Source organism: Pseudoalteromonas sp. APAL1, assembly GCF_021532475.1.
Classification (GTDB): Bacteria; Pseudomonadota; Gammaproteobacteria; order Enterobacterales; family Alteromonadaceae; genus Pseudoalteromonas; species Pseudoalteromonas lipolytica_C.
Window position 1 is genome coordinate 1 of the sequence record NZ_JAKGAW010000029.1, and the last position, 57,671, is coordinate 57,671.

37 protein-coding genes (1 of these 37 running past the window's edge) are annotated in these 57,671 nt (G+C 39.2%); 12 read left to right on the top strand and 25 right to left on the bottom strand.

The genetic code is table 11. From position 1 onward, the window contains the following. The 8 genes from L1264_RS14210 to bcsR form a co-directional block, all read right to left on the bottom strand. The coding region (locus tag L1264_RS14210) for a bifunctional metallophosphatase/5'-nucleotidase (protein WP_235404148.1) at nucleotides 1-2,065 on the bottom strand (2,065 nt) is incomplete at its 3' end. 115 nt (nucleotides 2,066-2,180) lie between these two features. Then, nucleotides 2,181-3,611, bottom strand: a complete 1,431-nt coding sequence (locus L1264_RS14215; RefSeq protein WP_075594538.1) for a peptide MFS transporter — start codon at nucleotides 3,609-3,611, stop codon at nucleotides 2,181-2,183. A 244-nt stretch (nucleotides 3,612-3,855) separates the two neighbouring features. Continuing rightward, on the bottom strand, nucleotides 3,856-7,668 hold the full coding sequence (locus L1264_RS14220) for a cellulose synthase subunit BcsC-related outer membrane protein (RefSeq protein WP_199527008.1): 3,813 nt from the start codon (nucleotides 7,666-7,668) through the stop codon (nucleotides 3,856-3,858). Next, entirely contained in the window at nucleotides 7,659-8,774 is a 1,116-nt protein-coding gene (gene bcsZ / locus L1264_RS14225; RefSeq protein ID WP_199527007.1) for a cellulose synthase complex periplasmic endoglucanase BcsZ, read from the bottom strand. The genes L1264_RS14220 and bcsZ overlap by 10 nt, the downstream gene beginning before the upstream one ends. Then, on the bottom strand, nucleotides 8,774-11,023 hold the full coding sequence (gene bcsB, locus L1264_RS14230) for a cellulose biosynthesis cyclic di-GMP-binding regulatory protein BcsB (protein ID WP_199527006.1): 2,250 nt from the start codon (nucleotides 11,021-11,023) through the stop codon (nucleotides 8,774-8,776). Before bcsB ends, bcsZ begins: the two co-directional genes overlap by 1 nt. Then, nucleotides 11,020-13,683, bottom strand: coding sequence for a UDP-forming cellulose synthase catalytic subunit (gene bcsA, locus L1264_RS14235; protein WP_199527005.1), 2,664 nt, complete (start codon nucleotides 13,681-13,683; stop codon nucleotides 11,020-11,022). The genes bcsB and bcsA overlap by 4 nt, the downstream gene beginning before the upstream one ends. Next, a complete protein-coding gene (gene bcsQ / locus L1264_RS14240; protein WP_199527004.1) occupies nucleotides 13,673-14,392 on the bottom strand; it encodes a cellulose biosynthesis protein BcsQ in 720 nt (239 codons plus the stop codon). Before bcsQ ends, bcsA begins: the two co-directional genes overlap by 11 nt. A 13-nt stretch (nucleotides 14,393-14,405) precedes the next feature. After that, complete coding sequence (bcsR, locus tag L1264_RS14245; RefSeq protein ID WP_135925662.1) at nucleotides 14,406-14,609, bottom strand: BcsR/BcsP family cellulose biosynthesis protein; 204 nt, start codon at nucleotides 14,607-14,609, stop codon at nucleotides 14,406-14,408. Between the two features lie 118 nt (nucleotides 14,610-14,727). Here bcsR and bcsE point away from each other — a divergent pair, with 118 nt between their 5' ends. From bcsE to tyrR, 3 genes are all read left to right on the top strand, one after another. Further along, nucleotides 14,728-16,356, top strand: coding sequence for a cellulose biosynthesis protein BcsE (gene bcsE / locus L1264_RS14250; protein WP_199527003.1), 1,629 nt, complete (start codon nucleotides 14,728-14,730; stop codon nucleotides 16,354-16,356). A gap of 169 nt (nucleotides 16,357-16,525) precedes the next feature. After that, complete coding sequence (gene bcsG / locus L1264_RS14255) at nucleotides 16,526-18,100, top strand: cellulose biosynthesis protein BcsG (RefSeq protein ID WP_199527002.1); 1,575 nt, start codon at nucleotides 16,526-16,528, stop codon at nucleotides 18,098-18,100. Between the two features lie 104 nt (nucleotides 18,101-18,204). Then, nucleotides 18,205-19,761: a transcriptional regulator TyrR gene (gene tyrR / locus L1264_RS14260; protein WP_135925654.1), complete on the top strand. Its 1,557-nt coding sequence runs from the start codon at nucleotides 18,205-18,207 to the stop codon at nucleotides 19,759-19,761. 79 nt (nucleotides 19,762-19,840) lie between these two features. Here the strand turns inward: tyrR and L1264_RS14265 are convergent, their stop codons facing one another. Further along, a complete protein-coding gene (locus tag L1264_RS14265) occupies nucleotides 19,841-20,329 on the bottom strand; it encodes a hypothetical protein (protein ID WP_135925652.1) in 489 nt (162 codons plus the stop codon). Nucleotides 20,330-20,438: 109 nt separating this feature from the next. Here L1264_RS14265 and L1264_RS14270 point away from each other — a divergent pair, with 109 nt between their 5' ends. After that, nucleotides 20,439-20,969 (top strand): thioesterase family protein, encoded by a 531-nt coding sequence (locus tag L1264_RS14270; protein ID WP_135925649.1) that lies wholly within the window; start codon nucleotides 20,439-20,441, stop codon nucleotides 20,967-20,969. A 64-nt stretch (nucleotides 20,970-21,033) separates the two neighbouring features. On the opposite strand, the gene L1264_RS14275 is transcribed toward L1264_RS14270, so the two are convergent. The 11 genes from L1264_RS14275 to L1264_RS14325 form a co-directional block, all read right to left on the bottom strand. Beyond that, the gene (locus L1264_RS14275) at nucleotides 21,034-22,752 is read right to left on the bottom strand and encodes a DUF642 domain-containing protein (RefSeq protein WP_199527001.1); all 1,719 of its coding nucleotides are present in this window, start codon (nucleotides 22,750-22,752) and stop codon (nucleotides 21,034-21,036) included. Between the two features lie 343 nt (nucleotides 22,753-23,095). Next, a complete protein-coding gene (locus L1264_RS14280) occupies nucleotides 23,096-24,340 on the bottom strand; it encodes a DUF642 domain-containing protein (protein WP_138556815.1) in 1,245 nt (414 codons plus the stop codon). Between the two features lie 397 nt (nucleotides 24,341-24,737). Next, entirely contained in the window at nucleotides 24,738-25,970 is a 1,233-nt protein-coding gene (locus L1264_RS14285) for a DUF642 domain-containing protein (protein WP_199527000.1), read from the bottom strand. Nucleotides 25,971-26,219: 249 nt separating this feature from the next. Next, a complete protein-coding gene (locus L1264_RS14290) occupies nucleotides 26,220-30,299 on the bottom strand; it encodes a poly-gamma-glutamate synthase PgsB (RefSeq protein WP_235404150.1) in 4,080 nt (1,359 codons plus the stop codon). Further along, on the bottom strand, nucleotides 30,292-34,566 hold the full coding sequence (locus L1264_RS14295) for a TonB-dependent receptor (protein WP_199526998.1): 4,275 nt from the start codon (nucleotides 34,564-34,566) through the stop codon (nucleotides 30,292-30,294). The genes L1264_RS14290 and L1264_RS14295 overlap by 8 nt, the downstream gene beginning before the upstream one ends. Beyond that, nucleotides 34,551-35,294: a hypothetical protein gene (locus L1264_RS14300; RefSeq protein WP_199526997.1), complete on the bottom strand. Its 744-nt coding sequence runs from the start codon at nucleotides 35,292-35,294 to the stop codon at nucleotides 34,551-34,553. The genes L1264_RS14295 and L1264_RS14300 overlap by 16 nt, the downstream gene beginning before the upstream one ends. Further along, nucleotides 35,284-37,551: a hypothetical protein gene (locus tag L1264_RS14305; protein WP_199526996.1), complete on the bottom strand. Its 2,268-nt coding sequence runs from the start codon at nucleotides 37,549-37,551 to the stop codon at nucleotides 35,284-35,286. The genes L1264_RS14300 and L1264_RS14305 overlap by 11 nt, the downstream gene beginning before the upstream one ends. Then, nucleotides 37,538-40,651 (bottom strand): poly-gamma-glutamate biosynthesis protein PgsC/CapC, encoded by a 3,114-nt coding sequence (locus L1264_RS14310; RefSeq protein ID WP_235404152.1) that lies wholly within the window; start codon nucleotides 40,649-40,651, stop codon nucleotides 37,538-37,540. The genes L1264_RS14305 and L1264_RS14310 overlap by 14 nt, the downstream gene beginning before the upstream one ends. Beyond that, nucleotides 40,651-42,546, bottom strand: coding sequence for a hypothetical protein (locus L1264_RS14315; protein ID WP_199526994.1), 1,896 nt, complete (start codon nucleotides 42,544-42,546; stop codon nucleotides 40,651-40,653). Before L1264_RS14315 ends, L1264_RS14310 begins: the two co-directional genes overlap by 1 nt. Before the next feature lie 9 nt (nucleotides 42,547-42,555). Then, entirely contained in the window at nucleotides 42,556-44,769 is a 2,214-nt protein-coding gene (locus L1264_RS14320; protein WP_199526993.1) for a CapA family protein, read from the bottom strand. Between the two features lie 330 nt (nucleotides 44,770-45,099). After that, nucleotides 45,100-45,753, bottom strand: coding sequence for an OmpW/AlkL family protein (locus L1264_RS14325; protein WP_135925623.1), 654 nt, complete (start codon nucleotides 45,751-45,753; stop codon nucleotides 45,100-45,102). A gap of 234 nt (nucleotides 45,754-45,987) precedes the next feature. On the opposite strand from L1264_RS14325, the gene L1264_RS14330 reads away from it, so the two are divergent. Then, complete coding sequence (locus L1264_RS14330; RefSeq protein WP_199526992.1) at nucleotides 45,988-47,406, top strand: MATE family efflux transporter; 1,419 nt, start codon at nucleotides 45,988-45,990, stop codon at nucleotides 47,404-47,406. A 70-nt stretch (nucleotides 47,407-47,476) separates the two neighbouring features. Then, the gene (dapE, locus tag L1264_RS14335; RefSeq protein WP_199526991.1) at nucleotides 47,477-48,655 is read left to right on the top strand and encodes a succinyl-diaminopimelate desuccinylase; all 1,179 of its coding nucleotides are present in this window, start codon (nucleotides 47,477-47,479) and stop codon (nucleotides 48,653-48,655) included. Nucleotides 48,656-48,700: 45 nt separating this feature from the next. Here the strand turns inward: dapE and L1264_RS14340 are convergent, their stop codons facing one another. Beyond that, entirely contained in the window at nucleotides 48,701-50,416 is a 1,716-nt protein-coding gene (locus L1264_RS14340; protein ID WP_199526990.1) for a GNAT family N-acyltransferase, read from the bottom strand. 123 nt (nucleotides 50,417-50,539) lie between these two features. Between L1264_RS14340 and L1264_RS14345 the strand changes: the two genes are divergently transcribed. Next, a complete protein-coding gene (locus L1264_RS14345; RefSeq protein WP_199526989.1) occupies nucleotides 50,540-51,460 on the top strand; it encodes a 2-hydroxyacid dehydrogenase in 921 nt (306 codons plus the stop codon). A gap of 97 nt (nucleotides 51,461-51,557) precedes the next feature. Next, nucleotides 51,558-51,692, top strand: a complete 135-nt coding sequence (locus tag L1264_RS21445; RefSeq protein ID WP_268833855.1) for a hypothetical protein — start codon at nucleotides 51,558-51,560, stop codon at nucleotides 51,690-51,692. Between the two features lie 62 nt (nucleotides 51,693-51,754). Here L1264_RS21445 and smrA read toward each other — a convergent pair whose 3' ends face one another. The 3 genes from smrA to L1264_RS14360 form a co-directional block, all read right to left on the bottom strand. After that, nucleotides 51,755-52,336, bottom strand: a complete 582-nt coding sequence (gene smrA / locus L1264_RS14350; protein ID WP_199526988.1) for a DNA endonuclease SmrA — start codon at nucleotides 52,334-52,336, stop codon at nucleotides 51,755-51,757. 148 nt (nucleotides 52,337-52,484) lie between these two features. Then, complete coding sequence (locus tag L1264_RS14355; RefSeq protein ID WP_135925610.1) at nucleotides 52,485-52,730, bottom strand: hypothetical protein; 246 nt, start codon at nucleotides 52,728-52,730, stop codon at nucleotides 52,485-52,487. 100 nt (nucleotides 52,731-52,830) lie between these two features. Further along, nucleotides 52,831-53,274, bottom strand: coding sequence for a hypothetical protein (locus L1264_RS14360; protein ID WP_135925608.1), 444 nt, complete (start codon nucleotides 53,272-53,274; stop codon nucleotides 52,831-52,833). A gap of 149 nt (nucleotides 53,275-53,423) precedes the next feature. On the opposite strand from L1264_RS14360, the gene L1264_RS14365 reads away from it, so the two are divergent. Continuing rightward, on the top strand, nucleotides 53,424-53,807 hold the full coding sequence (locus tag L1264_RS14365; protein WP_135925605.1) for a response regulator: 384 nt from the start codon (nucleotides 53,424-53,426) through the stop codon (nucleotides 53,805-53,807). A gap of 72 nt (nucleotides 53,808-53,879) precedes the next feature. Here L1264_RS14365 and rpsT read toward each other — a convergent pair whose 3' ends face one another. Then, on the bottom strand, nucleotides 53,880-54,140 hold the full coding sequence (gene rpsT, locus L1264_RS14370; RefSeq protein WP_036967030.1) for a 30S ribosomal protein S20: 261 nt from the start codon (nucleotides 54,138-54,140) through the stop codon (nucleotides 53,880-53,882). Nucleotides 54,141-54,383: 243 nt separating this feature from the next. On the opposite strand from rpsT, the gene murJ reads away from it, so the two are divergent. From murJ to ileS, 3 genes are all read left to right on the top strand, one after another. After that, nucleotides 54,384-55,964 (top strand): murein biosynthesis integral membrane protein MurJ, encoded by a 1,581-nt coding sequence (gene murJ, locus L1264_RS14375; protein ID WP_328256168.1) that lies wholly within the window; start codon nucleotides 54,384-54,386, stop codon nucleotides 55,962-55,964. A gap of 73 nt (nucleotides 55,965-56,037) precedes the next feature. Then, nucleotides 56,038-56,964, top strand: coding sequence for a bifunctional riboflavin kinase/FAD synthetase (gene ribF, locus L1264_RS14380; protein WP_199526987.1), 927 nt, complete (start codon nucleotides 56,038-56,040; stop codon nucleotides 56,962-56,964). Nucleotides 56,965-56,989: 25 nt separating this feature from the next. Then, nucleotides 56,990-57,671 carry the 5' portion of an isoleucine--tRNA ligase gene (ileS, locus tag L1264_RS14385; RefSeq protein WP_199526986.1) on the top strand. 2,144 nt of this gene lie beyond the right edge of the window, so the window shows 682 of its 2,826 coding nt (coding positions 1-682); the start codon lies at nucleotides 56,990-56,992; its stop codon lies beyond the right edge, outside the window.

The following is a 57,671-nucleotide window of genomic DNA, read 5'->3' on the forward strand; positions in this document are numbered from 1 at the left end:
AGACAGAGGCACCAGTTGGTAAATCAGCAACGTCAAGCTCTTTGGTGGTGGCAAATTGACTATTCTCTGGCCCCCAGTTTTTGTCTTCAGGGTCATAAAAGCTAAGTGTTGCGGGGCCAAAGTCACTACTAAAACCTTGCTCTGGCTTATTAAAATTCCATACTGTGACTGCATCATCCGTTTTACAGGCGTTAAGTGTGTTATCGGTGTCGATATATAAACATTGGCTGGTGCGTGATCGCGCGTAGTTATCAAGCAACCACCAACTTTCAGCGACCATTTGGGCTTCTAAGCTTGGCAGAGTAGGAAAGAACAACCCAGTATTAAGCGCCGGGCCTTTAAATAGGGCAACCTGATAAGTGCTTGCATCGTTAATGTTATCTGGCACTAAAGAGACCCATTCAGGCTGGCTTGCAAGCATGGTTTTTAATTGGCTACCAGTCACCGCGATTTGATAAATGGCATTAAACCCTGAGGTATTTGATGGCTGGCGTTCAACCTTAAACGCGGCATGAAAGTCTTCTTGGGTTAATGTACCCGGTAGCCAGCGATCTTGTACTTGGCTTGCATCAAGCAAGACGGCATCAATAGCAGGGAACTGCTGCATAGTCGCTTTGGCTGTAATTGCAGTGAGTTCTTCTGCGGTTGGGTAATTTTCTGAAACCGCAATTTCGGTGTTTGCATCTGGGGCATAGCGACCCATGATTTCATCGATGGCGTTTTTAGTGCTTTCATCTTGGGTCGTAATGCTGGTGGTTGCGACGGTATTGTAATCAACATCCGCAAGTGTTTTGTCTTCAAGGTTAAAAGTTAAGGTAAGATCAGTCAGACCTTGTGCAAAAAAGTTTGGCTGAATAACAATGCTGCCGTTATCTAAGGTTTGATAACTTTCACCGCCATGGGTATGCCCACCAAGCACTAAATCAATGCCCGCTACATTTTGTGCAATTCGGGTATCTGTGCCTTCACCTAAGTGACTTACCATCACCATGTAATCAACATCTTGACGGTATTGGTTAACAATCTGCTCCGCCACTTCTTGCCATTGCCAATTCATTTTGAAATTAGCGATAAAATCGGGAATAGGATCGTCTTCAACTGGTTCATCAAGTTCATTCCAAGGCACTGAAGTCATGCCAAAAAAGCCAATTCGAAGACAACCAACTTGAACAACTGAAAAATCGACACCGGCAAACGGCGTATCATCGCTACCATCATATTTGGTATTACTTGATAACACGATAGCATTATCGTCATCGGCAAAATCTAGCAGTTGCTCTGGTCCCCATGCATAGTCGTGGTTACCAATCACACGTACGTCAAAGGCCATGGCTTTTATTGCTTCGACAGTGGCTAACCCTTGTGATGTTTGTTCAGCTACGGTGCCTTTTTCATAATCGTCGCCGCCATTGGTAAATAAGGTATTTGGGTTTTCAAGTTTGGCATTGTCGTAGTAACTGCGAATACGGCTAAATAACTGCTCTTTAAAGCCAAAGCGCGCGTGTAAATCAGCAACATGGATAAAGCGTACAGTTTGGTTACTGGCTGTGTCACTACATTGCTCGCCAATGGTTTTACTTACTGCAGGCACGGTGCGCGACATTAAAGCAAAACTGCCAAATTCAGTGATAGCACTGACTGCAAATCCATCGTCGCTTAGCTCAGTGGTTAGCGTTTGCCATTGCTCATCGACTAGCTGCACTATGCTAAAGGCAAGGTTAGTTTGCTCTTTTGGTAACTTAATCGCCAAACTCAATGGCTCTGCAAATATCAGATTATTGGGGCGAAAAGTATGAATTGCGGAGACAATACCTTGCTCTATATCTGTGCTTGAAGCGGTTGTTTCAGTGTAAGTAAACGTGGTATCTGTTGTAACCGTGTTACTTGTTGCGTTAAGTGTGACATCGCCTTGTGCAAATTGTGCGGAAAAACCATTTTCAACAGAAATAATTAAACCAGACTGATCAGGAGCTGTTGCGACTTCTTTTGTTGTTTTATCGCCACCACATGCTGTCAGTAATAAGCTAGTCAGAACAATGACCAGTAGTTGAGTGTTTAAGCGCACTTGCTCAGTTCCTTTGCAAACCAAATTAATATCGGAATATAGTATCAGTTTTAAGGACGCAGAGGGAATAGGGAAGAGAGAAATACCCCGCAGCGGGCGCTACGGGGAATAAATATTATTGCTTTTCAGCTGTCACTTCTAGCTCTTCAGCTAAGATGTGCTCAGTAGTTTGTGGCTCATGTTGGCCTTCAGCTCCATGCATCCAAGCGACTAGTTTGTCGCTTAGTAAGTACATGATCACTGCAGAAAGAACCGCTGTTGCGCCTAAACCAATGAAGATACCCATAGCGTTATCTAGCGCTTCTTCACCTTCACCTAGGAATGAACCTACGAAACCAGCAATCTTGTTTGCAACCGCTGTACATAGGAACCAAATACCCATAAGCATTGAAGCTAAACGTAGAGGTGCAAGTTTACTCACCATAGATAAACCAATTGGCGATAAACATAACTCACCTAGCGTGTGGAATAAGTAGAATAATACTAACCACATCATGCTGATTTGTAAGTGCTCACCTTGACCTTGTGTCATAAGCGCTAGGATCATAGTGATGAAACCAAGTGCTAAGAAAATAAGTGCAATAGCAAACTTAACTGGAGAATTAGGTTCACGTTTATCAAGCTTTAACCAAATAATGGCAACTAAAGGTGCAAATACAATAATGAAAATTGAGTTTAAAGATTGGAACCAAGAAGCAGGCACTTCAAAACCAAGTAACATACGGTCAGTGTAGTCGTTAGCAAACAAGTTCATAAGACCACCTGCTTGCTCAAAGCCCATCCAGAAGATAATGCTGAATACACTCATAGTGAAAATAACTTTGATGCGGTCAGTTTCAACTTTAGTAAGTGGCTCTTTAGTGTTTGATTCAGATTGAGCTTGTGAAAGCTTAGCCGAAGGTACAACACCAATATCGCCTAAGTATTTGTTACTTAATGCAAGTTGCATAAGTACAGAGATCACCATACCGATACCCGCTACGATGAAGCCCCATTGCCAACCCATTGCTGCTGCAGCATAACCTGCAACAAGTGGACCTAATGCACCACCTAAGTTAATACCCATGTAGAAGATAGTGAACGCGCCATCACGACGTTGGTCGCCTTCTTTATATAGGTCACCTACCATGGTTGAGATATTTGGTTTAAATAAACCGTTACCTAAACAAAGCAGTGTTAAACCAATGTAGAAAACATTTTCTTCTTGGCCAGCTAAATAGCTGTGAGGAATACCCATAGTGAAATGACCCGCAGCCATTAATAAACCACCAAGGATAATCGCTTTACGTTGCCCTAAAACATTATCAGCTAACCACCCACCCAGTAACGGTGTAATGTAAACAGCCATAGTGAAGGTACCGTAAAGGCTTAGTGCATCGGCATTTGACCAACCAAAACCACCTTCTTGCACAAGAGCAACTAAATATAATACTAAAATAGCGCGCATGCCGTAATAACCGAAACGTTCCCACATTTCTGTGCCGAACAACAGGAATAACCCTTTAGGATGCCCTAAAAAGTCACCTGCTTTAGGTAATGAACTCATATTTACTTCCTAACTCTAAGATTTTTATTGAGGCCTTATTGTTTTTGCTTTAGTCGTTCTATATTTAGAATGAGTGAACGGGTGGCCATGTTTTTTGATGCAGCTAAGATAATGGTTTGTTGCTCAAGTTTTGTACTTGAAGGAAAGGGACACACCCTTATCCTAGCTACAAGTGCGCTACAGTATACATAGACCTTATGGTGAGGGGAAGATCTTGCGACACTTCCCCTTTGTAGTGCGATAGTTAGTAGTTTGCATAAGGCACAACAGGTTTACCCGGGAAAGCCAGCTCACTGTAGACTGGATTAAAGTAATAACGGAAATACAACTGACCGTAGTTCGGCTCATAAAAATCGGCTCTATCTAGGTTAAAATAACCGCCAAAAAACCAGTGGGGCGTGAACCTGTACTCAAAGCTTGCCCCTAAGTTATACGATAAACCACTGCTGGTATCGCCCTCAAAGTAAGGCACAACACCCGTTACAGTAGCTTGTGCCTCAGCTTGGCCTTGTAAAATAGGGTCGTTCGGGAAAAACGCGATGTCGTCTGTGGTGGTGGTAGACCAAGATAACCCAGCACGAAGCCTATAAATAAAATTATGACCAACCCGTTTATCAAAAATAACAGGTAAAGATGCACCCAAGTAGTTTTGTGGGCTGTAATAGCCTCCGTGCCCCCAGGTTTCTTCACTTAAATTATACTTATATGACCAGTGCAATAAGTTAAGTCCTAGGCTTAATTCAGTGTTTCTTTCACGAATATAGCGATAATAACTACCACCCATTAGGCTGTAGCTTTGGTTATCTTTAACGTTTTTACCTTGCAAGATTTGATAGTTAGTACTGCCCCAAAAACCCCAGTCTAGGCCTAGGTCATGGGATAGGCTAAGTTGTAATTGTGTTGCTCTAACGCCACCCCACACTTGGTTGGTAAAGACATCTTCTAACCCCGCATACGATAATACTGAGCTGGTGACTGGGCGTTTATTAAACGTGACGCCATAACCAAAATCGCCTAAATCACCTTTGTAATTAACGCCCCACACAATGTCTTCGACTAAAAAGCCAAGTGGGGTAGTGCCAATATCAAAGCGCCATTGTTCATTTTGCCAGGCAAGGCCAATATCCGTGCCTTGTTGCTCTGGTTTAATTGTTAAAAATGGACAGTCAAAAATACACAGAGCCCCTTGTCCATAGCGACTGCCTGCAAAGGTTTCATCAAAGCGGGTTTCTTGGCTCGATATTGTCATCGGGTCTAGTTTAACAATTCCTGTGCCACCCCAAAGTGGAAAACCAGCTTCAATAGGTGTTGCACCAGCGCCAAGAGTTGACTCATTTTGCGTACTGGTTTGGCTGCTTAGGTTGATTGCTGCAGTGATATACGCCTGCTCATCGCGCTCGATGCTTTGCAATTGACGTTTGGCATTATTGACATACCAAGCTTCATTTTCATCAAGGGCATACAGCTCATAGTTCTGCTCATCAGTTAAATTGCTTGTTGCAGTTTTTTTATCAACGGCTGCACGGTACCAGCTTTGTGCAAGCGTAGTTTGTTGTTTAGCTTGTGCAACTGCTGCCGCTTGATAATAGAGTTCTTGGTTATTGTTTGATTTAGCCAGCAATTGCTCAGCGAGATTAATGGCACTTTGTGTATCTGCAAATTGTTCAAGTGCGGTCATTAACTGCTGTTGACGATAACTTTGCTCAGTTGAAACTTGATTAATTTGCCCAGCAATGATGCGATCAGCTAAATCATCTCTTTGCTGCTGACGAGCAAGTGTCGCAATAGCTAAAGCAGTATCCGTTGACACAGTTTTTCCTTTTGCGGTGTGCTGCTCAAAGCGAGTAATAGCCTCTTTGTTATTGCCTTGCTCGATATGAGCATTGATCAGCGCCTCTGCCAGTTCTGAGTTATCTGGGTATTGCGTTGCAAGCTCAGACAGCTTAGCAACTATATGATTATTATCAATAAAACGATTAATATAACTAACTTGCAGTGCTAACCATTGTGATTGATCAGCATCGGTTGCGTTCCTCGGCAGTTGATAGTCTGCAAACCAGCTCTCAGCAGCGTTTTTATCGTTGCTTTCAATTAGCCAATTTGCATAAGTCATATGCCAATAAGGGCTCAAGCTTGGGTCACGAGTAAGGGCTTTCTTCAGTTGCCTAATCGCATACTGTTGCTCATTAATTTGTTGCCATTGGCTGGCAAGCTCAGCTTGCATTAAAGGTGTCAATGGCTGTGCTTCTAACTCGGTAAGCTTATAAATCACCGTGGCTTTATTAGTCGCTGTATTGTTGGCAGACAGTCTTTCAAGCTTGGTATTAATGCTTAGCTGCTCTGTTAGTACATTAATTTGTTCAGTACGTGCGTTATTTGGAATGTAATCTAAGGTTGCCAGTGCGCCTTGGTAATCATTTAACGAACGTAAAAATAAAGCATGGCTGTAGCGTAGCTCGGCATCTAACGGAAATTGCCACAAGGTTTTTTTATAAAGTGCTTTGGCATGATCAACCAAACCCTGTTGTTGATATAAATTTGCAAGGTCGTAGTAAAGCCAGCTTTGGCGAGGACTTTGTTTGATTGCTACCAGTAATACATCAACCGCTTCATCAAGCTTGCCTTGCGCTGTAAGTTCGTCTGCACGGGCTCGTAATTGTTGGGTTTGTAAGAGGGTATAATCCTCAGCAACCAATGCCTGTTGCTGACGAGTTAAACCATTATAAAATTGATGGCTACGTGCATAATTACCATCAGAGGCAGTTAATTCAAGCATGGCACGCAAAGTAGGCTGTTGTAGGGGATCGTCTTTTAGCACTTGCTTATAAAGGTTCATCGCGTTTTGATATTGCCCAGCTTGTTTGGCAAGTTCTGCGCGGTAAAACAACACGGTATTAGGGTCTTCATTTAACGTATCTGCTAAATCAAGCTTAAGATCAGCCTGTTTTAATTCATTGCTACTGATGGCCGATTTAGCTTCATCTATGTATTGCCAAAAACGTGCGGTATTGGCGAGACCTTTTAATACCGTTATGCGATTTGCATCTATGCTGTATTTTTGAGCTTTTTTAAAGTACTGGTAGGCATTGGCATTTCTGCCTTGCCTTAGGTTCAGTAAACCTAGGCTGTTGTATATTTCGGGGTCTTCTGGGCGACCCTGCAAGGCGCGTTTAAATAGCGCTTCTGCCTTTGTAAAATTTCGCTTTTCTAGTTCGACACTGCCTTTTTGCCATGTTTTGAAAGCTGGATCGGCTTGTTTTTTTAGCTCCGCTTGGTAATCCTTTTTAAAATCATTAAATTGAAGTTTTCCCTTACTGCTGAGCGGGAAAGCATCTAAATACTGCTCGTAAGCGTGAAGCGTGTTTTTATCTAGAGGCATTGCCTTTAGTGTTGATAGCCATGCACTTTCAGCTTCAACGCTGTAAAAATTACTATGGGCATAATGACTTAATAGATCCAAGCCTTGTTTATTTGATGGGTTTTTACTTAATAGATGGCGCGCATAAGCAAGCTCGATACGACCGCTGTGCGGATATCGAGACATTAAGGAGCGATAGCCATTTAAAGCATACTCATATTGTTCATCGTCTTGCGCAAGCCAGTTAATATGCTCAAGCTCAAATTCAATACTTGGGTAGGTTGATTTAAATAAGCGGTTATAAATTTTCACAGCCTCAATATACTGACCTGCGCGAGCACGTAAACGAGCTTGTTGGATAACCGCCTTGTCTTCGTTATCGACCCGAATAAGCAATGCAATGCTGGCTACACATGGGTGTGATTTTTCAGACAGTTCACTCAGTCGTGAACGTGCTTTTGTCGTTTCTTTAAGGGCATACAAAACACGTATTTCAGCACATTTTACTTGGGTGTTTTGCGGCGCAATACTTAACAGCTTTTCTAAGCTGTCAGACATTAATTGCGTATCGCGCTCGACTTCACCTAAATGTATTTGGCTAATTAGCCAATCAATAGACTGAGTATTAAGGTCTTTATTTGTTGCTGCGAATGCACTGGAGCTTGCTAAAAACACAGCAAGTAGCCACTTTATTGGCATTTATTGCTCCAGTTGGTTGTTAAGGTACCGTTTTTATCAAGACTAAAACGTTTTGTCATAAAACCATTGCTAAATAGATAAAGTACACTGTCGTAGTATCGATTAGTTGTAAAGCGTGTATCCATCATTAGTGTTTGTTGAATAGCACCGACAGCTTGTGATTGATTCTCAGTTTCTAGAAGAGGCAGCATCGCAGCGCTAAATCCTGTTGGGCCTGTGCCACGAGTTTTACCGTTAATAGCATTAGTTTGTAATGGCACTTTACCAGATGCAGTTACGCTATTGGCCATGGGTTTGAACTGCTGCATAAGTGCTGTTTTGTATTTTGCATCTTTGGCCATCATACTAGCCCAAAGGTAAACACGAATAGCATTATAGCTCCCTGTTGGCGGCGCATGTTCATCATGATAAAAGCCCTTATCGGTATTGTAATTAACCCAATCAGGACTGAAACCTTTGGGAGCAGTGCTAATTAGCATGTCTGCGGAGTTATCATGTAATTGCTGCCACGGTGAATGAGGGTATAACTGGCTAAATTGGGCCAAAATAAATAATGGCGCATAACTAGGGTTTAGTTTCCAATGTGTTTCTTTCTCAAAGCCGTTTGGCCCTGGCAATAATGTGAGGCCAAGGTTGGGAATATAGGCTGTTTCTTCGCGAATAATGCGTTCAGCCATCACTGAGCTAAGTACTGCGTATCGTCTTTCATTCCATAAAATAGCAGCTTGTGACAGGGTGTAAGCAATCCATAAGTCTGAATCAGAAGCGGGGTTAGAGTCTAAAATTTGTGGTTGATTGTTTTTAATCCCCCATTGCCATGCAGGTAAGCGTGTACTTAAGTCACCCTCAGAAAGCTGCACTTCGGTCCACTCGAGTAACTTATCAAAGCTTGCTTTGTCATTAGCAAGCAATGCGAAAAAAAGTGCGTAAGACTGTCCTTCTGAAGTCGTTATATCGTATTGAGAGCCTAAATCGATCACGCGACCTTCAGGCGAGATAAAGTGGTGTTTAAATGTATTCCATTGAGGCCAAGCCGCACAGTTTTGCTCGGCTGACACATTGATAGACAATGTCAAAACGAATAGTAAAGAAGCAAAGATTTTCATTATGCGTTATCTCCTTCAGATAAACGTTTTTTCGTTAGTAGTGCCAACAATCGCCAAAAAATAAATGAAATAAGTAATAATGTAATAAGCGATAAAATTGCTAAAACAAAGGGGCGATCTGAGAGATGGAACCATATTAAAGTATGGATTGGCACTTGGCCTACATAGTACTGTTCATCCGTTTTAATCGTTTTTATACCCTGACTATTTATGATCGCTGAGCTACCCATAATTTGGACTGTTTTTTCGTCACTTAAGAGTGTGTCAGATAACAGCGTGTAAGCATCGTCGTTAGTGGCGATTAACGACACCACTGAGCGCTCAGAATTGAACGGCGATTGAAAGCCTGATATTACCGCTAATCGACCAACACTCTTTATGCTTACTTTAACTTTGTCGCTATCTTGTGTGTCGTATGCACCATTGTAGATCGCTTGATCAACAATACGTTGGCTATTATTGATTAACACACTGAGATCACTGTCTTTTGTAAGTGATTGTGTGAATGAGTCGGGCTTACCAATAATGATAATATCTTTATCAGTAAGGTTTAACTGTTCGCTTGGGAACTGAATATCTAACTGATGCGCAGGATAGCCTGTTATCGCTCCTAAGTGGCCGGTAAAATTGAGCAGTAAACTGATCGCTTTAACAGAGCTATTTGCCTCCATCAATAATGTACTTTGATGTAAGTCAGCAAATTTAGTAAACGGAAAGCCTGCATTGGCAAAAGCGCGCAAGTTTGGCATTGCAATATAGTGGTGAAAGCGGCTTACATCAATACTTGAACTACCGTCAATTGCACCAAACTCACCGCCAGCAGGTATTGCACTACATTCACCAGACTTAGAAACAGCAAAGTTAAAATCATAAGTAAGCTGATTATTTGTTGATAAGTCGAGACCATTAAGCTCAAAATCTTGTCGAGATTGGTTCAACTTTTCGTTTGCCAGTAGAGGTAATATGGTCTGGCTTGATAGGGTGTCACTGCTTTTATTACTTAAAATAAAGCCATCAATAAACTGACCGTTTATCAGCATATTTAAACGTGACAGCATGTTTGGCTCAACGGGAGTGTTACGGTAATTTAAGGTAATCGGGATACCATTTTCACGCCAAGTAAATAAGTCTGGTGCAAAGCGTAAATCAAGACGCACTGGCTGACCACGTAAGCCCTCTGACTGTAATTGGGTTGGGTAATCAATAAGCTCAGCAAATGTGACTGCGCGATCTGAGCGCACCCAAAAAGGCGCATCGTAGGCTTTTCTAAGAGGAAGCGTGTTTATGCCATCTATTGTTGCGCTTCGACCCGTCATTACTTTATAGCCAAAGACTAGACCAACAACGGCTTCTTTTAATTGTGCAGTGTCTTTACCTAATACTAGAAGTACTTTGGCGTAGCGTTGAGTCGGGCTGCTGATAATTTCTACAGTAGGTTTTTCAACATCAGGGTAATTTAACAAAAAATCAGGCTTATTGTTATTGGTGGCAAAAACAACGCTGTGCTGAGTAGGCGCGTGATTGATTTTTACTGGGAACTGCGCTTTGCGCCATTTGGCTTGCGCACCAAAAAAGCTTGATAATGTGGCAGCAGCCTCAAGTGTTTGTTCATCAGGTTGTGATGCAAATATAAAAGGTAAATTGACCTTCGTTGAATCACGGTTATCAAAAAATGGTGCTGGGAAATATTCAAATAAACTGTCAAGTGCTAGTGACTGATTATCAACTGTGATCCGGCTACTTTTACTTAGCTCAGCCCAAATGGTGGCACTGTGATCATCTTGGCAAACGAGGTCATAGAAACCGACAAGTTCAAAGCGAATTTGGTTAAAGTCCTTGATTAACTTGGGATTAAGAGGAACTTTATGCTCATATTTGTTACCAATAAGATTATTTTTATCACCGATGGGTAATACCGTCATTAGGTTTTCATTTAAGAACACTTTTAAGTGCGACACCTTGCCAATCAAAGACGGTGAATGTGTATAGGAAAAGTCTAGCGTTAACTGCTTACCTAACTTGTCTAATCGGTTTGTAAAATCAACACGGGCACTATTATTGATACCATCTAACTTGAATGTACTTAACCCTAGGCTTTCAAAGCTCATAGTCAGCGTTTCTACAGGTGCCTGCTCTGGATAGCCATCTTCAAAAATAGCTTTATTTGCAAGAGGCTCTGCACTGACGACCCACTGCGAAAAACTTAGTGCGTAAACAGTCAGCAATAATGTTGATATTGTTTTTATCATGATGATTTTAATGCTTTTATTGGTTTTTTAGGTAATAACGACGCTACAAAATTTAATATGTTTGATACAAATAGAATCAACGGTCTTAATTGATTTGGAGCATGAAATATTAAGTTTTTAAAGCCTCTTAGGCTGGTATAGAAAACATGTGAAAAACTGTATGACGGTTTGTCATGTTTGAAGTTGTCTTGCCAATCAAGCCACGCATCTGCACGTGAAAAAGTACATTGGATAAATGCTTTTTGCTTCTCTAAATCGAGCTCTTTAAGGGTTAACCCCATCAATGAATCACGGGTATTGCAGACATAGGTGTCAAACGAAAATTGTTTTAAACCACGACTCATTAATAGCTCTATTTTATCGTTTACTTGGCACAAATGATTGTGGCCTGTGTCAATACCAACCCCATTATTTGAGTAGTCGGTTACGCGAACTTTGATAGTGCGTCCATTTGCTAAGCGGATGGCAGCGGGGAAGTTGGCTTTGACTCTGTGTGAGCTGCGCACTTGCTTTGCTTCAGCAGCAACAGCGACTGCGGCACCTAAAATGATAATATTGTAACTTGCCCATAGCATGCTAATGAGTAAAACCCCGATATGAGAACTATCACCAAAGAGTAATCGCGATAGGCCATAAGCCATACCAATTACGTTGATAAGTAACAGTAATATATACGGTTTTGATATTATCCAATCGTAATGCTCTGACTTGTTCAAGCCGCCTTTTTCGGTGACATTGAACTTACCTTTATTTGGATTAATAAGGGCAACCGTTGTGGGTTTTAAAATGTACCAAGCAAGTACTGATTCATAAACCTCACCCCAGAAAGAGTATCGGTACTTTCCTTGGATACGAGAATTGGTCATTTTGACTTGCAATAATGTGGGAACAATATATAGAAAGATTGCGATAAAGGGGGCATAGATAATTTGCGCATTAAAGTAAATTAATGCCAGTGGTGCAGTAAGAAAAACAATACGCGGTATGCCCGATAAAAAGTGCAGCATGGCATTGAGGTAACATACGCGTTGCGCAATACTCAAGCCTTTGCCTAATAATGGGTTATCTAAACGGAATATTTGCGCCATGCCGCGTGCCCAGCGAATACGCTGACCTACGTGTGCAGATAAACTGTCGGTGGCAAGGCCAGCAGCTTGCGGAATATTAATGTACGTGGTTTTGTAGCCAGCGCGCTGCATTCTAAGAGCAGTATGGGCGTCTTCTGTGACGGTTTCTACGGCAAAACCCCCAATTTCTTCTAGGGCACTGCGCCTTAAAACAGCACACGAACCACAAAAGAAGGTCGCATCCCACATATCATTGCCATCTTGAATTAACCCATAGAACAGCATGTTTTCATTAGGGATTTTTCGATGATTTTTGAGGTTGCGTTCAAACGGATCGGCTGAGAAAAAGTGATGAGGTGTTTGCACCAAGCACACTTTACTATCATTGATGAACTGGCCCATTGTCATCTGTAAAAATGAGCGAGCAGGGATGTGGTCGCAGTCAAAAATAGCAATGTAGTCGCCATTGGTTACTTTCATCGCATGATTCATATTGCCAGCTTTGGCATGTTTGTTATCAGGACGAGTTAAATAGCCAACACCAATTTGCTTTGCGAATTCGGCAAACTCAGGGCGCTTACCATCATCTAAAATATAAATGTTAAGCTTATCTGCAGGCCAATCAATACTTTGAGCGGCAATTGTTGTTGGTTTAACGACATCAAGTGGCTCGTTATACGTTGGTATATAAATATCGACAGTCGGCCAACTAGACGTATCTTTACTCAATGCGATCGGTTTACGCTGTAATGGATTGATGGTTTGAAAAAAGCCTAAAATTAGCACTAACCAAGCGTAGGTTTCTGCCAGCAATAAGCCGATCCCTAATACAAGGGCAAGTGGATCGCCAAAGTTTAGTGTATCTGAATAGCGCCACCATAGGTAACGTGTTGATGTTGTGATTGCTAAAGTGACTAAGACAATCGTTGCCATTTGACCTTTTACTCGTCTCAAAGAATATGCGACGACTAAAATTAAACTAATAAATATTGCTTGTGCTTCAATACTAAAAGGCACAGTGACAAACACTGCAACAGCGAAAAAGAGCAGCACTGCAAATAACACTTTTAGATAGCGGTGATACCACAATTTTGAATCAAAAGGTTGTCGATAAGGTGCTGCTTTTGCACGCTTTACACTAAATGACCATGTGCGTTTGCAAATTCTTACTAACAGCCGATCGATTAAATTTAAATAGCGAAAAAAAGCGCTAACCTTTTGCCAAGATAGTATGTTGCTTTTATCGTTTGATGTTTTGTTTGTTACTCTAAATAAGGCAAGGTAAAACGCCTGTAATAAAATACGGACACAATTGCTAGCAGTGAATACAGGCTGATTTATATGCGGAAAATAATATGTTAGCTTTTGTTTTATTTGGTATTTACGTTGCTTGTCTAACTTTATAAATACAGAAGTTAGTAATAAAAGAAACGGCAATGTGAATGCGCCAATCAGGCTCATTTTGTGTTGGTTGTAGTAACCATGAAATTTATAAAAAACAAAGCGAACGAGCTTCTTAGTCAAAAAGAAGCTTAATATTATTCTGCTGACTCGCTCAGGCCAACTGAGTGTTTTATTGAGGTTATTTGTCATAACTTGCACGGCTTACAAGCCAGCCTGCGAGTGTTTCAAAATCGTCATTGGCAACACTGTACGGAGCACAATTGATAGCAACATTGCGAAAAGCGGTGGCTTCTTTAATCACTTCGTCTTTATTAATAAATAGCGGTGCTAGCAGCGGCAATTCCGATTGCCATAATTGTAATAGGTCGGACTCAATTTCAGAGGCTGAATGGTATTTGTTGATTAAAAAATAGTGCTGCCAAGTTGAAGTAGCCGTTTTTAGAGACTGTAATCGCTTATATGCCAAACTATGACAAATGGCATCACAGTTAACGATTTCAAGTACTATATCATTGCTATTTAGTGGATAGCGAAGCACATCGATATGCGCAGGACAATCGAATAACATCCATGTATTTTCATCACAATCAAGTTGCAATGAGTGTTTGATAATACTTGAAAAATCAAGCCCCATATTGGTTTGATTACCATAGGGTAAAAAAATGACGCCATCATTATCTTGGTGAAACTGCTCGCAAGCAGAAGCAAAATTAGCGTAATCAGTCCATCCTAAGCGGTGTTCCCAAGCTAGTCCGAAATGAAGCCCTAGATCTCCTTTTTGGTCTAAGTCTATGACAAATACAGACTCATTTGATTTTCTTAACGCGCAGGCAAGGTTTGCAACCACTGAGGTTGTGCCTGTGCCTCCTTTAATTCCTTTTAAGAAAACTCTTTTCATGATGACTCTTTAACTACTTTATTATTCTTGTGTATTGGGCATCTGCTATTGCGTTTGAAATATCGCTAATAAGAGGATACTTCTCTATTGTTTTACGATTTTTTTCGACATCTGTAATTTCGACATACTCTTGCTGCCTGCCACCAAACTTTTGCAATAAGTTGTCTATGTCGTATTGAGTTAATGTATTCGATTTAGTTACTGCAAAGTTATTCATTTAAAACTCATAGAAAAATATTTGTTTAAAAAATATCAACAAGCGATGGACATAGCCTGCATTATATATAGAATACCGCTTAAAACTAGTACTAAAGTATTTTTTAAAGGAAATATTTGTGTCATATTTAGACATAACAGGGTTAAAGGCTGCGTATTCTGATTTAAGGCGAGGGGCAAGCTATGCGTTTCTTTCACCTTTAAATAGCCAGCTTTTGGAGTTGGTTGGGCATATGTTGTCTAACAATAAAGAACCTGTATTTGTCTTGTCTGAACAAATTGATTTGTTTTTTGATAGCCAAGGCTCGGATGTTTTGTTTAATTTATTTGAGCAAGGGTTACTCTATCCGTTTCATTTACAGCATAGTAATAACGTATCAAAAAGCGCCTCTTTTTCACGAGGCATCATCCGAGAATTAAAGCACTACAAACAGCTACAAAATAGCAGTGTCTTTGTGCATTTAGACTCTGTTGTTATCGCATCACTAAGCGATGAGCAATTAATTGAGAAGCTTACCCTCTACCAAGCACTCACTAAAACTAAGGATGTGACTTTAGTCTTTTTAATTTCAGGTGCGCAGCTTGGTGAAGCGAGACAGCGATTACACGCTATGAATCGCTTTTTTGATGGTCTAGTTCATATGACAAAAGAAGCGTCAATTCGCTCGCTTGAGTATGATTTTTGGGCGCATAGAGAGGGTGTAATTGCTGGACGTACAATTAATCTGCAATTATTTAATGGCCAATTAGCACTAATAGATTCAGACGTTAATCGTACTGTAGAGAGCGATGTATTATTACAACAAGATTTAGACGAAGACGAGGTATGGCTGACTAGGAATGCAGTTCCTCAAGGTACCAAGCTCCCGGCTTCATTTAAAACGATAGATGATAATGATACTTTGTTTTCAATCAGTCTAACTAAGAAGGCGGCAACCATAGTTTTTGCTGTTTCACGCAATACAGACTTATTAGCATTAGCTAAAGATTGTTTTTCACTTCGTAAAAAGTGTGGTCGAAAATTAAAATTGGTAATACAAAATGTAGATGGTGTCATTCGTCACCAAGATGAGTGCCTATTTTTAACGCTCGGTGTAAATCTTATTTTATATAGTTTTTCGGAGCCATCACGTTTGTTATCTCAAATTCAATCAATTCAAGGGTTTCAATTTTCTAGAGCGCTTCCTCACTCATTGGATGATGTGCTTAAAGAAAGCGAAAATGTATTATCAAAAGGTTATTTGCCAATCACGAAATTTTCTGAGCAAGTATTAAAGCACAGTGATTCAGCAGCTAATTTAGGTGTCAGTGGGGTGTTTGTAAAACTTCAATTGTTACCAAGAATAGATGCTATTCATCCGCTGCATTTATTTCACGTAAAACGAGAGGGGGACATTCTTAGTTATGCAGATGGGTATATCTATTTGTACCTTCATGCTTGTCGTGAACACGATGTAGAGAATGCGATTAAACATTTGTTTAAGTTGCAAATAAGTGATTTCTTTTCATCAAAAAATATCATTGCAGATCATTTTTATATTCAACAGGCATGTCGACGTATTCACCAACGCTATGCTGACAGCGATGTACCTGATTACACAAAAGAATTGCAAAATAATGTGCGAAATATATTAGATGCAAAGCCGGCAGGTATCGCAAACTTGGATAAAGAGAAGCCTGAATTTAGAGAGCTTAGCCGGCCAATTTCAGAACAGGTTAAAGTGACCTTAAAAAGCGAAGTATTATGAGCTTAAATCAATTTTTCATCACCTTTGCTGTTGCATTGGTGTTAGGGCTCTTTGTTAGTAAAGCAGGTAAGTTACTGTTTAAAAGAGCCTTACTTTTATATCGCACATTGACATTTAGGCATGTGATATTGACCCCCTATACCCCTAAAAAGCAAAAGAAGGATAACAAGTGAGGTTGTCAGGTCTAGGTATTTGGAATTTATATTTTTTAATTAAGTTTGTATTGTTTAGCCAAGGAGCTATTTCCTTTGATCTATTTGCAAATTTAGCGTTCTTTTGTTTTCTGGTTATTTCATTTGATAAGGTTTGGTTAACACGGCTTAAACAGGCTATCAGTGTGGTCATTGGCATTGTCTTGATGTATCAGGATTCTTGGCTGCCGCCTATTTCGCGTTTAACAAAGCAAGCAGATAATTTACAAGATTTCAGTATTAGCTATTTTTTTGAAATAGCCTTTCGCTTGATCAATTTAGATTTTGTCTTCGCTTTATTTGTTGCAATTGTTTTTTATTTTCTAACTGTTAAATGGTTACGATATACCAGTTTATCAGTTGTTGGTTTTATCTATGTATACTGGCTTGGCTCAACACCTTTAAATGATAGCTCTTCACCGGTTTTAATGGCCACTAATGAAAAAGCTCAAACGCCTGTCACTGTGACGCAGAGTGCTCAGCAGAAAACACCAGATCAACAGTTAGGTGACTTTTATCAACAGCAATCGCAGCTTATTAGTCAGTTTCCGAAAGCCTTTAATGGTGAACCATTTGATGTTGTTGTGCTTAACATATGTTCATTGGCTACGGCAGATCTCAATGCAATTGGTGTAAAGCCTAGTTCACTTTTTGCTAATTTTGACATTTTATTTAGTCAATTTAATTCTGCGACCTCGTATAGTGGTCCGGCAGCTATTCGCTTGCTGCGAGCAAGTTGTGGACAAACAAGCCAAGCTGACTTATTTAAACCTGCCAGACAAGAGTGCTTACTATTTAATAATTTGGCAGAGTTAGGATTTAACACAAATGTGGCTATGAATCATGATGGACATTTTGATGATTTTATTGGCTTGATCAGACAGTATGGTGGTGTTTCGGTACCTAAACTTGATTTTAGTAATCTAAAGCCTGCTCAATATGGTTTTGATGGTGAGCCTATATACTCAGATGCTGATATTTTATCTAATTGGTCAAAAAAACATCAGAATAGTCAGCAGCCTCAAGCACTTTACTACAATACCATTAGTCTCCATGATGGCAATCAAGTTGCTGGCCGTGAGAGGATGAATAGTTTGGCAAGTTATCCGCTTAGACAGCAACGTTTATTCGATGACATTGATACTTTTATTGGTCAATTAGAAAGTTCAGGGCGAAATGTTTTGCTTGTGGTAGTGCCAGAGCATGGCGCTGCTTTAGAAGGTGACAAGCTTCAGTTTGCAGGGTTACGAGAAATTCCGAGTCCTTCTATTGTTTCTGTACCAGCAGCTGTGAAGTTTATTGGCCCTAAAATACAGCATTCTCAGTTAAACGAAGTAAATGAAACGATGAGCTATTTTTCGTTATCTGAGCTTATTAATAATGCCTTTGAACTTGATATATTCGCCGCTAAAGTGCCTGTTAAGCGTGTATTAGATAATCTGCCTACCTCTGAGAAAGTAGCAGAAAATCAAGACACAGTAATGATGTATTTTAAAAATGAACCCTATATTCAACTTGATGGTGGAGAGTGGACGAAATATCCCGGTAAATAGACAGTTTACTTAAATTTGTCAAAAATTCTTTACAATAGACTACCCAGTTGATGGGACTTAGCGTATTATTCTCATACTATAGGTTCCCGTTTTTTGAGGATGTAATGCGTTTAGATATCCACTGTGCTGACCGAATAGGTATCGCACAAGAGATTCTCAATATCTTGGTGAGTTACCAGGTCGATTTAAAAGGCATCGAAGTAGATTCGGTAAATTGTCGTATGTACGTCAGTTTCCCACCTATTGAGTTTGAACAATTCCAAAAAATTATGCCATCAATCCGCCTGATTGATGGTGTAAAAGATGTCCGTACCACTGCATTTTTACCTTCTGAGCGAGAGCATAATGAATTAAATACATTACTGCGTGCATTACCTGATGGTGTTATTTCTATTGATGCAAAAGGGTGGGTGCGCTTGTGTAATGATGCTGCTTGTCGCGACCTGCAATTATCTGAAAGTGAGGTTATAGGCGCCAACATCAATAACTTGCTGAAAGGATTTAATTTTACTCGTTGGCTTGAAGGGAAAGAGGTTCTTGGTCAAACCACACGGGTAGAAGTGGCTGGTGAAGACTTTATAGCAGATATTTTGCCTATTTCTGTACCACAAGGTGCTGAAGGAGATGTATTAGCTGGCGCGGTGATTAATATTAAGTCGCAAAGTCGCCTAGGTCAGCAAGTGAGTGCGTTTCGTCGTTACGGCCAAGAAAGCTTTGCTACCATACATAATTTTAGTACAGCAATGCGCCGTGTTGTTCGCGAGGCGCGTAAAATGGCGCAGTTAGAGGCTCCGATCCTCATAACAGGTGAAACCGGTACTGGTAAAGAGCTTTTAGCTCGTGCCTGTCATTACGCGTCAAATCGTTCTGTAAAACCATTTATTGCATTATCGTGTGCTTCACTGCCGGATGATGTCGCAGAGTCTGAATTATTTGGTTATGCGGGCTACGAAGAAAACGCAGCACCAAAACGCGGCGTTTTAGAGCAAGCTGATGGTGGTACGGTATTTTTAGATGAAGTTGGCGAAATGTCGACTCAGCTGCAAACTAAGCTACTACGTTTTTTACAAGACGGTACTTTCCGTAAAGTTGGCGATGAAAACGAAGTAAAAGTAAATGTGCGTATCGTTGCTGCAACACAAAAAGATTTACCTGCTATGGTTCAAGAGGGCACATTTAGAGAAGATCTATATTATCGTATCAATGTACTAACTCTAGAAATTGCACCATTACGCGATAGAAAAGCTGATATTGGCCCGTTAGCAGAGCATTTTATTCAAAAGTATGCCCAGCAGAATGGTCATTCAGTACCTGTATTATCGGAAGATTGCTTACGTTTTTTACAGGATTATCCTTGGCCTGGAAACGTCCGCCAATTAGAAAATGCGATTTACCGTGCTGTGTCCTTGTTAGATGATAACGAATTACGTATTGAGCACCTGCAGTTACCAACTTTTACCCATGATTTAGGTTATCTTGAGTCTGACTTTGAAGGGACCTTAGACCAAGCGGTAAAACGTTTTGAAGCAACGCTATTGCGTAAGTTATACCCTGCATACCCAAGTTCTCGTCAGCTCGCTAAACGTTTGGGGTTGAGTCATACCGCAGTGGCAAACAAACTTAGAGATTATGGGATTAACCGAAAGACTGTGAAGGTTTAATGGTAACAGCTTGCAATAATATTTAATTAAGCAAAAAAGGCTTAGGTGAAAACTAAGCCTTTTACTTTTCTATTGAATACTATTGTTTGGTACCCATATCTTTGGTGACACCATCAATGGCGATATTTTTTATACCATCGTGATCGAATTTGATCACGATACTAATATTATTGCGGGCAAAAAAGTAATCTCGGTTATCAAGGCTAATTACGTAATCACCTTTAACAGAATCACTGAACTTTCTCTTTTCAAGTTTTAAGGTGTGATCGGCAATATTCCAACTAAAGCCTTCAATGAAGCCATTATTGAATTCTTGAACCCACACTTGCTCTTCATCTTTACTAAGCGTGATGGCTACAGAGTAAGATTCTGGTAGTGACATGTCATAACTTTTATCGCCAATGGTGAACTTCTCAGCTTCTTGTTGCCACGCAAAACCAAACTTAAATGCCTTTTCGACACCCGTTGGATAGCGTAAAGAGCCCTCACCAGGAAAGTTAAAGTCAGCAAATGCTGAGCTGGTGAAAAAGCTTGCACTAAATAGAGTTACCAAACTAAATAATTTCATTAGGTTATTCTTTTTTTATACTAATATATGCACAGATTAGAGCAGATTATTCGCCTTAGCAATATGCTGTGATACACTTTGTGCATTATCAACTGGTTAGACCTTTACTGTGAACCTCTATTTTCGACTAATACTGCTGTTTTTTAAAATTAAACGTAATCGTGATTATCAACAATTATTAGATACGATTGATATTGAATTCAAAGCGTTACCAACCGATTGCGATATTAATTTCCATCTAACTAATTCTCGTTATTTAGCGATGATGGATCTTGCTCGTACTTGGATGACTGAGCGAGTAGGCTTACTAAAACATATTATGAAACGCCGTTGGTTCCCAATCGTTAATGCGACTGCAATTACCTATATTCGTGATATCAAACCTCTTCAAAAATACACAGTGAGTACGCGTTTAGTTGGCTGGGATCATAAATACTTTTATATTGAGCAAAAGTTTCACTCTGAGCGTGGTCTACATGCGATTGCTTATGTGCGTGGTGTATTTAAACGTAAGAATGGCGTTGTGAGCGTTGAGGAAATGCTTGAAGTCGCTGGCTTTAAAGGTGTAACACCTATTTTGCCAACAGAAGTGATGCATTGGAAAGAAATGTTAGAGCAAAAGAAACTAACAAATAAATGATACCAATTTAGTGATTAATAAAAAAATGCCAGCTTAGCTGGCATTTTATGGCTTTAAACTCAGTTTACTTCATGCAAACTGCTTCACTAACAAATGTTAAATCGCTTACATGTGACGGGCCTTCCATCACGAATGTCGCTTCCGCTGTGTTTTGATCTAAGGTATAGATTTTCGCATTCTCACCGTTTTCTCTACCTGAAATATAAATTGTACCATCATCAGCAATTGCAAGGCCTGATGCCCAATTAACACCGTGCTCACCGACTTGGGTTAATTCAAAACTACCCATATCTAAAGTATAAAGTGCTTTACCTGTTAAAACGTATAGCACGTTGAAGTCACTTGAGTATGCAATGTCGCCATCAGAGAAAGTATCCCCCTCATACGAAAGCTTCCCTAATACTGTTTTCGCACCTGTTGCTAGGTCAAAATCGTACATGTATGTTTTGCTTGTAGCACGTAAAGATAGGCCATCCGGGGTTACCGTTGAGCGATAAATCGGGAATGATGTTACATCTGCAACTTCAGCTTGTGTGTCAGTGGCTAAATCTAGGCTGTAGATTTTTGATGCTTTACTGCTGCTATCAAGCTGCTCCATGAAGTAAAGCATACCATCTTTGCTAGCGATATTTGATGCCGTATTGTTAAGGCCAGCAATAATCGACACAGCGCTTGACTCTGGATTAAAGTGATAAACGTAGCCCTCTGTTTCTGAGCCAAAGTTGTTGATGCCGTATAAACCGGTAGTAACAGCGCAAGGTTCAGCAATTTCTGTAACAACAACATTGTCAATAAAACCACCAATACCTGCATAACTACCCGTACCTGCTAATGTAATTAGTGAACTTCCATCTGTCCCTTCAACTGTGTAACTATACTTAGTCCAACCACGTTGAGTTGTGGTTAAGGCTTCCAATAATTCACCATTCCAAAGCACCTCAACATCATTAACACCTTCGGTATTATCTACTCGGCCAGAGTAATAGAAGCTAAATTCATATTGTTTACCAGCTTCTGTAGGTATCTCTTGAAAAGCGCTATAAGCACCAATTGAATTTAACTCTAAGTACTGCTCACCATCTTGTGCGTCAATTTTACCTAAAGCAGATGATTGCAGTTCAAGCCATAGGTTTTCATTGGCAGTCCAGTTTGTTAAATTTTCAAAAAATTGATAACGGCCATCAGCAGCAGTTACCCTGTCTGCTTCGAAAGAGCCATTTTGAACTAAGTTAGTTGCTGGGTTTGTAACTTCTATAACAGATATATTATCTACTAATCCACCATAGCCGTTTGCTGCACCGGCACCGGCAATTGCGATTTCAGATTTTGTTCCTGTAGCTTCGATAGTATAGGTGTATTTTTTCCAACCTTTTTGACTACTATTTAAAGCTTCTAATAATCTACCATTCCAATATACTTCTATATTATTTGTACCTTGTGCACCGTTAACACGTGCAGAATAATAGAGGCTAAATTCATATGTTTTACCAGGAGTTGTTGTTATTTTTTGAGAGATACGATAATTTTTTGTTGAGTTAAGTTCTAAATACTGATCACCATCTTGTGCTGTCATTTCCTTTAAAAGGTTGGTTTGAACTTCAAAATATACACTTTCACTGCTGCTCCAATTTGAAAGTTCATTATAAAGCTGCCAAGTACCAGATCTTTCACTTATTTCATCAGCTTCAAATGAACCATTCTCAACTAAATTAGTATTTGAAACAGCAAAAGTTGATGCGATAGCTAAAGGTAATATTGCTAGTTTTGATATTTTTTTAATCATGATTAACCCATTTATATTTGGTTTTATTTATGTATGAGTTAATTTTATTTTAATTAAAGTGGTTTTCAATTGTTGTTTGTGTTTTCTTGTTTTGGCTAGGTTTGTAATTTTGTATGTTATTGAAAGTTATAGGTTAAGATGCTCCTAGGAATTTTCATATTATTTTTTGGCTTTGTTTTATACTTTACTATTGTTTTTATTTTAAAGTTTAGTTTGTTTTTATTATTTTGGTATTCATTATTAGGGTTTTCTTTAATGCTATTTAAAAGCTTGTTTTTTCTTTTTAGTTTCGCGAGATAAAAAAATGCCAGCACAAGCTGGCATTTTATGGCTTTATATCAATTTACTCGAATGAGCAAATTGCTTCACTAACATAAGTTAAATCATTAACATGTGCAGGACCATCCATTACAAATGTCGCTGCAGCAGTATTTTGATCTAGAGTATAAATTTTTGCGTTTTCTTTGCTTTCACGGCCAGATACATAGATCGTACCGTCATCCGCAATCGCAATACCAGATGCCCAGTGAATACCATGCTCACCGACTAATGTTAACTCAAAGCTGCCTTCATCAAGGGTGTATAAAGCTTTACCAGTTAGTACGTAAAGCACATTATTGTCACTTGAGTAGGCAATGTCACCATCAGTGAATGTATCACCCGAGTATGTTAACTTTCCAACGATGTCCTTCTCACCGGTCACTAGGTTAAAATCATACATGTAGGTTTTACTTGTAGCCCGTAAAGTCTCGCCACCTGCTTTCACTACAGAACGGTAAATAGGGTATGAAGTGGTATCAGCAACTTCTCCTTGCACACCACTTAATAGATCATAGCTATGAATCTTTGAAGCTTTCGTTGTGCTATCTAATTGTTCTACGAAGTAAAGCATACCACCATAACTTGCAATATTTGATGCAGTATTAGACACGCCTGAAACAATGGTTACAGCATTTGACTCTGGGTTGAAGTGGTAGATGTAGCCTTCGGTTTCTGAACCAAAATTATTAATACCATATAAGCCTGTAGTAACTGGGCAAGGCTCAGGAACTTCAGTTAAAGAGATGTTATCAATATATGCACCATATGAATCAGAGGTTCCCGCACCAGAGAACATTATTTCAGATGTACCGCCAGTTGCTTCAACAGTGAAGTTATATTTTGTCCAACCTCGAGTAGTACTGTTTACTAAAGCTATAGAGGTACCATTCCAAAAAACTTCTGCTTTATTTGTTGTTTCATTTCCTTCTGAACGAGCAGAATAGTAAAAGGTTAACTCATATTTTTTACCTGCTTGTGTCAATACATTTTGTGAGATGCTGTAATTTTCTGTTGAATCAAGCTCTAGGCGTTGCTCACCATCCTGTGCTAGTAAGCTCGTTTGTTTGTTTGTTTGTATTTCAAATTTAGCATTACTGCTTCTAGTCCAGCCTGGAATTTGATCAAATAACTGCCATTCGCCGTTATGATCGGTTACAGGATCAGTATTTTCGAAAGAACCATTTTCTACCAAATTTGTACTAGACATTGCAATGCCAGATGCGATAGCTAAAGGTAAAACTGCTAGTTTGGTTACAAATTTTTTCATGACATTCTCCGTTATGTATTAATATTAAAATTCTAATATTATTCGGCTCTTTTTCAAATGTATATTAGTCTTTTTATATTAAGTGTTGACGAATTTAACTGTTAACCTGTTGACTTTTATTGTGTTGTTTTTATCTAGGAAATTTCTTATTTTAAATTTTATTTTTTTTGATTTATTTTTTGGGTAGGTTTTTTGTATTTGTTTTTTATTTTTTCTAGTTAAAAAGTTATTGCTTTTTTCGAGGTGTTTTTTCTGAAGGTCTTATTTATTGTTTGTTTTATTTTTCAGATTTGTTACGCGTAATTTTAAATCAATGTTGAGGAGAGGTTTTTATATAAAAATGATGGGATGTTGAAATAATGCCAGTATTAAACTGGCATTAAAATATCAAATGTATTTATTCAACTGAGCAAACTGATTCACTAATGTAAGTTAGGTCATTCAGATGTGCAGGACCGCGTAATACAAAAGTTGCTTCAGCAGTATTTTGATCTAGCGTATAAAGTTTCGCGCTTTGACCACTCTTTCTGCCAGTAACGTAAATAGTACCATCATCGGCAACTGCTAGGCCTGATGCCCAATTTACACCATGCTCACCAACTAAAGTTAGTTCTAACGTGCTTTCATCTACAGTGTAAAGTGCTTTATCAGTTAATAGGTAAAGTACGTTATTATCATATGAATAAGCGATATCACCGCCGGTGAACTCTTCACCTTCGAAGCTAAATTTACCTAATACTTCTTTCGCCCCAGTTTCAAGGTTGAAGTCGTACATGTAAGTTTTGCTTGTTGCACGCAAGTTAAGTCCATCAGGAGAAACTGTCGAACGGGTAATAGTGTACGAGTTAGTATCTGCTAGTTCGCTTTGTGTATTTGTTTCTAAATCAAGACTATAGATTTTTGAATCTCTAGTTTCGCTATCTAACTGCTCCATAAAGTAGAGCTTTCCGTCTTTACCAGCGATATTTGCAGCAGTGTTAGTAACACCAGCAATTGGTGAAACTGCAGATGTTTCTGGATCTAAGTGATAAATGTAGCCTTCAGTATCAGAACCAAATTTATTAATCGCGTATAAACCAGATTTAACTGAGCAATATTCTGCAACTTCAGCGACAGATACATTGTCTATAAAGCCACCGGTACTACCACCTGTTCCAATACCTTTTAGGGTGATTTCTGAACTGGCTTCACTCGCTTCTACAGTAAAGCTGTATTTTGTCCAACCTTTAAATTTAGCATTAACAACGCCTAAAGATTCACCATTCCAAAATACTTCAACTTTACTAGCTGTGTCATCACCAGAAACACGTGCTGAGTAATAGAAGCTAAATTCATACATTTTACCAGCTTCTGTTGATACAACTTGAGACACGCTATATTGTTGCGTAGAGCCAAGTTCTAGGTATTGTTGGCCATCTTTTGCTTTAAGAATACCCAAACTATTTGTTTGTACTTCAAAGGGGGCATTAGCGCTGCGTGTCCAACCTGTAATTTCATTGAATAATTGCCATTGACCACTAACAACTTCTGCTTCAAATGATCCATTTTCAACAAGATTTGTGTTTGCTACAGCAAACGCTGAGGCAACCGCTAGTGGCAATACAGCTAACTTACAAACTAAATTCTTCATAAAATATCCTTTCTTTGATTAGATAAAGTGTTTTTATCTTCTTTATTTTCATCCTTTATATGAATATTTTCAATTTAGGTACAAGGTTTGTTTGTGGGTTTTACAGGCTTTTCTAATCTAAGTTTATGATAGTTTTATATTTCTTAATTTAATAGGAAAATTCTGATTTTTAATGTGCGTTTTGCTCTTGTTTAAATTTTAAATAATTAAGTTTTATATTGTTTTAATATAATCGACATAAAGTTAGTCTTATTTCGATTTCTTAGTAAACCACCCTGAGCTTTGGTTTCGATTCATCTCACTAAGTAATTTTATCGCTTTTTCTAATGTTATGCGTTTTTCAGCAATATCATCATAAATTTGAATAGCTCGCTTTTTACGCTTAACAGCAGCACCTGCATCTAAAAATGATTCGATCATTTGATTTAAATAACGAAGTGCACGAGGTTGCGAACTCTCTTCGTTTACTGACGTATTATCGCTAGAAATTTTTTCTTGAAGAGCTGTTATTTCAGCTTGGCAAAACTCATTTTGTGCAAGCTGGCTTTTCTTAAGAGTAACTAAGTTTTGCTTTAAATAATCTATTTCTAATAAATTAAATGATACAATCATATTTAAATTTGTTAACGCCGTTCTAAATTCTTTTGCAGAGCAATGTTTGCTCAGCATTTTTGTTATAGTTTGAGATACCTTTTGCCACTGTTGCCAAGCGTATACGTAATTTAATCCCGCTCCCTTAATATTTTGCATGCCCACAATCACTTGATGGGTATTCGGTAAAGCTAGGTTTGCAATAGCTTTGGTTATCTCATCTGCGGATATGTTGCTGTCGTCAAGTAGAGTAACTTTTGACTTTGTGATTAAAATTAATCGCTCTTTTATTTCATCCCTGTACTTTTGCATATCACCCTTTAAAGAGTCTAAAGCTATACGCTGATAGTAGTGGCGCAGGGTATAGAGAATAGTCGCGATTTCTTGAGATGAAATGTCTCCGGTGATTTCTTTTATACAAGACTTATTGACACTTCCTTCGCTTAGGGTGAGAAGGTTTTCTGCTATCATGTTGCCATAAGCACTACTTAGCCGCGCTTTTACTTGTGAGTCTGTGAGTAGGTTAAATTGCTCTAGTAGTGTCTCTAAGTTTTCAATATCATTAATTTCAATTAACTTATCGACTCTCTCTGTGAGCGCAGCCAAAAAATAGCTATAAAATCCATCTACATTGCTACCAATCACTACGATTCGGTCAAAGCGGAGATCATTGCTTAATATTGAGGCAAATACCTTTGAACGTGCAACACGGTCATTACGGTTGTTAATTAGTGCGATGACCTGAGTTTTAGGATCGTCGTTTAATTGATATATATTGAGACGTTGCCAATTTTCTAATGTTGCTAATCGCTCGTTTGCGGACATGCTATTTACGAATGATTGGCTTATTGTCGCAATTGGTGCTTTGGCAAAATGTTGTAATACACCTATATCTGGAACAATTCGTGCTGATGTTTCTTTAAATACATAGTCTTTATTTAAGCCTATATGCTCGGCCATTTTACAAACCAGTGCGATGTTGGCTGGGTGCTCTTGGTATGGATAAAGAGAGCGTATGTCCTCTGTTATTTGTAAGCTATCAGCCCAATGTACTTGAATTAAATTTGAGTTCTTTTGTTTCGCATTTAAGTCAAGAATTGGAGCCATATTTTGTTCGCTGGTGAATACTAGGCTATTTTCACCAATAAAATGACTTGTTTCATTTGCGACATCTATTCCTGTAGGTCCTAAAATATCCTCATGGTCTGGATAAGCATTGGTAATCGTAGAGAAATTATCATTCATCCAGTTTCTTAAAATTTTCACGTAACGTGGGGTTAACCCCATACATTCCCAAAGAAATACATCAGCTTTCACGTTTGTTGCAAAATGAAGTACATCACTTTGTTCCCAAATACTCGCTTTATCAAAAGGTCTGAACAATGGAATTTCGAACTGCTCTCCACTTGCTCTTGTATAAATAAGTGTAGCTTCACAACCTGTTGTTTTACTTATTACTTTTAAGGTTAAACTACTAAATAATGCAGCTTTTAAGCGTTCAGTTCCTGATTTACCCCGGGTGCCCCAGCCACCGATTGAAACGGGGATCTTTGCTCTATCCGATTTTATTTGTTTACTTATCCTAATATGGCGCGCCCAAAAGTATGTAGAAAAAGCCAAAACAAAAAAGATTAATTGGCCAATACTATTTTGATAAAGTGAATAGGCATACTCTTTAAAACTTGCCCACATATTGAATAAAAAAGGCGTTATAGATAGTTTCTTATATAAATTGGCAATACTTGATTCCACTGGAAACTCTGCATCAAGAACAGACCCATATTGCTGAAATTCAAGTACAAAACCTTTACTTCTTATGAGATCTAAGAAATCTCGCTGTTCAACCTCTGAACCATTTCGTAGATCATCTAATTTTTCAAAGTTGAATGAAATCCAACTATACGCATACATACGTTTGAGTATGTTAGAGGGTGGCGTGATAACTAAAATACCATCAGGTGTAAATGATTTTGCAGGTGTTTTTAAGTTATCCTGCGACAAAATACTTAATAAAAAATCAAGCATGGGTAAGTGTGGTCGAGCGCTGAACTGCTTATCATCGAAGCGAGGCTCGCCAGGCACTTCTGTTTTGCTGATCTCTGCAACAGTGCAGCTCGGGACGTGCATAAATGCACTTGGCTTTCTAGCTTGTGTATGATTAAAACTTTGGCGTTTTCCTGTGCTTGGGTTTCTAAATTCGTGCCAGAGCCGCCAAAAGCGGAAACCACGCTTATATCCCCTTGTTATTAGATAGCTTTTACTTTTTTCTTTTACGTTGAAGGCTTCATTATTTTGTGCTTGTTTGCTTAAAAGTCGGCCAAGTAAATCTTGCTCTATCTCCTTCGAGCTTAAATTTATATCTAAATGAGAGTTTAAATTAAATTCGATCTCAGCAACTTGTTGCTGATACATAAAGCTGACTAACTGCTCTCGAACACGGGTAATAACGCGTCTGACGGCAATACTTTGTTCATTCTCAAGTTGTTTATTTAATACATTAATAAATGACTTAAATAATATATCTGCTTGATTTTGCTCTTCACATTCAACTTGTAAATTAAACATGATCCGTGGCGTAAGCTCCAACAGCAATCGTTTTTCTGCAAAGCTTTGTACTTTTTTTAACTGTTGGCGCCATATATGAAACGATTGTAGCTCTTCGGTAAAACGAGGATCTGTTAATTGCTTGATGAGAGTCAGCCTTACAGCTTGTTGAGTTTCTTTTTGTAAGCGAACCATTAAAAGCTTGATAGCAAAAGGCCACGGTAATAGTGGACATTGTTCAATAACACTCTGTCTTACACGGGGATAGGCGTGTTTTGCAAGCAAGATTAATAATTTATAATTAGCCTCATTTAATTTTGGTTGTTTACATATAATTTTTGAAAAAGATGTTAGTAGAAACAAATGTTGTCGTTCTACTTTAGCATTTGGCAAGACATCTAAATCAATTTGTGAACGCATAAAATAGCGGGTAAAAGTGGGTCTTAAATTGATCAGGATCTCTAAAATATCCACTTTGGCGGCATGAGGTGTTGATTGCTTCTCAAGAGAAAACAGTAGTAGCTCAACAAGATTGGAATCGAACTTAGTTTCGCCGACATATTCACTAATTAAATTAACTTGGTTGGCAAGAGCGCGAAAAATAGAGTTACGAATTGCTTCATTCTCAGTTTTTTCTAATAAACCTAAAAAGAAACTTTCTAAGTTAAGTGTTAACCATGATTTAGTTATTTCTCCCGAGTGAATGCGTAAATAACGATTAGTTAGATCACCTAGTTTACCTATTAAGAATTTCAATGATTGCTCAAGCTCAGAGACTTTATCTTGGTATCGGTTTACGATGGCTCCTTCATCAAACCAACGGTGAAATGCCTCTTGATCCTTTTGCAGTTGTAATTTGCTTGCGCCAAGCGCTGCTGCATAGTCTAAAATATGAAATTGTCTTTCCGCTTTTAACTCAGCATGATTTAAACGTTCAATAAAGCGTCTGTGATCGCTATCAAGCTTGGTCAATTGATTTTGTAAGGTATCTATTTTATGAGTTAAAAATGCAATGGCTTGCAGTAATAGCCAGTCATCTTCGTCATAATCTTCAGGCTGATCCTTGATTAGCTCCCATTGACTTAATTCATCTACGAGTTCGCGGTATTTTTGACGATATAAATCTAACCAGAAACTGGCAATATCTGCGAAAAGCAAATTTTCAAGGCGTTTTGTAAGTCCGTTACTACTCATAGTCACTGTGCTCAAGCAAATGATTTAACTGAAGTGTTGGGAATATAATTTCATCATGTGCAAAAGGGGCAAAACCTGTATGCTGATTATTACCTGATGAAAATTCGATACTTATATTGTGGTTATCCCATACCCAATCCTGTTGTAATCGAACCTTTAACCAACCATGCGAGAAATCACCTAAATTAATTTGCGTTTGCCAAGCAAATTGTGTGATGTATTGCCAAGTGGCTGTAGCACGGTTTTCATCTTTAAAGCGGTAATAACTATCAATGCCGAGTTGGAAAATATGGTCATGATAATATTGGTTCCAGCTTGTGTTGAAGCGTAAATAATCTAGGCTTGTCCAATCATCATTTGAACTGGATGAAACACTAAAATTTAAATAATTGTCGACCCAAGGTTGATAGCGGTATTGATAAAACCCCTGCCAACCTGATGCATGGTTTTCACGATAAAAATTGAACACACTTGAATTAAGTAAGTCGTCACGGAGATAATCGTTTAAATCAGCGCTGCTATAGCGAATAAATGGTGACAGTTGCCATTGATGCCGATGTGTTGAGTCACGTTGCCATTTTTGCCCAACATAAAGGCTGCCATCAAGAGCATATTGACTGTCAAAGCCATCATGACCTGGTTGCCAGCGGCTTTGGAGTTGCGCACCCGCATACCAGGGGGTTGTATCATCTTGCCATGAATAATAGCCATTAAGCGCCATTATGTCTGTCTGGTTTTCACTAAATGAATAATAGCCTTCTAATTGATACCAATTGTTTTCGTCGTTAATACGTAAGCGAGCACCAACATCAATGTCTCGTCGCGTTGGGATATTTTCAGCGCTCTGAAATATTTCTTGTTGATCGTAAAGAATGAAAGCTTGCCAATTTAAATCATCACTTTGAAATGATGTTTGCTCACTTACTATTTTTTGCTGCTCAGGTGCTTGATAAGTGACTAAGTCTGGCAAAGGAATTTGCGCTTGAGTAAACTCTGAAATCTTATTGTTAAGATCACTCAGTTCCCATGTATAAAGGCGTACATGCTCAAGCTCAGCGGCTTTGACTTCAATTTTTCCTGCTGGGTGGAAAAATTGACGTTCGTTACGACTGTAGTTATTCATTTTCTCTAATTTAATCAAGCGATCTGCATTCAACGTTGCCACTAGTGGTGTGTTAGGGACTACAGAATAAAATAGCATGGTTGTGGGTAAATCTAACTTTCTCCAACGACCTGCAATATATTGTTGTGCTTCAACTTTTAGTTGCTGAGATAAATAGGGATTAAGCCAGTGAAGGGCAATAATGTTATTATCTAGCTCTTGTTTGTTAAATGTAAAAGGAATGCTCTGCTGCTCGGTAACTGACCATATTTTTAAATTGTTAGCGAGTTTTATGGATAAGTTTGCCACATTAGCTTGAGCCAGCTCTGCAGTAGAAAAACTAAATACGAAACGAATTTGTTCTCCCTCTGTTTGAGCTAAATCTATGTAAAGTGTGTGGAATGGTCGAATCAATAATCCTTCATTATTTTTTAAATGCGTTTTGAATTGGTTAAACCTATCAGCAAAGCTAGTTTGTGCAGAACTTTGGATATCGAAAAGGCGTGTACCAGCATAATCTACAAGACTATCTAGAGGTTGCCAGTGACCAAAACTTTCTATTCTATTTTGTAAAAAGGTCAATGAAGCGGAGGCGGGTATTGCAGCGATCCGCTGTAATAGTTGCGTGTATTCATTATTGTTTAAACGCTTTTTAGATAATAAATATAGGCCATTAATTAACAGCTCACGTTGTGTTGCATCATAAGCATAAATTAGCGACATAATATCGCCTGTGATTACTTTGTTCGTAGCATCAGAATAATACTCAAATCGTGTAAATAACGAATCAGTGATATCTTTGATATCTAGAAAGGTCTTCTGATCTGCTGATAAATTAAGTGTTTCTCCAGCTTGCAGACTAACGATCATCGTTGAAGAAACAGAGGCTGCCTGTTGGCTTTCAACGACCAATGTGTTTGAAGGTATATCACTAAAGATTGGTATTAATTTATGCTGGTATTCACTATCAGCCATTAACCATGCGGTTTGATACTCGCCATTTTGCTTGGCTTCAGTCCGTGCACTTATGCTCAGGTGGACTGGTTCTAATGCTGTATATTGCCAAGGCATATGTTGAGAGAGTACGGTGTTTTGCAACTTCCCTTGTGAATTTATTAACGTTTCTTGCGCACCAGAAAGTAATTCATACTGTTTATTTTCGGCTTTTATCGTAGAGCTCAAACTATGGTAGTTTAGAGCCGTATAACTTTGTTCGGCAATCTGAGTTTCTTCTGCGTGATGTGCAAGCCAAAGCGCAAGTCGGTTTTTCTGTTGCTTAGTTGCAAGTTCGATCAGTATATTTCTGCACTCGCTTAATATATTTAGGTTACCAGCACATAGCGCAAACAGTTTAAGCTCTTGCTGTTCGGCTTGATAAGTTTCTAATAGCGATCTTAATGCAAACTGTTGCAATTCCTTTTGTTGCGTACTTTTATATAGTCCTTCTAAATAACTCGTAGCAAGATGAAACTGGTGTTGTTCACGTAAAATATCTATTTTAACTTGCCATGCTTGCTCTGCGACTGATGGATCGGGGTTTTGCGTTAATGGTTTTAAAAAGGCAAGTGCATCTAATGGTGCCGATTTAGCTAAATCCTTAGCGGTTAGCATAGATTGCTGCCAATTTAGTAACTTAACTTTTCTCCTTGCTGGCGCATAGGGCTGTATCATCGCAAGATAGTCACTATATAACTTTCTTAAGTGGTTAGTTACCAGTTGAGCTGTGATAGGGCTGTTCTGATCAAGAGCTCCAGGTTGTAAGTAGAGTACTTCGTTACTAGGAAAATCAGTGAGTGTTCGAGCATAAACTGCAAACTCAATAACGGGAACGTCGTCAGTAGTTTTTTGAATTGTCATGGTTTTGTGGTTTACAGGAACTGACACACTAATCGTTTGGTAGTGTTGTGTTGCCTTGATATTTATTAACCAGCTCATGCCGCCAGCTGTTAGTTTTAACTGACTATCTTCATCGCTTCGAGCTACAAATGTAAGCCAAGGGGTTGCACGTTTTTGACTCGATAAGTCATAACGAAGGGGGACTTGAGAAAGTGATGTAATATCCCTAACTTGCTTATTAATGCGAGGATAAAACTGATCATCAACTAATCGTTGTTCTTCAAGCTCAGTGATTAGAACACTTTTTGATGATGTAGAGGCATGCACTACGCTGCTGCCTTTTAGTAGAGTCTGAGTAGACATTAAAGAAAGCAAGTCATAATGGCGTTTTACAGCCAAAGGCTCATTGTGCGTAAATACGTCATCACTAAAAACGTTGAGGGAATATTTATTGTAAACTGATTCCATCGCGTCATTAGCGGTTTCTAACCAGTAAGGAAGCAGCAACTTTTCCTTGGTTTTGTTAGCTGTAGTGTCATCGAATATAGCTCGATGGCTTTGTGTTATTTTTACGTAAGCATCTGTGTGGCTTCTTATCGTTAAATATTGCCCTGCATTAATGGCTAAATAGTCACTATTTACCAGACCTACTTGTTGATCTTGATATTCAAGAGCTTGGTTATTAATGATGTTTACTTTTGCTGTGAGTACTTCATCAACATAGGCATACACAGCGCCGTGGCGCTCCAGTGATTGCATATTTTTTCTAACAGAAAGCTTTATTTTTTTAGCATCAGGGAAGTAAAGAGTAACTTCTTCGCCTTTATCGAATTTATAAAAACGTTCACTGCCTTGCCTTGAAGAGAGTAATATTGAAGGTTTGGCAAGTTTTAATGCGCGTTTAAAGCTATCAATTTTTGTTTGATAGTGGCCAACTAAAGCTGAAAACTCAGCCTGTTCATCCTGACGGTTTTGAATTGCCACAATACGGTTGTGGCCTAAGGCCGGAAGTTGGCAGCGGTTATTAGAACACAGTAAGTCTCGTTCCAGTTGTATCCGTTGTTGAATATATTGTGTGTTGCCTACACTCATAATGAACTTATCTAACAGTTCTGAGTTGATCTCCAACCAATGCCCTTCAGGTAGCCATAAATATTGGTGTTCAAAAGAATCAACTTGTATCTTTTGTGTCGTTGCCAGCACATCTAATTTAGGTGAAGTTTTTAACCAAATCGGCGGCTGAAGTACTGCATGTTCTTGCTGTTCAGCATGAGCAGGTTTGAAGGCTAGCAGCGTAAGTGTTATAAAAGCGATTATGAAATAAGGCATTGGCTAAACTGCTTTAAAAGTAAGTTATTGGTAATTAAGCGCTCTCGTAGTTCGCGACTTAACTCGATATGGAAAAAGTGACTATTCACAGGACCTAGCGAATTAAGAATGTTTTGTGTACCTCCTAGTTCATATACATCCTGCCCATAAACTAGGGCATTTACATCAAGTTTAGAATTCAGGCATTTAGAGATGTGTAAGCTGCGTTGCGATGCATGTAAATGGCCTTCGCTGATGATGATATCTGCTTTTCGTCCTTGCTCTGTAGTGCGCTTTTCCTTTGCAAATCCATGGATTTGATAAATTGAAAATGTTTCAACGATTTTACCGTATGCCAGAATGAAGGCATTACTACTGCTATTTTGGTATTGACTAAAGTCTATAATTTTACCTTGGAGGTCGCGGCTGCTTCTATGCTTAGTATTCGTCAACAAAACTTGGCACTCACTAAACAGAGCTTTAGCAATTAGTAATGTATGCTTGTCAAAATATCTATGCGGTGCATAAGAAATACAGGGTTTACCTTTTGGCTTAAAATGTATTTCGCCACCTGAAATTAAAGATTTCTTGGCATACAACACACCCTCACTAAAAGTAAAGTGCTTAGGGACTTCATCTTGGTTATTGAGCCAAGCATGCAAGGTTAATGTGAGTTGCTCAAAATCACTCTCAACACTTGTTAACGGAGTAAATAATAATGCAAAAACAATAATAAAGTTAAAGTTCATTATTCCACCATCTTACTTTTTGCTCCTGCATTGGGTACTCTTCAAGTATAGACAACCAAATTGTTTCTGAAGAACTTAAAGTCACATACTGCAGTGTCTCTATATCATTAGCTAGATTGAGTGTAACGCTCGGATAACTCGTTATTTGACTTTTTTTAGGGTGGATCAAAAAAGACTTTAATAATTCAGAGTTGTGAAGTTGGAAACTTTGCTTCGCAATACTGTATTCACTTGTAAGCCCAAGCTTGTATTTTGCAGAATGCGAAATGTTTAAAGTTACAGGTTCATTGCTTTGGGCACGAAATACTTTAAAAACAATGCTAATTGGACGTTTCTTTTTATCATATGATAGCTTCACTGGTTTATTTTTAACCAATTGATAAAGGCGCTGTTTTACCCATGGGCGATGACCATACCAATTTTGATAAATTACACTGGCTTCGTTAACTAACTGCTGTTGATCAGCAAATGAGATGTCATCAGTTTTAAGCTCTTTTGCACTGTTACTATTTAATCGAGAGATTAAGCGGTTATCATTTGAGCTAGCAGAGGGAATAGCCTGATTTTTATCATAGAGTCCAAAATTAAACTCCTCTGCAGGTTGCTGTTCCTCATAGTAACGGTTCGGGCTTAACGCAAGAGCCACATTTGATAGTGGTAACAGATTGAAAAGCTCTTTAGATTGGTAATAAGTTGTAGTTTGCTCAACATCTGGAGGCGGAGCAAATGTACGAATATTTACAAATAGATCACGTTGCGATAAGTCATAGTGATTACGTGCTTTTTGTTCATACCATGCTGCAATATCATAAAAGCCATTAGTAGACTCAGTAAGAATTGGCTGGTGTGCAATTCGGCGTTGATAATGAAAACTCGCGAGTCTTGATTTCAATCGCACATACACATCGTTATTAGCCGTAATTTTTACATATTTTGTCTCTTTCCCAGTACGAAGGTAGTAGGGGGTAAGCATACCTACTGCTTGTCTTTGAGTGTTGTCTGCTATTAATCGATCAAAGCCAGAAATTTCACCTTTGATCGTAATAGAGTAACGCTCTATTTGGGTATGGTTCTCATCGTATAGAGAAATATTTAATTGACTCGTTTCGAGAGCCCTGAGCTCAAGGTTCAAATGGCTTAATGGCACAACATCGAACTCTGCGTGCTCTTGCGCATTAATCAGGTAACTACCAGCATAACTTGTTAAAATAGCGGTGCCAGATTCAGTTCGCCATTGGGTTAGCAGCTCTTGCTCACTGCAAATTGTAATTAATCCCGGCTCAAGAGGCTGAGTTTGATATGTGTTTTCTTTATCTGTTAGCGTGTAATTTATAACTTTTGGTGCTTCAAACTGAAGTTTGTCATACCAGATTAATGACGGAGTCTCTTGGTCATTACTAACAGTGAAATTTAAACGATCACTATTGTCTAATGTGATACTGGCGCATAAACCATGTTTGGTATAGTAAGCAGCAAGACTATGCTGTTGCTGACTAAAATCATAGGTTAGTACATTATACGGTAAGCTTTCATAAAGAATATCTGATTTAAAGTCGATTCCAGGAATACCTTGTGGCGCTATTTTTTGCCACCAAAACGCCATTGCATTCGTTATTTCAGTATTTGTTAAGGTATTTTCACCCATCGTGAGGTAATCAGTTGCACGTTTACGTCTATCGACGGGGCGTTTTAGCCAACTATTGAGTGGATCAACGTTTTGGTCAGGTGTTTTAGCATGCACTCGAACTACCACTCCTTGAATTGTCTTTTCTTCAGGAATAAGTGTAAGTGCTAAGCTTTTCGCTTGTGGGTAATGTTTAATGGGTAGGTAAAATGATTGCCCAGAAGCCACATTCAAAGACTGCTTATTTTCAATGATTTGCTTAATTTGTTGATCTTGACTGTTATTAACTAACTTTGAAGCGTGGTGATAAACTTTATCTACAATTACCTCTTTCTTGTCATTATAAAGAGTGTATTTGATGGCGTAATTTACTGGCTGTTCAAGAGTGACAGATTGATCAAATACGGCGTTTGATAAGATCCTAAGTGAATGTGTTCGCTGATTTGAAAATGTATAAGTCAGTGGTTTTGTGCTACTAAGCCACTGTACTTTTGAGCGAGTTTCTTTACTGGTTTGGGGGTTAACTGGTTCAGCAGAATCTAGCCAAATTAAAAAGCTATTCCAAGCAAATAAGGCTGTTAACAATACAATGATAAGAACTAAGATAGCGAAGAAGCGTTTAATTAGATACATCAAAGCCTCCCCCCATCATTTTGTTGAAAACATCCACATCGATCAATTGATTGCTCGCCGGATTATATATAGCGACTAGACTATTGTGCTGCTTGATCATCAGTGCGAATTTATCTAAATTTTCTAATTTTATGGTTTGTAATACGCACTCATTAAGCTCTGAACATATTGTTTTCAGTACAGCAATTTGCTTATCGGCGGTATATTGATTAATTTTTCTAAAGATAATTTGTTTATCGCTGTGAGGTAACGTTAACCAGTTAGAAGGAGATAAAGTGGCTAGGTTAATAGTGGTGACTGTTGGATAAGTAGAAATCGCAAGAAGGCGCATAAGCAAACTATCTTGATCCATTGAAAACTGTTCTTTAAAGTCTGAGGCTATCCATAAAGTAGCGAGCTCGCTGTTTGCATTAAACTGTTGATAGCCATATTGCGGTGAGCTACCAATCTCAAGACCCCGAGTGGCTTTTTGGCCCGTTACTACTTGGTAATTAACACCTAAAATGCTTAAGTCTTTGGTTAGTTTTTCCATTAAAGGGGCAGCAACGTCACTTACCTGAGTATTTGAAAATGCAATTGCATTAGGGCGGATCCATGACGGAGCACTATGGCTGCGAATTTGGATATTTAAGCTCGGTTGTTGTGCTTTATAACGCGAATAGCTTTGATGGACGATATTGAATAATGAATCGACGTTGTCTGCAGCAAGTACATTAGCCTTCGGGTGAGCATATGGGTGTGCTCCTGCAATTAATAAGTTAGCGGCATTTGAAGTCGTAAAAAGTTGGCTGGCAAAACTAAGAGTATTTCCTTCAAAAACAGGTCTTGGCACGCTTAAACTTATTGCTTCATGTTTGCTAAGCGTAAACGCATACAGGCCTTGGCCAAGATCCATTGCTTCATTATTTTGTAAGGGACTTAATAGTAAATATCGGCCACTATTATTCTGTACTAGTTGTAACTGATAGTTAAGTAACTCTGCAGTGCCATTTATCTGCTTCAGGTGATTTAAAATATCCTCGTTCAGTGAGGCATTGCCGATTTGCTGTATCAATCTATATAGTGGTGTTAGTACTTCAAATTCCCAAAGCGCAACTTGGCTGTGTGTCAGTGGTTGATAATTGAGACTGCCTTTACTACTTATATACGATGAGAAATCTTCGACAATTTTGACCATTTCTTCATTGATTATGTTGAGTTTTAAATTGCTATAACGGTAATTTTCACGGTATATATACGTAAATATGTTGGTGTAATTATCTCCATTAAGAAAGACTTCTAGCATAGACCCTTTAAAACTACTCGAAGGCAAGCTACTCGCTGTTGCCTTACCAAAATAAGTTGCTTCACTGCCGATAAACTCATGCATTTCGCGTTGGCTTATAGAGGCCGGAAGTCGATTAAAGATCCAATACTGGCTTTTAACTTCAGCAGGCGTGCTTTTTAGTAAAGCTGCGGTGTAGCGGTTAGATTCACGAACTTGCAATAATTCTTGCGCCTCTAATGCGTTAATAAATGCTTGGTAAAAAGGGCTTTGCTGGTTTTCCTTTGCTAATGTTATTTGAGGCGTTTTTGTTGCCCCAAACACTAAAGCTTTACTTTTTAGATGCTGAAAAATAAGGGCCGCTGAGTCGCTAGCAAGATTTTCAGTGATAGGATACGGAACTGTGATCATGAGTGGCGTTTGTGGCGTTTTGTTAATCACAAATAAACCGCGTTGCTGATTCTCAACAATATCTATTAGGTATACATAGTTTTCATCACTAACAAGTTTAAACCCGATAGAGTTAAATAAAGCGCTAAGGTGACCTATTTTTTGCTTATCTTTAATCGCTTCATTTAACTGATAAACCGCATATTTGAAATCAGAGACTGCCTGACTGGCTTTGTAGCTACTTACGGTTACCTTATTAGAACGCGTAGTATATAAGTAGCTTTTGTATTGACTCACTTGCTGATTGAGCGTGATGACTTGCAACTGTTCTGCTTCAGGGTCAATATTTTTTTTTGTTAGTAAAGAAGGGATAAGCATTACTAAAAAGCCAACAATAATAGCAAGGCTTCCACCTACAACAGATGTTTGAAAAGTGGCTCTTAGCACAAGGCCTAACGCATTTTTTTGATAGATCTTTAGGGCAAGTAAGGTGGCCAACATGTAACCAAATGCAAAAGTGTCGGTTACTTTTACCGTTGGAAAAAACCAAACGACGATATAGTTTAAAATAAGCTTAAAGATAAAGCCTATAGTAAAAAATAACATCAATAATCTAGCACCTTCGATATGTGCATGTTTTAGGCGAGTGAAATGAATGAGAGAGCCGCCAACGCCTAAGATAACAGCAGTTTCAATGAATGAGGTTAAAATCTTACTTGGTTGGGTAAGCTGCAAAGCTAATAGGGCTGGTAACATGATACCATTGAACTCCCAACCATATTTTAAATTTGCTCTGGAAGCTAAAAAAGCGGTAATAACTAAAATAATATAGGCTTTTGGTGCTGCAATGATTGATGCGGCAACAGCTTCATACATAATACCTAAGTTAGCGATACTAAAATTGGTAAATGGCATGAGTACAAATCGTACTAAAATATAGGTAATGAACAACTGAATAAAAGTTACTTTCAGGCCGTACTTAAAGCCACCATTCCACATTACATTGGCTGTTAGTGCGATGATGATAAGACCCAAAGAATAAAGTTGTGATGCATAATCGAAAGTGATATCCCATTGGCTCAACTGATCTGCAATAATTGGCCAAAAAAGGGTATCCATACAAACACGAACTAAAATACTAATTAGGATGATGGCAAAAAAACGGTCCCTGCCAAACATTTCACTGTAGCCAAAACGCTCCATCAAGTAATTTGCACTAAAGCGCATAACCCCAAACACAACAATTGCTTCTATAATAATCACCGCGGCAGAGGTGGGGCTTATTATCAAAAGTGGCACAATGTAACCTGGTACAACAAGGCCTGTGAGTGGAAAACCAAAGCGCAAATTCAGTAGGCATACTACAGCCGTGCCGACCCAAACAGTTGTTATTACTGATTGGCCCAGTCCACTACCTGCAGGAAAAAGCGCTAAAACGAAATCCATTAAAGTTTAGCCTCCGAAGATATTTCAGGAGTATTTGCTATAAACTCAAATAAAATTCCAGATACTTGAAAAGGTGCACCTGATGCAGTTTGCGAGTTATCTGAATGAAGCGCTCTAATAATTAGAGTGTAATGATGTGCACCAAGCTTAGCAGGAAGCTCAACGGTCGCTTTATTAAGAGTAATGTAACGTAATTTACCCTTTGCAATCTCAATATCAAGCTCACAACTTTTACACAGCAAATCAAGCGCAGTGGTTTCAAAAATAGCTATTTGATGCTGCTTGGCAAAACGCTCTAAAGATGCATTGGTTTGAATAACTTGACCAAACAGATTAAAAAGCACAGTTGCTGGGCTTGTGTGGTTAAAAACCATCTCTAAGGTAGTAAGCTTTTGCTCCATTTCGTTCAGGGAACTTTTTACCTTTTGGCTAATAGGCTCGTGCAGCTTAAAGGTGAGTAGCCTGTTTAATAAGGTACGGTTTTTAGCCTGTGTTGTTTTGAAAATATGGTAATGGAATAGTAGTTCAGCAACCTGAGCTGCAAACTTATTAACGTTTTGCTCAAAGGCTTGCTGGTTAAAGTTATGATTAGGAATAATTGATAAAGCCCAAAACCCACGGACATCACCGGCATATACCAGTGGCGCGATAAACTCGATTTCACCGTCAATGATTTGCTTAAAAAATGGACGGTTGATCTTTACGATACCCAATGACTTTAACGCATTACTATAAGGCGTTCGCTGATAGTCACGTCTCATTTCTTGAATATCATCAAGTTGGCAGTTGATAGCCCGAATTTCAACGACGCGATGGTCGTCTTCTTTTCGAGCTAAAAAAATTGATTTTTCTAGATCTAACTGTTGGCTAATTAATTGTATTATGGGATCCCATGGAGAAGGGTGCTCTATAAAGCTTTGCGGAATATAACGGCCCATCATCATTTGCTGAATGTTATTTACATCAGTTGTAAGCTCTTTATCTTCAGAAATCTTCCTCGCCACCACAACCCAAAATAAAGTGACAAAGGTCAGAATGATGTATTGGCCGATAGGGATAAATAACTTTGCAAAGTTCACTAAAAAATAGCCAGCGCAACACCAAATGATAGTTATGCTTAGTGCGACTAGAAATGAATAACTAATCGACATTTTTTGAAAGAAAAACAGTAGGACAAATACCAGTATCAGCGCAAGTACTATCGAGATAACAAAATTAAGCTCATTTATTGTGCTGTTTTTTTCTAGACTATCAGCGATATAAGCAAAAAGAAGTAAGGGGTCATTAAGCCCTTCTAATTTAGGGGCATGTATCAGCACATTAAATTCAGCTGATTGCTGACCGACAATAATCACTTTATTTTCGAGTTGCTCACTCATCACATCAAAGCCAAGAACTCGCTTAGCTGTAAATTTAGGTAGCGCAGAAACTGCCAATTTAAAGTTAATCAGTCTTGATTTTTCGTGCTTATAACCAAAAACAGCTTGCCACACACTTTCACACTCAAGGTTAGTGGCTGCTGGAATACGCATTTGGTATGTTGCCCAAATCTCTACATTTGGCACACAGTACTTACTTTGCGAATAAGGGTAGAAAACACGCTCATTGTCTACAGGTGCTAAAGGTTCATCTGCTAAAACAATGATTGCTTTTGGCTGGTACTCTGTAAGCTGGGTGACTAATTGTGAATGGTTAGCACTAAGGTTTTGACTGGTGATAAGCACTACATTTGTTTGCTGAGTGTTACTGAGAGATTCTATTTTTTTATATAAAAAGGCATTACTTGCTTGAAATAAATTCAGCAGGTTACTGATAATCACAATTGCAAATAAGCAAACAGTAAACCAAAAGGCTCTTTGCTGCGTTAATCGCAACAATTGTTGTAATACAACCACAATTCCTCCTTAATCAAGTACAGTGAATGTCAGCGTTAAGCTCACTTCACTACTTGAATTGACTTTTAAAAAGTCAAAACCGTGCATTTTATCGGTCTTCCATTGTCCGTTTTCTAGGTTGATACTTTGTTGCCAGCTGATCATTGCGACATCATCTAGACGCGTGATCGCTTCTCCTGTATTGGGTGGATAGTGCCTAAATTGTAGTTTTACGCCACGAGGTGGTAATTTTTTAGGCCCAAGTGTTAACTCATCAGAAGGTAAACTAAAGTCATGGCTAAAAACATGCCATGGTTGATTACCTCCTTCGCTAACGGGAATTTGGTTTTCTGCAAAGGTAAGGTCATCAATTTCTGTTGTATAAGTAAGCAAGGCCTCAAGCTGACCACCATTTTCAGATTGCAAATAGGTCAGTAACGAAAAGTCTTTACTTAACTCTAGTGCACCTGTTTCGTCGGTTAACTCCATAACCCGCATAGTGTGTCTAAATGGAATAATAGAAGGAGTGTTGTCAAACTTATCTCGGGTTGAGCACAGAGCTTGCAAACCATTGAATGGCTTATCAGTGCAAGGCAACACACTTTCACTGCTATGATCCCATCGACTAACTTCAAAGGTGTCTGCGTCGTTATCCCAATCTTCAAAATCGCCAAAGACCATAATATCTCGGCCCACTAAAAGCGTATCTAAAGAACCACTATTAACGTCTATGGATGAAACGTAAGCAGCAGATGATGGTGAATATTGTCTCAAGTCTATGATGTCAGTGTTGGCATCAATGTTGATAGTCACTTGCTGAGTATTTTTTGTTGCTTGATTTGCAGCAAAATATATTTCAGCGTAGCTTTCTCGGGGAACAAGCGTAATATTGTCATCAGAAAGTTCGGCGATTCTTCTCAATAAATAGTGACTTAAAAAACCAGTGGTGAATCGAGGTTTATAGTCTTCTAAATAAATAGGATAAGCAAAACCACGAGTGATTTTTTGGCTTTGCGTATCAAGGTCCACCATAACTGCAAGGCCTAATAAGGTATCAAGTCTGGGTTGGTCAAATACAAAGTTACCCAAGCCCAATATGGCTGGTATTTCATTAAATACAGCAAAGCCTTGGGCAATGTGTGGGTGATGGCCAATTAGTAGATCAGTATTTTGTGAAGAAAGAACTTCAAATCGGCTACCTATATAAGGTGATGGAGTATACGAGTATTCATCACCACCATGCATTTGTGCAATGACAAAGTCAGTAGGATCTAACTGTTCAAGTGCAGCTTTGACTGCCGCTGAATTTGTTAAATCAGCAGCCCCACCTTTATTGGTGTCAGCAACGTAGGTATATTGATGTTCTTTTCCGGTAATTGAAGTTGCAGCAAAGAGCACTAAATTAACATTATCAAGGTTATGCTCGACAGTTTTAAAAGCGTCAGTTTCACTTAAACCCGCGCCGCTATTAAGGAACCCTGCATTTGACACTTCAAGGAGTGTATCTTCAAGGCCATTCTGCAAATAGTCATAGATGTGATTATTACCAAGGCCAACATAATCAATACCAATTTCAGTTAGGCTTTGCAGTGATTCAGGCAAAGAGAAAAAGCTGAATTCTTTAGTCGGATGAACTGTTGTTGGCATCGTCGTAATAGGTGACTCAAGATTAACCGATGAAAAGTCCGCAGCTTTAAAGAGCGCTGCAACTTCTGTGGTTATGGCGATACTATCTTCGCGTGCTGAGTCAGGTCGAATGAGCGCAGTGTTAACATTAGGTACAGATGTGCCCATTGTCTCTAAATTAGGGTCTAGGAAGCGTCGACCAAACATTGTATCACCAGCAAATAACAAGCTTTTTGAATTTGCTGATTGTGTTTCTAATTGGATGTGTGAGGTTACAGAGTTAGGTTGGTTTACTAAAATACCTGCCTTTGGGAAATAACCTGATTGTGCAATAAAAACAGCGTGATTACCAAAAGAGAGGTTGCTAATAGAAACACGTCCATTTTCATCGGATAGGTACTCTTGACCTGCAACGTCAACGCTCACATTGTTAAGAGGTGTTTGATTTTCATTGGTAATAGTAAATACGATGTCAGCGGTGCCCGCAATTAGCGCTTCACGATCACTAATTGTATCTTGCTTTTGTTGTTGCGGTTTATCTTCACTAGGATCTTTTACTTTGCACGAGATTAGAGCTGTGCAAAGAATCAACACTAACGAATTGACAATTACTTTCAATTAACACCTCGAGCTGCCACCTAATTTATTTTAGATAGGTCAAAATTATTACAACCATTTTATAATCGCGAGCAAATAGGAACAACACGTCTTTGGCTCTGAAAATTCAGATATTGCAATGTAAAACAGTAAAATAAGTAACGGTTAAATAAACAAAAAATAAAAACCAATAAAAAGAAATGGGTTATTTTTATAGTGTAGTCTAAATTGATTAGTTGATTGAACTTGAGCGAGAATCAAGTTCGTGTTGCAAGTTTTTCTAGAGTGGGAACAAATAAAAAAGGCCATTTAATGGCCTTTTTGTGCGTATGGGCTTTCACAAAATGAAAGTTAGAATTTGTATTTAATACCAAACATAGCAACGACAGGGTCAATTTCTACTGTTGATGTTAGTGCTTTCGAGCCGCCAGCATATACAGTTGCATCTGTATCGATATCAATAAGTGAAACCATGCCATGTAGACCCCAGTTTTCACTCATCATGTAGTTGAAACCAGCTTGGGCTGCAAAGCCAAATGAGTCGTCTAGTTTGACTTCTACATCGTCAGTACCTAATGTTGCTTTTAGTGCAGCTGAAGGCTCTTCATCAAAGAAAACTGTATAGTTTACGCCTACACCTACAAATGGACGGAATTTATAGGTTGCATCAAAAAAGTGATATTGTGCTAAGAAAGTTGGTGGTAAGTGTTTAATTTTAGCAATCTTATTACCAGCTAAGCCACCAGCACCTTGAACATCATGACTAAATGGCGTTGCAGCAACTAACTCAAGCACCCAGTTATCGTCTAGTGCATAATCTATAGTAATACCTAATTGCGTGTCATCATCTGCGCGTAAGCCTAGTGCCGGAGCCTCATTGATTTTTGAGCTATCGTTGTCAGGGTTTACGTTAATAGCACCCACGTTCACGCTTAAGTTTGCGTTTGCAACAGGAGAGAGTGCTAATAGTGAAGTAAGTAATGCAATGCTTAATTTGGTTTTCATGTTGTTCTCCGCGAACTACTTGTCTTATTTGGTTGAGGCTATTATTACTAAGTTGGAGGGGATAAAACCTGTTCTAGATCAAAGTTTCAAAAATGTTTGAACTAAGTGAAGCCATTTATTGATTTAGATTAAGTTTTTAAACGGGTACAGCGAAAAAAAGATTGACTCTCATTGACTTTATATTCAGTTGCGGCTGTTAAACTAACGATGTTATTAGTTTATTAGGTGTTTTTCATGGCTGCTCCCCAGCATTTATTTCTTCATGGCTCGATTTCAAAAGCGTTACTTAAATTAGGTATCCCGATCATCTTAATTAATATTTTGCAGTCTGCTTATCAGTTAACCGATGCTTTTTGGGTAGGGCGCTTGGGGGCAGAGCAAGTAGCTGCCGTTTCTGTCAGTATGCCGGTTACTTTTTTAGTTATTGCTATTGGCTCAGGGTTGGCAATGGCGGGAGCCATTTTATCTGCTCAATATATGGGAGCTGGCCAGCAAGATAAGGTAAACCATGTTGCTGCTCAAACCATGTTAATGGTGACAATTACCGCAACCATACTTGGTTTAATAGGTTATGTGTTATCGCCTTACTTTTTGACTTTATTAGGCGTTGAAGAGCAAGTGTTTGGTGATGCGCTTAAGTTTATGCATGTGTCTTTCATTGGTGTTGTGTTTGTGTTTATTTATGCCATGTTTCAGGCCTTAATGCGTGGCATCGGGCAAACTAAGGTGCCACTGTATATTGTTAGCGGTACTGTTTTACTCAATTTTGTACTCGACCCTTTACTGATTGTTGGATTTGGTGATTTCTCTGGTTTTGGCGTAATGGGGGCGGCATTAGCCACTCTCATTACGCAAAGTTTAGCGGCATTAATTGGCGTTTGGGTATTTTTGCGAGGCCGTCACGGCATTCAACTTAAACTCTCTAGCTTCAAACCAGATTGGCAATATATGAAACAAGCGTTCTTTTTAGGGGCTCCTGGCTCGGTTGAACTCTCTGCAAGAGCCTTTGGGTTAATTATTATGTCGTTTTTGGTTGCCAGCTTTGGTACGCACACCATTGCCTCTTATGGTGTTGGCTCTAATATTTTGCAAATGGTGATGATCCCGGCAATGGGTCTTTCAATGGCCGTTTCTACCTTGGTAGGTCAAAACATGGGAGCAGGAAACCCACAGCGTGCAGCACAAATAACACGTTTAGCCGCGCTTTGGGGGCTGTTAGGCCTGACATTAGTGGGCGTTTTAGCTTATGTATTTGCTGAATACTTGGTGGCTTTTTTTATTCCTGATGATGAGTCTGTGATCGCTGGTGGCGCAGAGTTCATTCGCGTCATGTGTTTAACTTGGGGCGGAATAGGCGTGCAGCTTTGTGTTGTTGCTGCATTTAGGGCTTCAGGAAATATGCTCAATGCGATGACTGTGTCACTGCTTTCGCAATGTGTTATTCAATTTCCTGCAGCGTATATTTTGTCTAAACATACCTCACTGGGACCACAAGGCATATGGTATTCGTTTGCTATTACTAATGTACTTGTGGCAATTATTACTTATTTATGGTTCGCAGCAGGTCGTTGGCAACGAACACAATTAACCAAAGAAGACAAAGACATTGCTAAGGTGACCCAAGAAACCCTCATTGAAGAAGGAAATCATTAATTTAAGTTTCACATTGCGGTCATAAACTCTCGTTGTAATAACCCAAGCTTTCTACATAACTAGGGTTATTATGAGTTTGATATCAAATGCAGAGTTAGCAACACGCCTATCAGTGCAATCTGAGGTGGTAGAAACATTACAAACCTTGATCCGATTTAAATCGGTAACGCCCGAACAAGCTGGGGCAATTGACTGGCTCGAAAGTAACTTAAGCCAGCTAGGTTTTGATTGTGAGGTATTTAGTTTTAATCATGTTACTAATTTAATTGCTAAAATCACTTTTGGCGAAGGCCCTATCGTTGCTTTTTCAGGTCATATTGATGTGGTACCTGCAGCGCAAGGTGATTGGCGAGTTGATCCATTTAGTGGCGAGATAGTGGATTGCAGTGTCTATGGCCGTGGCGCAGCAGATATGAAAGGCGGCGTTGCCGCTATGCTTTGCGCAACCAAACGGTTTTTAGCGCAAAATAGCCATAAACGCGGCACATTTTACTGGTTAATCACCTCAGATGAAGAGGGCGAGGCTGAATACGGCTCTTTACTGATTGCTGAACGTCTTGCCAAACAAGGTGTTGTGCTTGATGGTTGTCTAGTTGGTGAGCCAACAAGCCATCAGCATGTGGGTGATACCATAAAAAATGGCAGGCGGGGTGCGCTGTCTGCACGATTATCTATTCAAGGTAAAGCAGGGCATGTTGCCTATCCAGAAAACACCATAAATGCAGCACATTTAAGTGCCGAGGTTGTAAAGCGCTTAATGGCAATTAGCTGGCACAAAGATGAAGCTAGCTCGGCAACAACACTGCAAGTAACCGGAATTAATATTGCCAATGTGGTCGATAACCTTGTTCCTGCTCAGTGTGAGCTCACCTTTAACGTGCGTTATAGTCATGGCTATAAGAGCAAAGATGTTAAAGAAGAAATTCAATTTGCATTGGCTGATTTAGCATCGCAGCTAACGCTTGTTTGGGAGCGTCCGTGTGAATCATTTTATACCCTGCATCAAGCAAGTAATTGCTTGTTGCAGCAGCTTGAACAAGCTGTGCACGAAGTAACTGGCAGCTTTCCAATGCTTAGTACAAGTGGTGGCACATCCGATGGTCGTTTTTTTGCCAATGAGCACACGCAAGTGATTGAATGTGGCGTGCGAAACCATACCATTCATCAAGTTAATGAACACGTACCCATAGTAGACTTAAAAACTATTGAGCAAATATATTTAGCTGCGCTTAGAAATATATTTAGTTAAAAAAGAAAAAGTCGGCGAACATGCCGACTTATTTTTTAATGACTATTAGCGTGTCTGTCCCAAATACCTTTTGGCTTTACTGGCTTTTACTTTATCTAAGTCGACAAGTACTAATCCATCAATGCAATTATTAAACTCAGGGTCGATGCTAAAACTTAAAAACTGTACGCCGCCTGGCTCGCAAAGTTCAGTGTATTGTTTGAATAGGGTTGGGACCTGAGCGCCGATATTGGCAAGTACATGCTTAAGTTCAACAAAGTCTTCTTTAATGTCATCCCCAGCAAATAACTGAGCACATTGTTCTTTTTGTGCTTCGGTATGGCGATATTCATTATTTGGGATAGCTAACACTTGTTTAGCACCATAATAATGTTGGTAATAATGAACGAGGAGTGATTTTGCTTGCTCAGGGAGTGCGTTAGACACGCTGACTGCGCCAAACAAATAGCGGTATTGCGGGTAACGGTTAACGAATGCGCCGATGCCAAACCACAAATAATCTAGGCTCTTTCTGCCCCAGTATTTGGGTTGCACGAAGCTTCGACCAAGCTCTATACCTTTTTCTAAATACGGTGCCATATCATCGCTGTAGCTAAATAGGCTATCGGTATATAAACCTTTGCGGCCATGTTTTTCTATGATGTCTTGTGCGCAGGCAAGTCGATATGCGCCAACTAGTTCAAGTTGTTTGGCATCCCATAGTACAAGGTGTTGATAATCCATGTCGTATTTATCGATATCACGGCGTTTACCACTGCCTTCACCGACTGCGCGAAACGCAATTTCACGCAGTCGTCCTAGCTCACGGAAAATCGGTGAGCTACCACAGTATTGGTATAAGTAAATTTTCATACCATCAGAGGTTTCACCTAATAATTCACACTCCTCAATGGCTTTTTTAAGGTCTTTAGTCGCTTCTGGGCTGGCTATGGGGGTTTGTGTTTTTAACGGCAGAGGTTTTTTAGTAATAAGTCGATACAGTTGCTTTCTTATCAGCTGAGCTATTTCTTTATCTTTTAAATTCTCGATTAAATATGACTCAGGTGGGATAGATGCACCAATTTCAAACTCTAATGATTTTTGTCGTTGTTTAAACATCTCTTTGACCAATAACAAACTGGCTAATGGTTTATAAATCATTGAGGTGCCGTAAAATAGCGGGCTGTTTTTCGCTTTGATGTAAATAGGTAAAATAGGCGCGTTAGCTTTTTTTGCCATACGTAAAAAACCACTGTTCCATTTACAGTCTTTAATCCCCGTTGGACTTAAGCGCGATACCTCACCTGCAGGGAAAATTAATAACGCACCGTCTGATTTTAAGTGCTGTTGGATATTAGCAAGTTCTTTCTTTTTACTCGTACCAGAGAGGTTATCAACGGGAAGTAGCAACGAGTGCATTGGGGTGATAGACATTAGCATGCGGTTTGCAACGACCTTTAAGTCAGGGCGCACAGTTGATAAGACTTTTATTAGCGCTAATGCATCGAGTGAACCAATTGGGTGGTTTGCCACAATAATAATATTGCCTTCACTAGGTATATGCTCCATTTGCTTTGGCTTGTAGCGTGTGTCAAAGTCTAGCTCTTCGAGCACCTGCTCTACAAATTCAAGTCCTTGTAAGTGTGGGTATGCATCACCAAAGGCAACAAACTCTTGCTCATGTAATAAATAACCCAGGCCTTTTTTTACTAAGCCTTTTACTTTTGGTGAATTTTCTAACTGTGGTAAATTTGCTTCTATTACTTTATCAACACTGATCATACAAACCTCAAACATAAACGCATTCAGCGATGAAATTAGGTTAAGAGTTTGCTGTGACAGTTAGGTTGCAGTTGTGTGACTTTTTAATGAGCGCTTTGAGTACGAGGCAAAATGGAGAAGACAATGATTTTACTTGTGGCTATAACAGGCCGAGATTGCAGCCAATTAATTGCTAAGCTGCAAGCTTTATTACCAGAGGTCAAGGTACAGCTTTGGTCAGAGTGTACTGATTACGAAGCGGTTGAATTTGTGCTTGCTTGGAATGCGCCCGCTTATTTATGGCCTAAGTTAGTAAATTTAAAAGCCGTTTCTTCTTTTGGTGCGGGTGTTGATAGCATTGATTTAACGAAGATAGCTGAACATGTTCCCGTTGTTAGAATTGTTGATGATAACCTGGCTAATGATATGGCAGAGTATGTGTTGACCCATGTATTGGCACACAAGCTTAGGCTTAAAGAGTATTATTTAAAACAATCAGCCGGCAGTTGGAAGCCAAAGCGAGCGTATTCACAGCAACATGTGGGTATTTTAGGTTATGGTGAACTAGGCAAAGCTTGTGCTAAGCGCTTACTTGCAAATGGCTTTAAAGTGAGCGCTTGGTCTAATAGTGAAAAACATGATTCTGAGGTGGACACGTATTACACACAGCATGGATTAGATGACATGCTTGGTCAAATTGATTATCTCGTTTGCTTACTACCACTTAATCAGCACACTCAAGGCATTATAAATAAATCACTCATTAGCAAACTGCAAAGCCATACGGTACTAATTAATGTTGCCAGAGGCAAACATGTTGTTGATGAAGATTTACTCGAGGCACTTGATAATGAGCAATTACGTGGCGCTACGCTAGATGTGTTTAGCGAAGAGCCTTTGCCTAAAACACACCCCTATTGGTCTCATGACAAAGTGACCTTCACCCCACACTGTGCTGCATTGTCAGATATAGAGTCAGTTACTTTGCAAATTTCAGATAATGTAAAGAGACTAATTGAAGGTAAAAACCTAATGAATCAGATTGATAGAACAAAAGGTTATTGACAAATTACAAATTAGTTTAATAAACACCTTGTTAACATCTGTAACTTTGTTATTCTGTTGTTGCTCAATAAAAAAACAACAATAAAAAAGAGGCGTTATGAAATCTAATCAAGGTGGAGCTAAATTTAGTCTAGTCGTAGTGTCAGTAATCGTTCTTGGTGTTTCAGCATGGTTTAATCAAGCTAATGCATCGGACCAGCCAGCTCAGGCCACTGAAGTTAGCCAATCATAACCAACCAATCTCAGTAAGTATGTGCAGCATGTTTTAATGCTGCACTTCAATCGCATTTTCTATTAACTTCTTTTTGAATGGATTTCTCTGTTCTCGTGTTTCTTCTCGTCTGACTTTTTAATCATCACATACGTTGCACCGCTACCACCATGATGCTTAAGGGCACTATGAAACGCTAAAACTGCTGGAATTTCTTGTAGCCACTTATTGGTATAGCTTTTTAAAATACCTGGTTGTGATTTATTTTTGATACCAATGCCGTGACGTATAAGCACGACACGAATATTTCGTTTGTGGCAGTCATCAATAAAATTTAAAAGCGTGCTGCGAGCTCGTTGAAGAGGCTGACCATGCAAATCAAGCGTGGCATCAAGTTGATATTTAGCTAAACGCAGATTTTTATATACTTGGCCTTGTACACCATCTTTTTTAAATGCCAATATGGCATGGGGATCTAACAGCTCAACAAACTCACTGCGTAAATAGTTTTCATCAATTGCTAAATCACACTCAGCTGCTTTACGTTTTTCTTGTTGCGCTAGTGAAGGGCCTTGTTTCGTGGAATCAAATTGAACAGTGTCATGCTTAAGAGGTTTTACGTCTTCCATTGACGAAAGAAATAAGTCGAAGTCGTTAAATGACACAGTGCACCTCCAAATTATTTATATACGACTAATATGGTATCTCAGTTCAGTCATCTTGTAAGCAAAAAAAAGCCCAAACAGAATGCTGCTTGGGCAGAAAAGATGATAGATGGGATAGCCTATTCTATCAATTTATCTTAGGAGAAGATTAACCTTGATTGATATTCAGTTGGCCAAATGTATAGACCTTGAATAAATAAAATGTATTGATCAACACTAAGCTCATATTCGAGATAACGCTTGACGACATTAGATCTAAGCTAAATGATAGAAACAATAAACTACACGCGCTGATCGCTGCAAAACGTAGTAATGTCAGCTGGTTAATAAAAAATGCACCTAATCCTAGGGCAAGTAGCGTTAAGTTTAAAAGCCAATCTAGCTCGTTTACCATGGTCGTATCAATTCATATCTGTGTTGAAAAAGGAGCGCCATTATGGTGATCTTTTACACAGCTTTCAACCAAGTAATTTTTAATTTTCAGATTAGTTTTTTTAATCTATTGTTAGTTTTTTCATTGCTGCGAAGAAACCACTTTTATCTGTCACACGGTACTTCTGGCAAGTGTCTGGTTTACGCTTATCTTGGCAAAGATAAATAACGTTACGACTTAGGTCTGCACGGGGACTGAGGGTTGAATCAAATAAGTTTGCTCCATAGCCAAAAATGCCTGGCCAGAACACACTCTGAGATACCATACCAAGCTTTTCATAGGTGATTAAAATAGGTTTTGGTGTAATTAGTAGAATTAATACAACCGCTGCGAGTGTATACCAACGTGCTTTACTTTTTTTAAGCTCGATTTCAGGAATGCTTTGTTGCGCGGCTTGTGCACGTGCTTGTTGTTGGTTTACTGGTCTTTGTCGCTTTGCTTGTGTTGGTTTTTTTCGTTCAGGTGTTTTACCAAGCAAAGATTGTTTTTTTATTTTATTAGACATAAAGCTTATCTGGCCTTTTATATATAGCTCTCTATAATGAGATTATAACGAAGTTTTTGATATAATAGTCAAATTCAAAGCGTAAATTATTTATTTAAGTTAATATTGTATTAGCAATAAGTGTTATCTTTAAAGATTAGAGGAATAGTATGGACACGCAGCTTTCAATTCTTATCGTGGACGATGTTGGCACCGTGCGTAGCTTTTTAAACCAAACGCTTATGCACCTAGGTATCGATAATGTTCGAGAGGCATCCACAGCAGCGCAGTGTTTGAGCGCGTGCAAAGAGAAGGAGTTTAATATTATCTTTTTAGATATTGAACTACCTGATGGTGACGGTAAGGAAATCATCTCACAGATAAATGATATTTCACCTGAAGCAAATGTTGTTATGGTGTCTGCACATTCAACAGTGGAAAATGTTAAAGAAGCGATTGAAAAGGGCGCCAAAGGTTTCGTTGTAAAGCCTTTTACCCCAAAGAAGATCGCGGCAATGCTGAAAAAGTTTTACCCCGATTTAGAGATTGCATAGCAGTTATCTGAAAAACATTAAGATAAAAAAAAACCGGCAAAAGCCGGTTTTTTTATATTCATCAAAAACAAATTATAGCGCTTTGATTTTAGCTGCTAAACGGCTCTTGTGACGAGCTGCTTTGTTCTTGTGGATTAGACCTTTAGTTGCGTAACGGTCTAGGATAGGTGTTGCAACAGCGAATGCCGCTTGTGCAGCTTCTTTGTCGCCCGCTTCAATTGCAGCAACTACTTTTTTGAAGTAAGTGCGCATCATTGAACGACGGCTTGCGTTATGTTGACGATTTTTTTCGCTCGTAATAGCGCGTTTTTTTGCAGACTTGATGTTAGCCAAGGTTTGCTCCTAACAATCTTAAAATAAGCTTAATTTAAAGGCCGTGGAATATGCCTGTTTTTATCATGAATGTCAACGAAATTTTGACATCTCAAGAAAAACTGCTCCTTATAACGAACATCAATTTGCCGCTTTAGCAGTTAATATCGCTATTGTAACAAAGGGTCGGGTTCGAGCCTAGTGCTTTAAAGATATTTTAGGCATAATCGCCCATCTTATAAGATTTTTGATAACGGGTTTAAGGTGGCAAAAGGATTATTTCGTTCCGGAATGATAGTCAGTGCTATGACAATGATTTCGCGTATTTTAGGATTGGTGCGAGATGCTGTAGTGGCTAATTTACTGGGGGCAAGTGCCGCAGCGGATGTGTTTTTGTTTGCCAATCGAATTCCTAATTTTTTACGTCGCTTATTTGCAGAAGGCGCTTTTGCACAAGCATTTGTACCTGTTCTATCTGAGATAAAAGAACAGCAAGGCGATGATAAGGTCAGGTTGTTTGTTGCTCAAGCTGCCGGTACTTTGGGTACCATTTTATTAGCGGTTACTCTATTTGGTGTGGTTGCCTCGCCTGTCATTGCTGCATTATTTGGTACTGGCTGGTTTATTGATTGGTGGCAAGGCGGCGAAAATGCCGAAAAGTTCGTTCTTGCTAGTGCGCTGTTAAAACTGACTTTCCCGTATTTATTTTTTGTGAGTCTGGTAGCCCTCAGCGGTGCGGTTATGAACGTATATAATCGCTTTGCCGTTGCCGCTTTTACACCCGTACTTTTAAACGTATCAATTATTACTTGCGCTATTTTTCTACATGATAAGTTTTCGGTGGGGGCGTATGCGCTTGCCATCGGCGTATTTGTGGGTGGTCTAATTCAGTTACTGTTCCAGTTGCCGTTTTTGTATCGTGCCCGCATGCTGAGCCGCCCTAAATGGGGGTGGCAAGATGAAAACGTCAAAAAAGTTAGAAAGCTCATGCTACCTGCCTTGTTTGGCGTTTCGATAAGCCAAATAAACTTGTTACTCGATACCATGATTGCCTCTATGTTAATGACAGGCTCTATCGCTTGGCTTTATTACTCAGACCGATTGATTGAGTTTCCTCTAGGCTTATTTGGTATTGGTATCGCAACGGTCATATTGCCTGCATTGTCAAAATTGCATAGCACAAAAAGTACAAAAGATTTTCAGCTGACCCTTGATTGGGGGGTAAGGTTTGTCATTTTCTTAGGCTTGCCTGCCATGTTTGGTTTAATGGTAATTAGCCCGCTCATTATTACGGTTTTATTTGACCACGGTGCGTTTCAGGACGGTGAAATTGATCATGTCCAAGCGGTGAGCTACGGTGTGATGGCTTATTCAGTGGGATTAGTTAGTTTTATGCTAATCAAAGTGTTAGCGCCAGGCTTTTATTCGCGTCAAGATACAAAAACCCCCGTTAAAATTGGTATTAAAACTCTGGTTTTAAACATGGTGTTTAACATTATGTTGGCACCATTTATTGGTTATTTAGGTCTGGCTTTGGCCACATCAATGTCGGCTAGTTGTAATGCTTATTTGTTGTATCATCAATTACGTAAAGAAGGGGTCTATCAGTTTTCTGCGATGAGCCTTGGTTTTACCTTTAAGTGTTTGTTTTCAAGTTTATTAATGGCTGCGTCTGTGTGGTACGTAGGCCAGCAATTTATATGGCAAGCTTGGCACTTTACTGAGCAAGTGTTGTTGTTGGGCGGGTTATTAGTGTTGGCGGTTTTTGTATATTTTGCAGCCTTATTCATTTTAGGCGTGCGACTAAATACGATAAAAAGTGTTGCAACTACTGAATCAAACTAAAAAAAAGATTATAATCGACGCTTCAAGCCCGATATCAATGTTTTGGGCTCGCTGATAAAGGCAAAAAGGTGGCATGGAGTTAATTAGAGGTATTCACAATATTCGCGCGCAGCATTATGGCTGTGTGTTGACCATTGGTAATTTTGATGGTGTGCACTTAGGTCATGCAGAAGTGATTAAAGGCTTGCTGCAAGACGCAGAAAAGCATCAATTGCCAAGTACCGTGATGTTATTTGAGCCTCAGCCACAAGAATTTTTTGCTAAAGATAATGCTCCAGCGCGTTTAACTCGACTACGTGATAAGCTTAGCTTACTTGCTAAATTGGGAGTGGAGCGAGTGATTTGCATTAGCTTCAATCAGCAATTTGCCAATATGGAAGCAGAGCAGTTTGTAAGCCAAGTATTGGTTGATAAGTTAGGTGTAAAAGCTCTGACTGTAGGCGATGACTTTTGCTTTGGAAAGCGGCGCCGTGGTGATTTTGCGTTGCTTAAAGCCATGGGTGTTGAGTTAAACATGGATGTGAAAAGTACTGCGAGTTTTCGCAGGCTCAATGATAGAGTGAGCAGTACTCTTATTCGCCAGGCACTTGCTGCAGGGCAATTAGAAGACGCAAAAACCATGTTAGGTCATGGTTATGCAATTTCTGGACGTGTTATTCATGGCTGGGCAAAAGGTCGTGAATTAGGATTCAGAACGGCCAATATAGCACTAAAACGCCAAGTATGCCCTGTAAATGGGGTGTTCGCGGTACGAGCAAAAGTTGGCGAAAAAGAATTATTTGGGGTTGCAAATATTGGCAACAAACCCACATTTAATGGAACACGCGCTTTGTTAGAGGTTCATCTGTTCGACTTTGCGCAAGACATTTATGGACAATTTATGCACGTGGAGCTAATTAAAAAGCTTCGCGATGAGAAAAAATTCGAGACATTAACACAACTGACGGCGCAGATTGCAGATGATGTGACCGCCGCTAAGCAGTGTTTTGGTTTAAATTAGGTAGCCGATACGGAAAGTAGGATTAATGAGCGACTACAAACATACTTTGAATTTACCGGAAACAGCGTTTCCAATGCGCGGCAATTTGGCTCAACGTGAACCAAAGATGCTTAAGACATGGTATGAAGACGATCTTTATGGTCAAATTCGCAGCGCTAAAAAAGGTAAAAAAACCTTCATTTTGCATGACGGCCCTCCGTATGCAAACGGTGATATCCATTTAGGCCACTCGGTAAACAAAATTCTTAAAGATATTATTGTTAAGTCAAAAACCTTGTCTGACTTTGATGCACCTTATGTGCCTGGTTGGGACTGTCACGGTTTACCAATTGAGTTAATGGTTGAGAAGAAGGTAGGCAAACCAGGTGTGAAAGTGTCTGCTGCTGAGTTCCGTGAAAAGTGTCGCGAATACGCTAAGAAACAAGTTGAAGGTCAAAAAACAGACTTCAAACGTCTTGGTGTGTTTGGTGATTGGGACAAGCCTTACCTAACAATGAACTTTGACTTTGAAGCGAATGCTATTCGCGTACTTGGTCGCATCATTAAAAATGGTCACTTACATAAAGGTGCTAAGCCTGTTCACTGGTGTACAGATTGTGGTTCAGCACTTGCTGAAGCAGAGGTTGAATACCAAGATAAACAGTCACCAGCAATCGATGTGCGTTTTGAATTTGCTGATCAAGAGGCTGTAATCAATGCGTTTGAAC

Bases quoted from the DNA above. Each gene is read 5' to 3' on its own strand.
- bcsQ (WP_199527004.1), bottom strand. From the start codon at position 14,392: ATGAAAAGAGTTTTCTTAAAAGGAATTAAAGGAGGCACAGGCACAACC.
- L1264_RS14345 (WP_199526989.1), top strand. From the start codon at position 50,540: ATGATTTTACTTGTGGCTATAACAGGCCGAGATTGCAGCCAATTAATT.
- L1264_RS14330 (WP_199526992.1), top strand. From the start codon at position 45,988: ATGGCTGCTCCCCAGCATTTATTTCTTCATGGCTCGATTTCAAAAGCG.
- L1264_RS21445 (WP_268833855.1), top strand. From the start codon at position 51,558: ATGAAATCTAATCAAGGTGGAGCTAAATTTAGTCTAGTCGTAGTGTCA.
- bcsB (WP_199527006.1), bottom strand. From the start codon at position 11,023: ATGATAAAAACAATATCAACATTATTGCTGACTGTTTACGCACTAAGT.
- bcsZ (WP_199527007.1), bottom strand. From the start codon at position 8,774: ATGAAAATCTTTGCTTCTTTACTATTCGTTTTGACATTGTCTATCAAT.
- L1264_RS14310 (WP_235404152.1), bottom strand. From the start codon at position 40,651: ATGGATTTCGTTTTAGCGCTTTTTCCTGCAGGTAGTGGACTGGGCCAA.
- L1264_RS14280 (WP_138556815.1), bottom strand. From the start codon at position 24,340: ATGAAAAAATTTGTAACCAAACTAGCAGTTTTACCTTTAGCTATCGCA.
- L1264_RS14285 (WP_199527000.1), bottom strand. From the start codon at position 25,970: ATGAAGAATTTAGTTTGTAAGTTAGCTGTATTGCCACTAGCGGTTGCC.
- L1264_RS14265 (WP_135925652.1), bottom strand. From the start codon at position 20,329: ATGAAATTATTTAGTTTGGTAACTCTATTTAGTGCAAGCTTTTTCACC.
- L1264_RS14340 (WP_199526990.1), bottom strand. From the start codon at position 50,416: ATGATCAGTGTTGATAAAGTAATAGAAGCAAATTTACCACAGTTAGAA.
- bcsR (WP_135925662.1), bottom strand. From the start codon at position 14,609: ATGAATAACTTTGCAGTAACTAAATCGAATACATTAACTCAATACGAC.
- L1264_RS14290 (WP_235404150.1), bottom strand. From the start codon at position 30,299: ATGAGTAGTAACGGACTTACAAAACGCCTTGAAAATTTGCTTTTCGCA.
- L1264_RS14295 (WP_199526998.1), bottom strand. From the start codon at position 34,566: ATGCCTTATTTCATAATCGCTTTTATAACACTTACGCTGCTAGCCTTC.
- L1264_RS14355 (WP_135925610.1), bottom strand. From the start codon at position 52,730: ATGGTAAACGAGCTAGATTGGCTTTTAAACTTAACGCTACTTGCCCTA.
- bcsA (WP_199527005.1), bottom strand. From the start codon at position 13,683: ATGACAAATAACCTCAATAAAACACTCAGTTGGCCTGAGCGAGTCAGC.
- L1264_RS14365 (WP_135925605.1), top strand. From the start codon at position 53,424: ATGGACACGCAGCTTTCAATTCTTATCGTGGACGATGTTGGCACCGTG.
- L1264_RS14360 (WP_135925608.1), bottom strand. From the start codon at position 53,274: ATGTCTAATAAAATAAAAAAACAATCTTTGCTTGGTAAAACACCTGAA.
- L1264_RS14325 (WP_135925623.1), bottom strand. From the start codon at position 45,753: ATGAAAACCAAATTAAGCATTGCATTACTTACTTCACTATTAGCACTC.
- tyrR (WP_135925654.1), top strand. From the start codon at position 18,205: ATGCGTTTAGATATCCACTGTGCTGACCGAATAGGTATCGCACAAGAG.
- L1264_RS14220 (WP_199527008.1), bottom strand. From the start codon at position 7,668: ATGCCAATAAAGTGGCTACTTGCTGTGTTTTTAGCAAGCTCCAGTGCA.
- L1264_RS14300 (WP_199526997.1), bottom strand. From the start codon at position 35,294: ATGAACTTTAACTTTATTATTGTTTTTGCATTATTATTTACTCCGTTA.
- ribF (WP_199526987.1), top strand. From the start codon at position 56,038: ATGGAGTTAATTAGAGGTATTCACAATATTCGCGCGCAGCATTATGGC.
- dapE (WP_199526991.1), top strand. From the start codon at position 47,477: ATGAGTTTGATATCAAATGCAGAGTTAGCAACACGCCTATCAGTGCAA.
- L1264_RS14275 (WP_199527001.1), bottom strand. From the start codon at position 22,752: ATGATTAAAAAAATATCAAAACTAGCAATATTACCTTTAGCTATCGCA.
- L1264_RS14215 (WP_075594538.1), bottom strand. From the start codon at position 3,611: ATGAGTTCATTACCTAAAGCAGGTGACTTTTTAGGGCATCCTAAAGGG.
- L1264_RS14305 (WP_199526996.1), bottom strand. From the start codon at position 37,551: ATGTATCTAATTAAACGCTTCTTCGCTATCTTAGTTCTTATCATTGTA.